At 51.3% G+C, this 57,671-nt stretch carries 44 protein-coding genes and 3 pseudogenes (2 of these 47 running past the window's edge); 12 read left to right on the forward strand and 35 right to left on the reverse strand.

Annotation, left to right across the window (positions count from 1 at the left end; genetic code table 11):
* The 3 genes from fhuB to ACE41H_RS13500 form a co-directional block, all read right to left on the reverse strand.
* Positions 1–2,022, reverse strand: partial view of a Fe(3+)-hydroxamate ABC transporter permease FhuB gene (gene fhuB, locus ACE41H_RS13490; protein WP_375355790.1) — the 5' portion only. The gene continues 33 nt to the left of window position 1, outside the view; the window shows 2,022 of its 2,055 coding nt (coding positions 1–2,022); the start codon lies at positions 2,020–2,022; the stop codon falls past the left edge of the window.
* A gap of 32 nt (positions 2,023–2,054) precedes the next feature.
* Positions 2,055–3,065 carry an ABC transporter substrate-binding protein gene (locus ACE41H_RS13495; RefSeq protein ID WP_375355791.1) on the reverse strand — a complete coding sequence of 337 codons (1,011 nt, stop codon included), beginning with the start codon at positions 3,063–3,065 and terminating at the stop codon, positions 2,055–2,057.
* Positions 3,066–3,268: 203 nt separating this feature from the next.
* On the reverse strand, positions 3,269–6,415 hold the full coding sequence (locus tag ACE41H_RS13500) for a beta-galactosidase (RefSeq protein ID WP_375355792.1): 3,147 nt from the start codon (positions 6,413–6,415) through the stop codon (positions 3,269–3,271).
* Between the two features lie 172 nt (positions 6,416–6,587).
* Here ACE41H_RS13500 and ACE41H_RS13505 point away from each other — a divergent pair, with 172 nt between their 5' ends.
* Positions 6,588–8,945 (forward strand): helix-turn-helix domain-containing protein, encoded by a 2,358-nt coding sequence (locus tag ACE41H_RS13505; protein WP_375355793.1) that lies wholly within the window; start codon positions 6,588–6,590, stop codon positions 8,943–8,945.
* A gap of 746 nt (positions 8,946–9,691) precedes the next feature.
* Here the strand turns inward: ACE41H_RS13505 and ACE41H_RS13510 are convergent.
* The 3 genes from ACE41H_RS13510 to ACE41H_RS13520 form a co-directional block, all read right to left on the reverse strand.
* Entirely contained in the window at positions 9,692–11,290 is a 1,599-nt protein-coding gene (locus ACE41H_RS13510; RefSeq protein ID WP_375355794.1) for a type 2 periplasmic-binding domain-containing protein, read from the reverse strand.
* Between the two features lie 394 nt (positions 11,291–11,684).
* The gene (locus tag ACE41H_RS13515) at positions 11,685–12,596 is read right to left on the reverse strand and encodes a carbohydrate ABC transporter permease (RefSeq protein ID WP_375355795.1); all 912 of its coding nucleotides are present in this window, start codon (positions 12,594–12,596) and stop codon (positions 11,685–11,687) included.
* A gap of 12 nt (positions 12,597–12,608) precedes the next feature.
* A complete protein-coding gene (locus ACE41H_RS13520) occupies positions 12,609–13,592 on the reverse strand; it encodes an ABC transporter permease (protein WP_375355796.1) in 984 nt (327 codons plus the stop codon).
* A 369-nt stretch (positions 13,593–13,961) separates the two neighbouring features.
* On the opposite strand from ACE41H_RS13520, the gene ACE41H_RS13525 reads away from it, so the two are divergent.
* Both ACE41H_RS13525 and ACE41H_RS13530 read left to right on the forward strand, forming a co-directional pair.
* The gene (locus ACE41H_RS13525; protein ID WP_375355797.1) at positions 13,962–17,159 is read left to right on the forward strand and encodes an alpha-mannosidase; all 3,198 of its coding nucleotides are present in this window, start codon (positions 13,962–13,964) and stop codon (positions 17,157–17,159) included.
* Between the two features lie 22 nt (positions 17,160–17,181).
* Positions 17,182–18,462, forward strand: a complete 1,281-nt coding sequence (locus ACE41H_RS13530; protein ID WP_375355798.1) for a glycoside hydrolase family 125 protein — start codon at positions 17,182–17,184, stop codon at positions 18,460–18,462.
* 49 nt (positions 18,463–18,511) lie between these two features.
* On the opposite strand, the gene ACE41H_RS13535 is transcribed toward ACE41H_RS13530, so the two are convergent.
* A complete protein-coding gene (locus ACE41H_RS13535; RefSeq protein ID WP_375355799.1) occupies positions 18,512–19,420 on the reverse strand; it encodes a helix-turn-helix domain-containing protein in 909 nt (302 codons plus the stop codon).
* 120 nt (positions 19,421–19,540) lie between these two features.
* Between ACE41H_RS13535 and ACE41H_RS13540 the strand changes: the two genes are divergently transcribed.
* From ACE41H_RS13540 to ACE41H_RS13555, 4 genes are all read left to right on the forward strand, one after another.
* Positions 19,541–20,599: a Gfo/Idh/MocA family protein gene (locus ACE41H_RS13540; RefSeq protein ID WP_375355800.1), complete on the forward strand. Its 1,059-nt coding sequence runs from the start codon at positions 19,541–19,543 to the stop codon at positions 20,597–20,599.
* Positions 20,596–21,453 carry a sugar phosphate isomerase/epimerase family protein gene (locus ACE41H_RS13545; protein ID WP_375355801.1) on the forward strand — a complete coding sequence of 286 codons (858 nt, stop codon included), beginning with the start codon at positions 20,596–20,598 and terminating at the stop codon, positions 21,451–21,453. Before ACE41H_RS13540 ends, ACE41H_RS13545 begins: the two co-directional genes overlap by 4 nt.
* 239 nt (positions 21,454–21,692) lie before the next feature.
* Complete coding sequence (locus ACE41H_RS13550; RefSeq protein WP_375355802.1) at positions 21,693–22,373, forward strand: hypothetical protein; 681 nt, start codon at positions 21,693–21,695, stop codon at positions 22,371–22,373.
* A gap of 56 nt (positions 22,374–22,429) precedes the next feature.
* Positions 22,430–22,792: a toxin-antitoxin system TumE family protein gene (locus tag ACE41H_RS13555; protein WP_375355803.1), complete on the forward strand. Its 363-nt coding sequence runs from the start codon at positions 22,430–22,432 to the stop codon at positions 22,790–22,792.
* Positions 22,793–22,861: 69 nt separating this feature from the next.
* On the opposite strand, the gene ACE41H_RS13560 is transcribed toward ACE41H_RS13555, so the two are convergent.
* The 13 genes from ACE41H_RS13560 to ACE41H_RS13620 all read right to left on the reverse strand — a co-directional run bounded on the left by ACE41H_RS13560 (position 22,862) and on the right by ACE41H_RS13620 (position 36,419).
* Positions 22,862–23,737, reverse strand: a complete 876-nt coding sequence (locus tag ACE41H_RS13560; RefSeq protein ID WP_375355804.1) for a sugar phosphate isomerase/epimerase family protein — start codon at positions 23,735–23,737, stop codon at positions 22,862–22,864.
* A 305-nt stretch (positions 23,738–24,042) separates the two neighbouring features.
* A complete protein-coding gene (locus tag ACE41H_RS13565) occupies positions 24,043–25,503 on the reverse strand; it encodes a glycoside hydrolase family 1 protein (protein ID WP_375355805.1) in 1,461 nt (486 codons plus the stop codon).
* Positions 25,504–25,529: 26 nt separating this feature from the next.
* Positions 25,530–27,395, reverse strand: coding sequence for a beta-glucoside-specific PTS transporter subunit IIABC (locus tag ACE41H_RS13570; protein ID WP_375355806.1), 1,866 nt, complete (start codon positions 27,393–27,395; stop codon positions 25,530–25,532).
* 232 nt (positions 27,396–27,627) lie between these two features.
* Positions 27,628–28,470, reverse strand: a complete 843-nt coding sequence (licT, locus tag ACE41H_RS13575; protein ID WP_375355807.1) for a BglG family transcription antiterminator LicT — start codon at positions 28,468–28,470, stop codon at positions 27,628–27,630.
* Positions 28,471–28,701: 231 nt separating this feature from the next.
* A complete protein-coding gene (locus ACE41H_RS13580) occupies positions 28,702–30,102 on the reverse strand; it encodes a carboxypeptidase-like regulatory domain-containing protein (protein WP_375355808.1) in 1,401 nt (466 codons plus the stop codon).
* Between the two features lie 189 nt (positions 30,103–30,291).
* Positions 30,292–31,359, reverse strand: a complete 1,068-nt coding sequence (locus ACE41H_RS13585) for an ABC transporter ATP-binding protein (protein ID WP_375355861.1) — start codon at positions 31,357–31,359, stop codon at positions 30,292–30,294.
* 184 nt (positions 31,360–31,543) lie between these two features.
* On the reverse strand, positions 31,544–32,200 hold the full coding sequence (locus tag ACE41H_RS13590) for a DUF4310 family protein (protein WP_375355809.1): 657 nt from the start codon (positions 32,198–32,200) through the stop codon (positions 31,544–31,546).
* 2 nt (positions 32,201–32,202) lie between these two features.
* A complete protein-coding gene (locus tag ACE41H_RS13595) occupies positions 32,203–32,988 on the reverse strand; it encodes a DUF4311 domain-containing protein (RefSeq protein WP_375355810.1) in 786 nt (261 codons plus the stop codon).
* 26 nt (positions 32,989–33,014) lie between these two features.
* Positions 33,015–33,353, reverse strand: coding sequence for a DUF4312 family protein (locus ACE41H_RS13600; RefSeq protein WP_375355811.1), 339 nt, complete (start codon positions 33,351–33,353; stop codon positions 33,015–33,017).
* 3 nt (positions 33,354–33,356) lie between these two features.
* Positions 33,357–33,722 carry an SFCGS family glycine-rich protein gene (locus ACE41H_RS13605; RefSeq protein WP_375355812.1) on the reverse strand — a complete coding sequence of 122 codons (366 nt, stop codon included), beginning with the start codon at positions 33,720–33,722 and terminating at the stop codon, positions 33,357–33,359.
* On the reverse strand, positions 33,715–34,098 hold the full coding sequence (locus ACE41H_RS13610) for a hypothetical protein (RefSeq protein WP_375355813.1): 384 nt from the start codon (positions 34,096–34,098) through the stop codon (positions 33,715–33,717). Before ACE41H_RS13610 ends, ACE41H_RS13605 begins: the two co-directional genes overlap by 8 nt.
* Positions 34,099–34,163: 65 nt before the next feature.
* Entirely contained in the window at positions 34,164–36,095 is a 1,932-nt protein-coding gene (locus ACE41H_RS13615; protein WP_375355814.1) for a BglG family transcription antiterminator, read from the reverse strand.
* Positions 36,096–36,161: 66 nt separating this feature from the next.
* Positions 36,162–36,419, reverse strand: coding sequence for an HPr family phosphocarrier protein (locus ACE41H_RS13620; protein ID WP_375355815.1), 258 nt, complete (start codon positions 36,417–36,419; stop codon positions 36,162–36,164).
* Between the two features lie 370 nt (positions 36,420–36,789).
* Here ACE41H_RS13620 and ACE41H_RS13625 point away from each other — a divergent pair, with 370 nt between their 5' ends.
* Positions 36,790–37,233 (forward strand): Hsp20/alpha crystallin family protein, encoded by a 444-nt coding sequence (locus tag ACE41H_RS13625; RefSeq protein WP_375355816.1) that lies wholly within the window; start codon positions 36,790–36,792, stop codon positions 37,231–37,233.
* Between the two features lie 181 nt (positions 37,234–37,414).
* Positions 37,415–38,602, forward strand: coding sequence for an enoyl-ACP reductase FabV (gene fabV, locus ACE41H_RS13630; protein WP_375355817.1), 1,188 nt, complete (start codon positions 37,415–37,417; stop codon positions 38,600–38,602).
* Positions 38,603–38,960: 358 nt separating this feature from the next.
* On the opposite strand, the gene ACE41H_RS13635 is transcribed toward fabV, so the two are convergent.
* From ACE41H_RS13635 to ACE41H_RS13645, 3 genes are all read right to left on the reverse strand, one after another.
* Positions 38,961–39,236, reverse strand: a complete 276-nt coding sequence (locus ACE41H_RS13635) for a hypothetical protein (RefSeq protein ID WP_375355818.1) — start codon at positions 39,234–39,236, stop codon at positions 38,961–38,963.
* A 280-nt stretch (positions 39,237–39,516) separates the two neighbouring features.
* Entirely contained in the window at positions 39,517–39,666 is a 150-nt protein-coding gene (locus ACE41H_RS13640) for a hypothetical protein (protein ID WP_375355819.1), read from the reverse strand.
* Complete coding sequence (locus tag ACE41H_RS13645; protein WP_375355820.1) at positions 39,663–39,833, reverse strand: hypothetical protein; 171 nt, start codon at positions 39,831–39,833, stop codon at positions 39,663–39,665. Before ACE41H_RS13645 ends, ACE41H_RS13640 begins: the two co-directional genes overlap by 4 nt.
* Before the next feature lie 71 nt (positions 39,834–39,904).
* On the opposite strand from ACE41H_RS13645, the gene ACE41H_RS13650 reads away from it, so the two are divergent.
* Together ACE41H_RS13650 and mgrA are read left to right on the forward strand one after the other, a co-directional pair.
* A complete protein-coding gene (locus ACE41H_RS13650) occupies positions 39,905–40,747 on the forward strand; it encodes an AraC family transcriptional regulator (RefSeq protein WP_375355821.1) in 843 nt (280 codons plus the stop codon).
* Positions 40,748–40,831: 84 nt separating this feature from the next.
* On the forward strand, positions 40,832–41,821 hold the full coding sequence (gene mgrA, locus ACE41H_RS13655; RefSeq protein WP_375355822.1) for an L-glyceraldehyde 3-phosphate reductase: 990 nt from the start codon (positions 40,832–40,834) through the stop codon (positions 41,819–41,821).
* Here the strand turns inward: mgrA and ACE41H_RS13660 are convergent.
* The 5 genes and pseudogenes from ACE41H_RS13660 to ACE41H_RS13680 all read right to left on the reverse strand — a co-directional run.
* Positions 41,811–42,155, reverse strand: a pseudogene (locus ACE41H_RS13660) (NAD(P)-dependent oxidoreductase); the annotation flags it as partial. The gene mgrA and the pseudogene ACE41H_RS13660 overlap by 11 nt on opposite strands.
* 1 nt (position 42,156) lies before the next feature.
* Positions 42,157–42,690 (reverse strand): annotated as a pseudogene (locus tag ACE41H_RS13665) (ABC transporter permease family protein); the annotation flags it as partial.
* Positions 42,662–43,084 carry an alpha-amylase family protein gene (locus ACE41H_RS13670; protein WP_375355823.1) on the reverse strand — a complete coding sequence of 141 codons (423 nt, stop codon included), beginning with the start codon at positions 43,082–43,084 and terminating at the stop codon, positions 42,662–42,664. The gene ACE41H_RS13670 and the pseudogene ACE41H_RS13665, both read right to left, overlap by 29 nt.
* 639 nt (positions 43,085–43,723) lie before the next feature.
* On the reverse strand, positions 43,724–49,237 hold the full coding sequence (locus ACE41H_RS13675; RefSeq protein WP_375355824.1) for a S8 family serine peptidase: 5,514 nt from the start codon (positions 49,235–49,237) through the stop codon (positions 43,724–43,726).
* A 588-nt stretch (positions 49,238–49,825) separates the two neighbouring features.
* Positions 49,826–51,061: pseudogene (locus ACE41H_RS13680) on the reverse strand (SulP family inorganic anion transporter); the annotation flags it as partial.
* A 382-nt stretch (positions 51,062–51,443) separates the two neighbouring features.
* Between ACE41H_RS13680 and lpdD the strand changes: the two are divergent.
* A complete protein-coding gene (gene lpdD, locus ACE41H_RS13685) occupies positions 51,444–51,788 on the forward strand; it encodes a prenylated flavin chaperone LpdD (protein ID WP_375355825.1) in 345 nt (114 codons plus the stop codon).
* A gap of 240 nt (positions 51,789–52,028) precedes the next feature.
* On the opposite strand, the gene ACE41H_RS13690 is transcribed toward lpdD, so the two are convergent.
* From ACE41H_RS13690 to deoR, 7 genes are all read right to left on the reverse strand, one after another.
* Complete coding sequence (locus ACE41H_RS13690; RefSeq protein ID WP_375355826.1) at positions 52,029–52,775, reverse strand: amino acid ABC transporter ATP-binding protein; 747 nt, start codon at positions 52,773–52,775, stop codon at positions 52,029–52,031.
* A 13-nt stretch (positions 52,776–52,788) separates the two neighbouring features.
* Positions 52,789–53,457, reverse strand: coding sequence for an amino acid ABC transporter permease (locus ACE41H_RS13695; RefSeq protein ID WP_375355827.1), 669 nt, complete (start codon positions 53,455–53,457; stop codon positions 52,789–52,791).
* A 65-nt stretch (positions 53,458–53,522) separates the two neighbouring features.
* Positions 53,523–54,371, reverse strand: a complete 849-nt coding sequence (locus tag ACE41H_RS13700; RefSeq protein ID WP_375355828.1) for an amino acid ABC transporter substrate-binding protein — start codon at positions 54,369–54,371, stop codon at positions 53,523–53,525.
* Positions 54,372–54,565: 194 nt separating this feature from the next.
* Entirely contained in the window at positions 54,566–55,867 is a 1,302-nt protein-coding gene (locus ACE41H_RS13705; RefSeq protein ID WP_375355862.1) for a pyrimidine-nucleoside phosphorylase, read from the reverse strand.
* 69 nt (positions 55,868–55,936) lie between these two features.
* Positions 55,937–56,647, reverse strand: coding sequence for a purine-nucleoside phosphorylase (gene deoD / locus ACE41H_RS13710; RefSeq protein WP_375355829.1), 711 nt, complete (start codon positions 56,645–56,647; stop codon positions 55,937–55,939).
* Positions 56,648–56,767: 120 nt separating this feature from the next.
* On the reverse strand, positions 56,768–57,433 hold the full coding sequence (gene deoC / locus ACE41H_RS13715; protein WP_375355830.1) for a deoxyribose-phosphate aldolase: 666 nt from the start codon (positions 57,431–57,433) through the stop codon (positions 56,768–56,770).
* A 130-nt stretch (positions 57,434–57,563) separates the two neighbouring features.
* On the reverse strand, positions 57,564–57,671 hold the end of the coding sequence (deoR, locus tag ACE41H_RS13720; RefSeq protein WP_375355864.1) for a DNA-binding transcriptional repressor DeoR. Its footprint extends 828 nt past the window's final position; only the last 108 of its 936 coding nucleotides appear in the window; the start codon falls outside the window, past its right edge — the gene reads right to left on this strand; the stop codon is at positions 57,564–57,566.

A 57,671-nucleotide genomic window follows, 5' to 3' on the forward strand; every position in this document is an offset into this window, starting at 1 on the left:
CATCAGGAAGAGCAGGTAAGGAGCCCCGAGCAGTGCCGTTACGATGCCAGCCGGCAGCTCCTTGGGCATAATGACGATTCTGCCGAGCCAATCTGCAGCCGCCAGCAGCACACCGCCGATGAGAGCAGACAGCACCATGTTTTGCCGGTGATTTGCGCCAGTCAGCAGGCGTGCCGCATGGGGGGCTAGCAGGCCGATAAAACCGACCGAACCTACGTTGGCTGCTGCGATGGAAGCCAGCAGCACAGCAATTACGCCGGTGTACAGCCGGGTATTGCGGACATGCAGGCCGACTCCGGCCGCGCTTTCGTCGCCAAATGCCAGCAGATCGACTCTGCGGCCAAGCCACCAGGCCAAGGGCAGCAGCAGAATCAGGGCTGGCGTAATCTGCAGCACCTCCGCCCAGCCGCGGCCATAGGTGCTGCCGGCCATCCAGGCCAGGGCAGGGGCAACGGCCAGCTTGGCGTGGATGATCATAAGATTGATCAGTGCCGAACCTGCGGCGGCAACGGCAATGCCAACCAGTGTCAAAACGGTCGGGTTTAGCCCTCTTTTCCAAGAGGCGCTGTAGACCAGCACTGCAGCAGCAATCCCCCCGATGACGGCTCCAGCCGGCACCCAGCTAACAGGCAGCTGCGGCAGCAGGATCATCAGGAAGAGGGCTCCCGCCCCCGCACCGCTCGTAACGCCTACAATATGCGGATCACCTAGCGGGTTGCGGACAGCATTCTGCAGCAGACTGCCGCTCACGGCCAGCGCGATCCCCGACAGCCCTGCTGTAAGCAGACGAGGCAGGCGGAATTGCAGCAGAATCTGCCGGTACATGTCCTCTCCTCCGCCGGATAATACCGCTATGACCTCCGTAAACGGAATCGAAAGCGTGCCGCTCATCAGACTGAGCGTCCACACGACAAGCAGCAAGATACCAAAAAAGGCAACCCACAGGCGGTAGGAGCCAAACCTGAGCCTGCCACCTGCCGCCATTGACGTGGCCGGGGTTCCTTCGACCTTGCGGGAGACACGCATGGCAAGCCAGATCAGCCAAGGCCCGCCGATCATGGCGGTAATCGCGCCAGCCGGCAGCTCGCCATACGAATTGACGAACATGCGGGCAATCGTATCGGCCCCGGTCAGAAGGGCAGCCCCCCATACCGCCGCAAGGGGCACAAGCCCTGCATGTTTGGTAATGCCTGTCAAGCGGACCAGATGAGGTGCCACTAGGCCAATAAAACCAATGGGACCTACGACACTGACAGTGACACAGGCCAACAGCACGGCGGCCCCCATAGCCAGGGATCTTGCCAGCCCTACACGCTGACCCAGCGAACGGGCAGTCTCCTCCGAGAGCAGCAGCATATCAAGCTGACGAGCAAAAAACATAGCGACAACCAGTCCGGCAGCAATCCACGGCCAGGCGAAAACGACTCCATCCCAGTCGTTCTGAATCAGCGAGCCCGAGCCCCATAGAAATATGCCCTGGGTCGTTTGTTCATTTAGCAGCACCAGCGCGCTTGTGATCGAGGACAGGACAAGCGTCACGATCATGCCCGACAAGGCGATGCGCAGCGGAGTGCCCTTGGAGCCGCCTGCCAGCGCATGCACGGCAAGTGCGGCAACCGTGCCGCCGATCACAGCGAAGAGAAGGGAATAATGCCCCTGCATGACCGGCCAGAAAAGCATTCCTGATACAACCGCTAGATAAGCACCGGCATTAACACCAAGGGTTGACTCCGAAGCCAGCGGATTGCGGGTGACCGTCTGCATCAGCACACCGGCTGCCGCCAGCGCAGCCCCGGACAGCAATCCCATAACCGTGCGCGGCAGGCGCACACTGCGAATGAGCTGATGGTCAGGCAGATCCTGCGGAGCCGTAATGGCCTGGATGACAGTGGCCAATGAAATGTCCGCCAATCCTTGAGTAAGGCTGATAAACGAAATGACAAGCAACGACGCAAGGCCTGCCAGCAGCATCCCGAGTGTGCGCATGCCCACCCCGGTGCGTGCAGCCTGTTCCTGCTGCAATGGGGCAAGATTTCTGTTGAAGATGCCCATGGTTACTGTGTCAGCAGGTCGGCAGCTCTCTCAGCCAGAACCTTAGCCGATAGCGGGCCTCCATAAGGCCAGGTATCACCGCCCAGGGCATACACACGGTTTTCTTTTACAAAATGAAGCCCCTTCCAGACCGGATTGTCCTTCAACTGGTTCTCAATGACATTGTCGTCATCTTGAATGATATGAATAAAATTGGCATCCTGCAGCGCAGGCAGCGCTTCAACATCTGTGGTCGTAAACCCGTAAAGCTCGAACTGTTTCGATTTGTACGCATTCTTGAGACCGATATGCTCCAACGTCTTAACTGCCAGGGAATTATCTGTGGATATACGGAATGTGACGGCATTCTGGTTCGTAAAGGCCATGGCGAGAACAAACGGCTTCTGATCGGCTCCTGCTTCCGTGATCCGCTTTTTGGCCGTTTCATACGCTTGGTTCAGATCATCCAGTACAGCCTGTGCCTCCGTATTTTTGTCCAGCACATCGGCAATGGTCAGGAACGTCGTTTCCATATCTTCATACTGGTCCCCCTGTCCTTCTTCCGGATAAGGATTGAACAGCAATGTAGGCGCAACTGCTTTTAAAGCATCATAGTTCGCCTCATGCAACGATTTCAGGCCCAGGATTAAATCCGGCTTCAGGGAAGCGATTAATTCCATATTAGGAGCACCGCGGTCGCCGAGATCCGTAACATCCCCGCTTATTTCCACTGGAGCGTTCACCCATTTCTTCATGCCTTCGATATCGGTAATGCCCACCGGCTGCATGCCAAGCGCCAATACATCCTCCGCAGCTGTCCAATCCAGCACAACCACACGTTGAGGAACGCCTGTCACCGAAACTTCGCCCATAGCGTCCTTGAAGGTTCTTGTTTCCTCAGCCTGAGGAGCACCGTTCGACGCCCCCGCAGTGCTGCCTCCTCCTTCGGTAGCTGTGTTCTGAGCTCCGCAAGCGGTTAGAAAAACAGCGAACAAAAGAACGATCAAAAAAGCAGACGATTTTACAATACGCAATGAAATTTCCCCCTTAAAATGTATGTAATGAAAACAAGATTACAATCAAATGATAAAGATTATCATTATCACATATCCGTTTTATGATAATCGTACTTATTAAGGTTTGTCAATTTATTTTGCTGTGTTACAGGGAGTTATTTTTCAAAACAAAAAAAGGCTTCCGCCGACCGTTAAGCCAGCAGAAGCCCTATCATATGCACTTAAGATTTTGCATGCAGACTGGTTTTGATGGCAGCATTTCGGTACACACCCAGCAGCGAGCCCGTCAGGTCAGCGGCAAACAGCACCGCACGCTCGGCCTCCAGATTCATGCTGTACAGCACTCCGCTTTCTTCATCCTTCACCTCGATCTCGCAATCCTCGCCGGTCTCGGAAATGAATATATACAGGCTGCCCTCACGAAAGCGCAATCTTGTGCCATATATACCAGGATGGTCTCCACCCTGCACCCATGTCAGCGCGGACTGGGCTGCCTCCGCCTCCTGTAAAGCCGTCTCATAGAGCGACTTCAGCACATCCGTCCGCTCATTCAGCTCCAGCGGCAGTGGGCACCATAGGATTTTGCCTTTGCCATGGATGAAGGTCTGCACCTCACAGCTTCTTCGCCGCCCATCATCCAGTGCGGGTACCTCTTTATTAAGCTCGCCTATTTTCTTGCCGCCGAAGGAAGCGATATAACGGCGGCCATTGATAAACACGGTCTCTTCCCTTGTCACATTGGCCAGCTTCTGCGGTCCGGCGATGAATTCCGCTCTTGTTGTAGGCTTCCAGTATTCGTCCAACCCAAGCGGACCGGTGAACAGCAATGTGCCTCCTTCCTGCCCGATATGCGTCAATAATGTATGGAAAGCCGCGTCACTGAAGTTATGGGCACTTGGCACAATAATGAGCTGCGGACGCTCTGTTACGAGCGAGTCCAGATGATATTCACTTAATGCCCGTATAGGCTGTCTCAGCTCGTAGCCCATTACCCGCGTGAGCCGGGCTGTCGCCTCACAGGCAAAACGGCGGCTGGAGAAATCATTGGAATACGGGAACACAACGGCAACATCCTCCAGCTCCCGTTCCTCGAACAGACCAGCAATGCTCTGCATAAAAGCGCCAAAGTCATAAGATACGTCCGCTTCCGGTTTCTGCGTGCCGTCCGCCCGTACCGCTCCGATGTTCGATTCACACACATTATCCATATAATAGTTCGTGTTCCACAGCCAATGAATGGCCCCCGCCCCTCCCGAAGCGAAAGCATAGGCATATTTGCGTTCCAGCATATTGCGCAGCTCTTCTTCCATGCGCTTGGCCCGGTTATCCGGCTGCTCTACATACATAATGCCGGTTTCCTGCACCAGCAGAGGTTTGTCCGGATTTTTACCGAAAATGCCGTCCCACAGCAGGCTGTCATTCAGCCACCAGGTATGTACGTTCGTATAATCCACACTTTCTGCATAAAACAGCGGGGACGGCCGCGGCCCTCTGCCTAACGCTTCGTCCTGGCCGACCGTAACGAGGTGGCGGGGCTGAATCGAGCGAATAGTGGAGCGCAGTTCTTCCGCCCAGCGGTTGTGCATGTCCATGCCAAACAAAGTATAGTCGAGCCAGCGTGTGTTCTTTTTCAGCTTTTTAACATCCTCAATGTCGAAGGCAATATCCGTCTGCTCCGGCAAAGTGACGGCAGCAAAGTCAGGCAGCTCGGTGGCCGTCATATTCCAGCGGTCCTGCAGCGCTTCAATCGATCCATGCCTTTGCTGCAGCCACTTGATATATTCGGCCTTCTCGAAAGGATCTCCGAGTGTGCGCGGCCCCGTAAAAATGCGCATTGGATCGAACAGGGACGGCTCATTGATCAGGTCCCACTGGACATTGGCTGTATCCTTATGTCTGGAGACAACGGAGGCGATAAACCTTTTCTGGGCCTGCACGCTTCGCGGATCAAGATACGGATTCAGCCCTTCCCATGCCGCCGGGGCAAAAGCGAAGAACGTAAACGTAACCTCCAGCTTATGTTTCGCCGCAGTCAGGATAAATGCGTCAATTGCACGCAAAATTTCCTCCGAAGCGTGGCCGTCCTCGAACATTAGATGCCGCCAGGCGCTCCACAGACCTGTACGAATCCAGTTGATTCCCGCCTCCTTCATCGTCTGCATATCCCGGTCCCACAGCGCGGCATTCGGCAGATGCACGAATTTTCGGCCGACGTCCGAGGTCATATATGTCATACCCACCACAGGGAACGGCTTGCCGTCCTTTCTGAAATAATCGCGGTCTGTGGTCAAAAATTCTCCTTGCTCAGGCAGCTCCTTGTCATATCCCCAATAACCCTGGCGGAGGATACGACGCTCGCCAGTTTCGGAAACCGCCGAGCAGATGATATGATACAATCCGGGCGTCACATCCACGGGGATGTTGAAGGTCTTATACTGAATTTCCTCCGTTGCGTGTATTCCCAGGTTTTTATGCCATAAAGGGCTGGTTTCGCCCTGCCTGGTTACGGAAATCTCCATGCTCCATTGGATGCTGTCGGATTTGCTCAATCCAGACACTGACGCCGGGACAATTTTTTGAATTTGCAGCGTTAAATGGGCCCACTCTCCCTCGTAATATACCGCATAGCTTGGTTTCAGCCAGATTTCGGTCACGCCTGCAGAGCAATAAGCAGTCCATTCTTTCAACGCTTCCAGTCCCTCTTCTGTCCAGAAGCCCGCTTGCAGCTGCTGATTCACAAACAGCCAGCGACCCCCGGCGAAACGTCCGCGCACATATTCCAGCAGCACGACAGGCGCAGAGACCTCTCTGTCCTCCTCCGAAACCCCACTCAGCAATGGCGAGATGCAGGCATTCATCGGCCCCGAGGAGCCTGTTGCCTGCTGCAGCTGATCTCTTTCGTGTGTCACATGCAGAATCAGACCGAACGTCGGTTCGACCGAAAACAGATGCTCTCTGCTCTCCAAAAGGGGAAGGTCCGGATTGTGACGGAGGAAAGCAGCACGACTTCCATCCACGACAAGCGCTTCATGAATCCCCAGCTCCTGATGGTAGGCCGTCTGCTCGCCTTTGCTGCTCCAGGCTCCTTCCTCCAGGGAAACGGGCTGCTTGAACGGGGCGCCGCCCATATGAATCAATCCGCCGCCTTTCAGCAGAAAGGACAGGATTTCCGGCCATGCCTGCTTCGGAAAGTAAGCTCCGTGCAGATGAATGAGACAGTCTGCCAAACCGCTTTGCAGCGCGGTGGACAGACCCTCCGCATCAACCACGGTATAAGTTCTCCGTAGTTGCTCCAACTGCTCCCCTTCCGGTCTGGACCCTTCATAAGGAAAGGATGGATCATAAAAGACAATCGTATTTTCGGTCATGTTCACATCTCCCAGGTAATATCGTTTTTTAATCAATTTCGCAAATTCTAATGATTTCCTTCCCCATCAGCAAATTTTATAGCATAATGAGTTAAACCAATATAAAACGCTTTCAATCCTTACATCTGATGTAATTGCACAAAATATAAAGATTGGGGGGGCAGGGATCATCATGAACAGAATTCCCAAGCTGCCGAAGTTCACTACAGGCAGAATGAACTGGAATGATTTCAAATCAAAGCTGCTGCTAAGGTATACCTTGTCTTATATCCTTATTTTTCTGATCCCGCTCACCGGTGTGACAGTGCTCGCCTATAACAGTGCCATTGCCAGCCTGCGTTCGGAAATCGAGCAGTCCAACGTCAATCAGTTGAATCAGGTACGCATGACCATCGACAGCCGTATGGCGGAGCTGCAGGATATAGCAGGACGCATCACCTATGACGAGCATCTGACCCATTACATGGCACGCCATCCTTATTACAGCCGTGAGGCTATCAACGCGCTGGCCAATTACAAAGCGAACAGTCAAATCCTTGACGATCTGTTCCTTTACTTTCGCGGCGACCCTGTGATTTATTCCTCTACCGGTCATGCGAATCTTGAGGTTGTGTTTAATCAGAAGTACAAGTTCAGCAAATGGAGCCCGGAAGAGCTGCGCCGTGACCTGAACGAAGTGACACATCCGCTGATGCGCCCTGCCGAAGCGGTCAGTGTCAATTCCCGGCAGGAATCAGTCCTCTCGCTCATGATCCCGATCAAACCAAATGATCCTTATCCTTATGCAACGGTCATATACCTGATGGAGGAATCCAAGCTTACGGGTGTAATGGATTCTATTTTGAATAATTATTCCGGAAACAGCTACATTTTCGATGATAAAGGACAGATTCTGACATCCAACAGCCACGGGGCAGCCATTCCCGCAGACGAACTGAAAAAGCTTATCGCTCTGGGACCCGGCATTCACAGCCAGACCCTGAATGATGAGCAGCAGTCCGTTGTGGCCGTACAATCCGAGGAGAATGGCTGGACCTATATGACCACCATGCCGAGCAGCCAATTTTTCAGCAGGATCGTTCATGTGCAAACCCTGATTCTGATCGTATTCGCCGCCGTTGCGCTGACCGGAGTCACCGCCGCCATTTTGCTTGCCAGACGGCAGTATCACCCGATTCACGACCTGCTCGAATTCGCCAGGGTGAAAACGGGCGCCAAATCTCCGGACACGTTTAAATCCGGCGGGGAATGGGAGTGGATACGCCAGACCATTCATGACTTCAGCGTGCGTATTGATATTCAGGAGCCTTATGTGCGCAATCATTTCCTGCTGACACTGCTCAAGCACGGAAATCCCGACGATGAAGGAATGGATAGCATTATCCGCTCCATGGGCCTGCAGTCCCCGCAGATGAGGAGCAGCTATTTTGTCATGCTGCTGACCTGGGATGAATTCCCGGCAGCCTCCAAATCGGACCTGGACCGCAGAATGATTTACAAGATGTTCAGCGACCTGGAGCTCCCGGAATTGAAAGCTCATGTGTATGGCATTGAATTTTCACCCTCAGATCCCTTTGCGCTGATCGTCAGCATCGCGGAAGATGAAGATGCCGCACTGCATGAAAGAATCCAGAATACCGTCGATACGGTACGGGCAAGGGTGGTTGAATCCTTCTTCCTCCACCCGTCCATCGGGGTGGGAACACCTTACGGTTCTCTTGGTGAAATCAACCAGTCGTTTATTGAGGCGGCCACCGCCCTGGAATTCCGCATGCTTGGGGGCCAGGGCAGCATTACCTTTTTTGAAAATCTGACCAGTTCGTCGACCGAAGCGTTCTGGATTTCCAAAAAGTCGCTGCTCAAGCTGGAACAAAGCCTTAAGCAGGGCAATGAATCCGTCGCCGTGCAGATGATCGATTCCATCATCGCGGACATCCGTAATCAGCCGGTATCGGCGGCGCTGCTGCGGTGCATCTGCTTTGACCTGCTGAACTCTCTGCTCAAAATAGCTTCCGAGTCCGGCATGACCGGTGTCATCCGCGACATCCCCAGGTTCACCTCCTTCGAAACGCTCGAGGAATTGGAAAACACCCTGGAAATGCTGGCCATGCAAATTTGCGCCCAGGTCGAACGCAAAGCGGAGCAGCAACAGAACTCGCTGGTGGACGATATTGTCAGTTATGTCGACCGACAGTTCGCCGATTACACCCTGAGTCTGGAGCAGCTGGCGTTAAAGTTTTCAATATCCACTTCCTATTTAAGCCGCTGTTTCAAGGAAAAGACGGGTTCCACCTTTTCACAGTACATTTGGCACCTGCGCATGAATGAAGTGATCCGGCTGCTGCTCACCACCGATGACCCTTTAAAGGACATTATCGAGCAGGTCGGCTATCTGGACACCCCGAATTTCATCCGCAAGTTCAAAAAAGAAACCGGCTGCACGCCGGGACAATACCGGAAGCTGTACGCAGACACGTATCTGCACACAGATCACACCATCTCAGGCTCGGCCCACTCAGGGACAAAATAAAAAATCGATGACATGGGGTGCTCCAAAAGGTCCATTGACCTGGGGGACTCCTTTCGTGTGTTATGAGACGCTCCGTGCTTAACCCTACTTCAAAATGATAAGAAAGAAATCGCCAATCTCCACGATTTCCAATTTGCCTAAAAAATAAGGGAAGGGAGAAGATCCCTGTTCTTCCCCCCTATCTTCTTCATGCCTGCGCGTACCATGTATGGGATTCGGACAGAAAGCTCTTATTGCTCAAAAATCCAGCTTATTGACACTAGCGTTGCGACAAATCTGACAAAGATACTTTTTTAACCACAGAACTATTCTAACGGTTTCCACAGCCGCTATTGGTTCCAAGAACGTTGATTTTAAATTATTACGGTTGCCATGGCGCTTATTTCACTTAACCCGGATCTTTTCGCCTAGATTAAGGAAAATAACGGCGTTCACAACTGTTAGAATTTAGAACAGGCCTTTTTTCGTAAAATACCAGCTGTTACAACCGTTAAATTTCCGGTGGGAGCAATATCAGCGCGAAAGCCTGAGCTTTTGCGGAAAAGGACGGTACAATATAACTCAAGAGTGAATGTATGATTCACATGAGCCAAAGCGATGGAGAAAGAGCGAGTATCGGTGAAAATCGGCCACCATACTCGCCCCTTTAAATTCAAAATAGTTCGTAATTCGGTGCAACTTATCGGCATTTGAAAGCTGCATATGGAGCAGCCCATTTATGTGACAGCTCTATATGAAGGGCTATATCAGCTGGATTTCCAGCGGTCATAGGCTGTTTGATAGATCTCTGCCATACGGCCTCCGCCCATTTTGTTAATGGTCTCCACGTACTTATCCCAGTTCGCAAGCGGCTCCTGGCCTGTCACAAACCGTGCCTCCATTTGCTCCACGTAGGTGTTCAGGTCGGATTGCAGAGTTGCAACCTCCGCCTGCTCTTCCTCGGTCAGAAACAATACTGGGAATGGAATTCTTGCTCCCCGGTCTAGCAGCTTCTCCTGTGATTGCTGGGCCACCCATTTGTCAAAATCGGTAGTAAGCCCTTTGTTGATATCATCCGTCATCATAGCCGGTGTCGGTATGCCGTAATTCGGCGTAATGGTGGCGCGGTAGTCTTCACGCTCCATACCGTTCGGGACGGGCAGCCATTCCTTCACGCGCGCTTCCTTGTCCTTATACTTCCAGAGCAGGCCTTCCGGGCCTTTATCGAAGAAAACGGCTCCTTCGTAGGAATAAATGTAGTCTACCCACCGCATGGACGCTTCCGGCGCAGGATTTGTGCTGGTAATCGCAAAGGCGCCACCCGTGACTCCCTTGTTGCGGGCAATCGCCGGGGCATCAACCATATCGCTTTTCACCGGACTGAACATCGGATCATCTGTACTCGGCTCACCGCCCATTACAAAGTAGGCATGCCAGTCCGTAAACAGGCCCAACTGCCCGTTCTTGCCCTTGGCTTTTTTCTGCTCATCCGTTTGCGAGAAGGTATCATGGTCCAGCAGATCCTCATTCCAAAGCCGATTCAGGTAAGTCAGATATTCCTTGTACCCTTCTTCAGCCGGTGTGTAATGCACCTTGTCCTGGTCATCCACATAAATTTTCTCTTCATAAATACCGAAGGCCCCCAGGAGCCATGTGCGGATATCTTTCAGCTTTACGGAGGTAAGCGGGATTTCATCCTGCTGTCCGTTGCCGTTCGGGTCTTCTTCTTTGACGCGTTTCAGATATTCATGCAACTCCTCCGTCGTTTCGGGAAGCTTGGTCACTCCCAATGCCTTTAAATAATCACCGTTATACCACATAGGATTCTTGTACCAGGGCTGGTTGAACTCAATGCGCGGCAGGGAATAAATATGCCCGTCCGGCGCCGTAATCGATTTGCGGATTTCCGGATTCTCATCGAGAATTTTTTTGAAATTTGGCGCATACTCATCGATCAGATTTTCGAGCGGGATCAGGATACCCTGACTGCCGTAAGTCAGTTCTTCGGCGGGTGTCAAGCCTGCTGCGTAGAACATGTCCGGATACTCCCCGCTGGCGAAGACCAGGTTTTTCTTGGTCTCGAAGCTTTCCTTCGGGGCATTCATGAATTCAAGATGGATTCCGCTAAGCTTCTCCATTTCCTGAATGACCGGCATATCCGCCCAGTTTTGAATGCCAACATCCGGTCCCATCATCGTTAGCGTCAACGGTTCGCTTACAATGGGAAAACCTTCTTTGTTGACGATGTCTGCCTTAGCGGACGGCCCTTCCGCCGTCCCTTGATCTGATGACCCGCAGCCCGCCAGCAGCGATACACTAAGGCCCGCCGCCAGCAGCAGGCTGAGGCTTTTTCTGAAAGTAATCATATTTTCATCCCTTTCCCGGTGTTTTCCTGGCGTTGAAACTTGGATTCCCCCTGGAATCTGTGCCGACTTCGGAGCGATACCCTGAGTGTTTTTCCCGCTAAAAGCGAATTTCAGCAAAGTGAAGTGTTCGCCATTTCCCGAGAGGCGCAAGCATTCGAGGGAGCATTACCCTCCCCCTTGAGAGAACGAAATAACCGCTTCGAAGAAAATGCCTAAGGAGTGTTTCGCCCACGTACAGAGGGAGCAGAATTCCACTGGAGAAGCGAAGCGTTCGCCTTTGTCCCCGGATTTTTACCACTAAAAAATAATTCAATAAAATCCGGGGACAACAGCGATCGGAAGTGGAATCTGCTCCCGGCGTATCTGTAGCTTACACCGAGGTTATTTCGTTATCTCATCCCTTCACGGAACCAATCATCACCCCCTGTACGAAATAACGCTGCAGGAATGGGTAGATTACGATGACAGGCAGCGTGGACACGATGATGGCGGCATATTTTACAAGGGAAGCCATATCCGCCTTGTTATTCATCGCAATCGCCATGTCCCCGCTGATGGCGACACCTGTCGTCTCTGCCGTCATTTCCTGCAGGACGAGAATCTGGCGCAAAATGAGCTGCAGCGGATATTTGCTTTCATCCGTCAAATAAATAAGTGCCGAGAAATAGCTGTTCCAGTGGCTGACTCCGTAAAACAGGGCCATTACGGCGATAATGGGACCGGAAAGCGGCAGAATGATGCGCACGAACAACCCGAAATTGGTGCAGCCGTCCATCTGTGCGGCTTCCTGCAGCTCATGGGGAATCGTTGATTGGAAAAAGGTTCTGGCAACGATGATATTCCAGACAGAGGCGGCCACCGGCAGGATCAGCGCACCCATACTGTTCATGAGGCCGAGGCTTTTGACCAGCAGGTAGGCCGGCACTATGCCGCCGCTGAAGAACATTGTCACGAGCATCATGCCCATAAAAAAATTACGGCCGACAAGATCCTTTCGGCTCAGGGCATACGCGGCCGGGAGCGTTACTGCCAGATTCAGCAGTGTGCCCAGCACCGTATACAGGATCGTATTGGCATAGCCGTTCCATATTTTCGCGTTTTCAAAAACCCGTGTGTACCCGTCCAAATTCCATCCCTTGGGAAACAGCCACATTTCCCCCGAATTGACGTATCGCGGTTCGCTGACAGAGGCGCTCAGGATATAGATCACTGGATACAGCACTATGATCATGGCAATAGACAAGTAGATATAGTTCAAAATGATAAATAACCGGTCGGAACGCGTCTCTTTAACGGATGTAATCATCAGCTGTCCCCCTTACCATAAGCTGTTCTCGCTCGTGCGGCGTGCGATGTGGTTGACGGTAATCAGCAGCAAGGCATTTACAACGGAATTGAACAATCCGACAGCCGTAGAGAAGCTGTACTGAGCATCCACCAGGCCCGAGCGATATACGAAGGTGGAAATCACGTCAGAGGAGCTCATATTGAGCGGATTTTGCAGCAGCAGAATTTTTTCAAAACCGACACCCAGGATATTGCCCATATTGAGAATCAGCAAAATGGTGATCGTCGGCAAAATGGTTGGAATATTGATGTGCAGCATGCGCTTGAAGCGACTCGCTCCATCCACGATGGCGGCCTCATGCAGCTGTGGGTCAACGCTGGACAGCGCTGCCAAATAGATAATCGTCCCCCAGCCTGCGCTCTGCCAGACACCGGAAAGCACATACACGGTCTTGAACCAGGCGGGATCTGTCAGGAGATCAGGCGCATTGAAGCCCAGAAATTCCACGATCCGCACAATCATGCCAGTGGACGGGGATAAAAAGGTAATAATCATGCCAGCCATTACGACGACGGAAATAAAGTGTGGGGCATAGGTAATCGTCTGTACCGACCGCTTGAAGAAGCCGTTCCGGATTTCATTGAATGCCAGCGCCAGGATGATCGGAAGCGGGAAGCCCACCGCCAGCTCGTAAAGGCTGAGGCTGAAGGTGTTCCACAGCAGGTCCCAAAAATAATAGGAATTAAAAAAGCGTTCAAAGTGATCAAAGCCTACCCACGGACTGCCGGTGATGCCCTTCGTGGGAATAAAATTTTTGAAGGCGATCTGGACACCATACATCGGGATGTAGTGAAAAATGAAAAAATACAGCACGGCCGGTGTGATAAACAGATACAATTCCCAATTTTTCAGAATCCGGCTCCAAAGGGGCCTGCCCGTCTCTCTGGAGGAAAGAACGGTTCCTTGCCCTGCTGCCGACTCCAATGAGAGAGCTCCTTCCTCTTTTCTCTTCATAGCATCATCCCCTCTTTTCAATGTTCAGACTGTAGTTCTAAAGTTCGCAGCCTTCGGCGCAAATCCGGGCTCCGTCAAGACTTACTATAGAAATTGTAGGCCGCAAATTTTATAAGGTAAATATGTAGAATCTGCACAAAACGGCAGAATAGCTGCCACCCCTTATCCAATAAGGTTTTACAAAACAAAGCAATACTTTTTTGAAAGCGTTTATACATGTTTGCTATATGTGAATTTTGTTATCTCAATATCAATTCACATCTGACACATTGCATAATCCATCAGGTTGTGTGATTCTTTCTAACGAGTTCAGATGCAAGCCATTTCAAAAAAAGCTCGGGTACCAAGCCGTAAGGAGGCATATGAAACATGTTTCTGACTGAGAAAAAATTATTCGCACGCCTGCGAGAACTGGATGAATATCGTTACCGTGACCGGATTCCGTTCAAGGAGCTGCGGGCAATCGAAGATGAAGGCTCCAGGGTCAATCCCGACCTGCCGGAGGTTGGCGAAGAGTGGGGGCATATCCGTCACGGGGACACCTGGACCGGCCGCGACCGTTATTTGTGGGTCTCCATGGATGCGGAATTCCCTGCGGAATGGGCAGGAAAACGAGTGCTCGGACGCTTCGATTTCGGCACGACCGGCGGGGGCACCAATTCAGGGTTCGAGTCGCTGCTGTATCTGGACGGTCAGCCTTATCAGGGCGTCGATTCCAATCATAAGGAAGTGTTTTTTACTGAAGAAGACGTGGCAGGCAGCAGAAAACGGCTGTTGTTCCGGCTGTGGTCAGGCCTGGAAGGCGGCGGTAGGCCCAGAGAGCAGAAGCATGAAGTTAAGCTGGCGGAGATTTGCTGGCTGGATGAAGCGGCCGACGATCTGTATTACACCGGTCTGACGGTATATCAGACCATCCAGGTGCTGGACGAGCAGGATGCCGAACGGGCGCTGCTGCAGAAGACGATGGATCAGGCCTTCCGTCTGATCGACTGGAGCGAGCCGGGCTCGTCCGCTTTTTATGAAAGCGTAGCTGTGGCCCGCACTTACCTGTCCGACCGAATCGATGAAATGGACAAAAACACGCTCGTCACCATAACCTGTGTCGGCCATACCCATATTGACGTAGCCTGGCTATGGCGGCTGAAGCATACGCGCGAGAAAAGCGCGCGCTCCTTCTCCACGGTCATGCGCCTGATGGAGCTGTTCCCGGAATATATTTTTCTGCAAACCCAGCCGCAGCTTTATGAATACATCAAACAGGACTTCCCTGGCATCTATGAGCAGATTCAAAAACGGATCAAGGAAGGACGCTGGGAAGCCGGCGGCGGCATGTGGCTGGAAGCGGACTGCAATCTGACGTCAGGCGAATCGCTCACCCGCCAGCTGCTGGTGGGCACCAGATTTTTCAAGGAAGAATTCGGAGCGGATTGCGAATATCTGTGGCTGCCCGACGTGTTCGGGTACAGCTGGTCACTGCCGCAAATTTTGCGCAAATCCGGAATCCATACATTTATGACCACCAAAATCAGCTGGAACCAGTACAACCGCATGCCGCATGACACGTTCAAGTGGCGCGGGATTGACGGCTCGGAGGTGCTGACCCATTTTATCACCACGATTGAGCCGTGGTCGGTGGCCTCCTCCACGTTCTATACGTATAACGGGCATGTAGAGCCAAAGACGGTCAAAGGAAGCTGGGGAGCGTATCGGGACAAGGAGCTGAATCAGGAGCTGCTGTTGTCGTACGGTTACGGGGACGGCGGAGGCGGCGTCAATCGCGAGATGCTGGAAATGCGGCGCAGGATCGACCGGCTGCCGGGACTGCCCAAGGTGAAGACCGGCAGAGCGGACGAGTATTTCCGGCGGCTGCAGGAGAACGTGGAAAATACCGAGAGTTATGTGCACACCTGGGACGGGGAGCTGTACCTAGAGTACCACCGCGGCACGTATACGAGCCAAGCCTACAACAAGCGCATGAACCGCAAGCTGGAGCTGCTGTACCGGGAGGCAGAATGGCTGAACGCCTGGCAGAGCGTGCTGGGCGATAATTGGTCGCTCTATGAGGGGAAAAGACTGACAGACGGCTGGAAGATCATTTTGCGCAACCAGTTCCACGATATTATCCCCGGCTCCTCCATCCGGGAAGTATATGAGGACAGCACGCTGGAATACGCCGAAGCAGAAGAGATCGGCCGCTCGGTCCGGGCACAAGCGGAGCAAAGCATCGCTTCTGCTGTGGAATCAGGCGCTACTGGGCGGGAGTCAGACCCGGCGGGGGTCAGGTCCTTCGTGATCTGGAACTCCTCTCCATGGCAGCGCACAGATCTGATCGATGTTCCCCTTCCGGACAGCGGCGGTTCGGGAGTATGGCGCACTGTGGACGGCCGGCCGCTGAACGCACATTGGAATAACGGTGTCTGGACGATTCAGGTGGATGACCTGCCTCCACTCGGTTATGCAACAATTGTGCTTGATACGACAGCCGGGAAGGAAGTTCTGACTGCAGCAGGTACGGAGACGCCATTCCAGTTCCGGGAAAACGGACTGTCGACCCCGTTTTACGAGCTGGAATGGAACGTACAAGGTCAGCTTACCCGCCTGTACGACAAGGAGCAGCAAAGAGAGGTGCTGGCGCCGGGCAGGCGCGGCAACGTACTGCAGCTGTTTGAGGATAAACCGCTCAATTTTGATGCATGGGATATCGATATTTTTTATCAGGAAAAGATGCGGGAAATCACGGAGTTGAACCGCATGGAAGTGGTGGAGAACGGCGCGCTGCGGGCGGCCATTCGCTTCGAATGGAAGTACGGCGGCTCGGTCATCACGCAGGATATGATCCTGCATGCCAATGACCGGCGCATCGATTTTGCCACAGAGGCGGATTGGCATGAACGGCATCAGTTGCTGAAGGTGGCCTTCCCTGTGCATATCCGCTCGACCGAGGCGACCTATGATATCCAGTACGGCAACGTCAAACGGCCGACCCACTGGAACACGAGCTGGGACAGCGCGCGTTTCGAGTCCGTCGGCCATCAATGGGCGGATTTGTCCGACCGCGGCTACGGTGTCAGCCTGATGAACGATTGCAAGTACGGCTATGACATCAAGGACAATGTGCTGCGCCTGTCCTTGATCAAATGTGCTACCTCGCCGGATATCGAAGCCGATCAGGGACATCACCGCTTCACTTATTCCTTGCTTCCGCACAGGGGTGACTGGCTGCAGGGCAATACCGTGCAAAGCGCCTGGGCCTTGAACGCTCCGCTGCGCTTCAGCGAGGGAGCCGCCCAGGCTTCGTCACTGTCGATGTTCCGCCTTTCCACAGATACCGCTATGATTGCAGCAGTGAAGAAGGCTGAAGACAGCGACAAAGTAATTTTGCGGATTCATGACTATTCCGGCAGCCGGCAGCCCTTGACCATCACAAGTGACCTGCAGATCATGGGCTGGAGAGAATGCAATCTGATGGAAGTGTCCGATGAAGCCATGCGGCTGGAGAGCGAGCTTCAATGTGTGCTGGAGCCCTATGAGATCAAGACGTTCGAGATAGATATACGTACCCCATAACTTTTTCAGGAGGCATCATCAAATGAAATTGCCCGCATCTATCGTTCAGGTACTCAAGGATGCGGAGCAGCGGCTGGCCCACCGGCCCAAGCTGCTCCGCCTGTTCACCAACTGCTTTCCCAATACACTGCAGACCACGACCAAGCTGCTGGACGACGGCACCACCTTCGTATTTACCGGCGACATTCCCGCCATGTGGCTGCGCGATTCCGTGGAGCAGGTGCGGCATTATATTCCGTTCGCCAAGGGCGACCCTGAACTCCAGCGTATTTTGGAGGGATTAATCCGCCGTCAGATGTTTTACATTAACATCGACCCGTATACGAACGCCTTCAATGAAGAGGCAAACGGCAGGCACTATAACGACGGGGACCAATCCGGGATGACACCCTGGATGTGGGAACGCAAATATGAGCTGGACTCGCTCTGCTTTCCCGTTCAGCTTGCTCATATGTATTGGAAGGCGACGGACAGAACGGACATTTTTGATTCTGCCTGTTATCAGGCCCTCACTTCAATCGTCGATGTGATGATCACCGAACAGCGGCATATGGAAAAATCGCCGTACCGGTTCATGCGTCCAGGCTTCAAGGAGACCGAGACGCTGCAGAACGACGGCCTTGGCATGCCTGTCAATTACACGGGGATGACCTGGTCCGGCTTCCGTCCGAGCGACGATGCCTGCCTGTTCGGCTATAACATCCCATCCAACATGTTTGCTGTCGTCGTTCTTGGACATATCCGCGAAATTGCGGAAACGGTATTCAAAGACAGCGGGCTGGCGGTCAAAGCCGACAAGCTGCGCGGGGAAATTGATTTTGGCATCCGTACCTACGGCACCGTGGACCACCCGCGCTACGGAACCATCTATGCCTATGAAACGGACGGCTACGGCAATTATTGCCTGATGGACGACGCCGGCACCCCGGGGCTGCTCTCCATCCCCTATTTCGGCTATGCCGGGACCGATGATCCGATCTACCGCAACACCCGCCGCTTTGCACTGAGCAAGGACAATCCTTTTTACTTTGAAGGAAAATACGCCAAGGGCATTGGCAGTCCCCATACCCCTGGCGGTTATGTATGGCATATGGCGCTATCCATGCAGGCATTGACGGCTGACAACGAGCAGGAGGTCCGGGAACTGATTGAAATGCTGGTGAACACGGACGCGGATACCGGCTTCATGCACGAAGGCTTTCATCCGGACGATCCTGCCGACTTTTCGCGCGAATGGTTCGCTTGGTCCAACAGCCTGTTCGCGATGCTGATTTATCAGGCCACGGGGAAAGGCTGGGTATAGCTCGGGATAATTCAGGATAACTCCAGATAATCCGGGATAGTCCCGGCTTTCAGGCCATCCGGTGTTCTTCCTCCGCGCTGCAGACTGCAGAGGATGCGGCTCTCAGCTCGGAGGGGGATACCGTTTTGTATTTTTTGAAGGTACGGCTGAAATAAGAAATGTCGTTATAGCCGGTTGCCCAGCCGATTTCGGAGATCGTCATATCGGTATGGAGCAGCAAATATTCGGATTTATTGATACGCAACTGGTTAATGTACTCGGGCACTGTACGTCCGGTCAGCTCGCTGAACAGCCTGCTGAAATGAAAACGGCTGAGGCCAGCCATACGAGCCAGTTCATGCACTGACAGCTCCTGCCCGAGATGCTCTCCGATATATTCAAAAATGGGCGTAAAGCGCTCCAGATTTTTTCTCCTGCTCATTTCAAGTGGCTGTGGCGGCGCTTCGGTCACATAATTGCGGAACAAAATGGTGAGCAGCCGGTACATGGAGGATTTGATCGACAGCTCATAGCCGGGCTCTTTGGATTTGAACTCTTCAACGATGGAATCCATACAGACATGCAGACTTTCAACATTGCGGATATGATGCTGAAACAGCACCCGATTCTGCAGAATCGGCACGATAAATTTCGTTTCAATCGCGTCCGGCGACGGGCTTTGCAGTAAAGAGATATCCATAATCAAGCAATAATAGCGCAGCTGCTCGGACCTGCAAATTCCGTGGTGCAGATCATTGCTGTTCAGCACGATCAAGTCGCCGCCGCTCACCTCGTAAGGGGTGGAGTTGCATTCGATCACCGCTTCACCAGACACGAAATAGAGCAGCTCCATATGCTCATGCCAGTGATGGGGAAACAATGTGCTGCCCTCCCCGCCCGCCTTGCAGGTATGAAGCTTGATGGGGAAATAGCGGTCCGGCATATCCATCGGCTCGCGCAAATCGGCAGGTCTTTTCATGTACATTCCTCCTCTGTGACCGCACATTATTGCAAACAAACAGCAAGGTGCTGCATGGATTTAAGCTTCACTGCATCCTTACAATAGATTATAGACCTATTATGAAAGGAGCAACAAGGCATGAAAACCGTCAATATCGGCGTCATCGGCCTCGGCAGCATTTCCGAATACCATCTCAAGCCGTACAGCAACAATCCGCAGGCGAAAATCTACGCGGTCTGCGATCTGAATGAGGAACGGGCCAAAACAGCCGCTGCCGCCTTCGGCGCTGAAAAAGTATATACCGATTACCACGAGCTGCTTGCAGATGAGCAAATTGATGGCGTAAGCATTTGTACGTGGAATAATACACATGCGGAAATCAGCATTGCCGCGCTGAACGCGGGCAAACATGTGCTCGTGGAGAAGCCGCTCTGCCGTACGACCGAAGAGGCCGTCAAAATCCAGGAAGCCGTCGAAGCCTCTGGCAAGCTTCTCCAGGTCGGCTTTGTGCGCCGCTACGATCCTAACGTGCAAATGCTGCGCACTTTCGCGGATGCAGGTGAATTCGGCGAAATTTATTATGCCAAGGCTTCCACCATCCGCCGTCTCGGCAACCCGGGAGGCTGGTTCAGCGATATCGAGCGTTCCGGCGGCGGGCCGCTGATCGACATCGGTGTGCATGTCATCGATCTGTGCTGGTACATGATGGGCCGTCCGAAGGTCAAATCCGTTTCGGGCAACACATACCGCAAGCTCGGCAACCGCGCCCATATCCAGAACCTGTCCCGGTATCAGGCAGCCGATTATGATGCGAACAAAAATGATGTGGAGGATCTGGCAAACGCCCTCATCCGCTTCGAGAACGGGGCCTCGCTCATGATTGAGGTCAGCTTCACCCTTCATGCCAGCAAAAATGAAAGCATTGTCAAGCTGTACGGAGACAAGGGCGGCTTCGAAATCGATCCTGAAGTCATGATGACAACGGAGAAGAACAACACCATCCTTAATGTTCACCCGCAGACCGACAGCTCCGGTTTCCAGTTTGAAAAAGCGTTCCAGAACGAAATCGACCATTTCGTCGATTGTATATTGACTGGCAATCAGCCGATTAGCCCTGTGGAGGATGGCCTTGAAATTATGAAAATCCTGAATGCCGTATATGAATCCGCCGCCCAAGGAAAGGAAATTCACCTATGAAGCTTGGACTGAGCACCTACAGCCTGTACGGCGCATTGAAGAGCGGAGAAATGACCGTTGCGGACGTCATTGATTACACAGCCGACATCGGCGGGTCCCACGTGGAAATCGTGCCCCTCGGATATAACTTGACCGAAGATCCCGGACTCATTGATGTTATTGTAGAAAAAGCCAAGGCCAGAGGACTGGATATCTCCAATTATGCCATCGGAGCCAACTTTCTTACAGAAGACGATGCCCTTTACGAGGCTGAAATCGAGCGGGTCAAAAAGGAAGTGGACCTCGCTGCACGCCTTGGCGTCAAGCTGATGCGGCATGATGTGGCGTCCTCGCCCGACGTCTCCATCGGCCATTTCAACGCACAATTGGAGCGGCTGGCCGAAGCCTGCCGCCAGATCGCCCGTTATGCTGCACAATTCGGCATTACGACCAGCGTCGAGAACCACGGCTACTTTATTCAGAACAGTGACCGTGTTCAAACTCTGGTGAAAACCGTAAATGAACCCAACTACAAAACGACGCTCGACATCGGCAATTTTATGTGCGCGGACGAAGACCCGGTTGCAGCGGTCAAAAACAACCTGCCATATGCGTCTATTGTGCATATCAAAGACTTCTATTTGCGCCCTTCTTACCGCAATCCCGGCGAAGGCTGGTTCCGCACGACCAGCGGCAACTACCTGCGTGGCGCCATCGCCGGCCATGGTGACATCGACCTGCACGAAGTGCTGCGTGCCATCAAACAGTCCGGTTATGATGGATATTTCTCCCTGGAATTCGAGGGCATGGAAGACTGCCGCACAGGTGCGAAAATCGGCTTCGACAACGTGCGTCGTATCTGGGATGGGCTGTAAATTCGGAAAGCACGGTTGATTGTGAGGAATAATCGGAAGAAGCCTGGTTGGCCTGGTTGATAGTGCGGTAAATAAATATGTTTTGATCAGCCTTGGTCCTTTGGACTGAGGCTTTTTTATTCTACCCAGCCCTAAATCATGAATAGAATTGATCGCTTTAGATTAGAATGAAATTGGCAGTTTATTTGTAGTTTCATTGCAGTTTACTTTCAGTTCGTGTAGAATAGGAGGATAAAGAGGTGAACAAAGTGCCTATAACAGAACAAGATAAACTAAACTTTAATTCGGTCATTGAGAACACTTTACAGAAACCGGAACAAGCCGAAGCTATGGCGAAAATACTTTATAACTTAGCACTCAGATTAAACGCCGTGCCTCAAAACTTTATGTCTGAATTCACAAGGTTAATTGAAGGAGGTTTGGTAGAGGAAAGCAAAACCATACTCCCTAAAGCCTTAAACGAGATCAGTACCACTGTGTTATCTCTGGCAGAAGAAGATCTCTCCAGATCCTACACGACCGGACAATTATCCAAAATATTCGGTGTCAGCATTTCAACGATCAATAACTGGATTGATGCCAATCGTTTTGTTGGTTTCAGCCGGGCAGCAAAAAACAAACAAGCAAGAATTAGTGAAAGCACGATTTGGGTATCACCTACGGGGGAAAAAATCCCTGTAAGTGAAGTAGCTAAGCTCTATCAAACGAATCAACAAAAAATGCAGCTTCAGCAAGAACCTACTAAATATGAACGTGTCCGTTACCTGGTCGAAATGATCAAATTTTATGAAGAGCGGTACAAAGGTACTTTTGAAGAAGTAATTAAAGAGAAAGGAGACCCGTCGATGACAGAAGACTTTCAGTGGTCCAGAGAAGGAAAAGAGTGGCGAGCTTTTCTTCAAGAAATTGAATCTGATTGATCGGTAACCCGCCATCAAACTTAGAATTATTGAAAAGGAGATTCGGGGATGCCATCTTGTATATCCGTGAAACTGACAGCACCGGCAAACCAAGCTCAGCATTCGCCCAAAGAGCTACCCTCGTTTTCGTTGATAATTCAAAGCTTTACATAACAGAACATCTGAAAAGCGGACTTATTACTCATTATTACTACGACTGGATTCATGGTAATGGCAATCAGGTTTTAGCAAAGTTTCATTGCGAACCTCATGATGACCCTGATTATCAAACAGATACTGAGCCCTATCACATTCATCCACCTGATCACTCAAAATTAACGAATCAGATACGGTTTGCAAACTATTCGTTTAGGGATCTGTCATCCATTGTTGAAGGCATCTATTTGCTTCATCTGCTGCCGAATAAGCTTAAGGTATAATTTTCCTTATCTAAAAGAGGTCTGTAGAGGCTTAGAAAGCTCTATAGACCTCTTTTTTACGTATTGCTATTAACGGTGGCGGTAGCTCTGGATAAACTTCACAGCTGCTCGGATATCGTTTTCCGGACGCTCGCCAACCTCTCTTTCCACCGTCAAATAACCGGCATAGCCGATATCCTGCAGGGCAGTGAAATAAGCCTCGAAATCAACGTTGCCTTCGCCGAGCGGCACCTCACGGAAACCCGCCCCGCCTTCCGCCATGACTGCAATCTGCTCGTGGTCCAAAACCCCATACACGTCACGGGGATCAACCTCACGCAGACGGACACCGTCCTTAACGTGGGTATGTACAATGTAATCGCGCAGCGTATACACGCCCTGTACAGGATCATCGCCGGTGACCATCACCATATTCGCCGGGTCAAAATTGACCGCTACCCCTTTGGAGTCCAGCGAATCCAGGAACTTCTTCAGCCGCTCCGCAGGCTCAGGGCCAGTTTCGATGGCAAAATATCCACCGCGTGAGGAAGCATAGGCCGCCAGCTCATTACAGGCCTGCTGCATGATGGCATATTCGGGATCATCGCTGCTTTCCGGAATAATTCCGATATGTGTCGTCACGATATTGGTGCCCAGATCAAAAGCAAGCTCAAGCACCTGCTTCGATTTTTCGATTTTCCAGCCGTTCTCCTCCGGATTTTTGAAGCCATGACCGCCGTAATCCGCACATAAAGCCGACACCTCCAGACCCAGCCCGGATATATAATTCCGCAGTTCCGTTCTGTCCTCTACCGTCAAGTTGTCCGGCTCCATTTCACCCGCAATCGCCCATATCTGAACTCCGTCAGCCCCGATTTCCTTCGCTTTCTTCAGGCCCTCCCTCGGGCCAAGTCCAAAGCTGTCTGAAATAACCCCGATTTTATTCGTGAACCCCACGCCCATCATCCCTTCTTTCCACTTCTATATAATTTGTTTCTGTGGCGGCAATCTCCTTCTGTGCCTTCAAGCACGAAGCCGCATAGGACATAAACCGGCCAAAGTCATGGGAAACATCGGCTTCCAGTTTCAAACATTATAATGTTGTTGCGTTTTATTTTATAATCATCACTGGGATTCCGCAATATGTAAAAAGAGTTGGAGAAAAATGACCATTATTTGCTTATGAACAATCCGGTCAAAAAAAAGACTGCCTCACTTATTACATGAAAGGCAGTCCTGTTCTTGGCGTGACTTGCACACCTCATATTCTGTTAAAGCTCTTCGCCATTGGCAGCAATGACATTTTTATACCAGAAAAACGAATCCTTGCGTGAGCGTTCCAAGGTTCCATTGCCTTCGTCATCCTGATCGACATAGATAAAGCCGTAACGCTTGGACATTTCGGAGGTCGACATGCTGATCAGGTCAATAGGCCCCCAGCTAGTGTAACCGATCAGGTCTACACCGTCGGCGATAGCTTCCTTCATTTGGGCGATATGCTGGCGCAGGTAGTCAATCCGGTAAGTGTCATGAATAGAACCGTCATCCTCTACTTTATCATAGGCCCCCAGACCGTTTTCCACAATGAACAACGGCTTCTTGTAGCGGTCATACATTGTATTCAGCGTAATTCGCAGCCCGGTCGGATCAATCTGCCAGCCCCAATCGGAGGCCTTTAAATAAGGATTCTTTACACCGCCGAACAAATTGCCTTCCGCTCTGTCGCCCCCCGGTTCTGCGGAGATCGTCAACGTCATATAATAGCTGAACGAAATATAATCCACCGTATACTTTTTCAAAATCTCGTCATCGCCGGCTTCTTTTTGAATTACGATATTATTCTCCTCGAAATAGCGGTTCATATAAGTGGGATATTCCCCGCGTGCATGAACGTCCGTGAAGAACAGGTTTCTCTGATTCTCCTGCTGGTTCTTCAGCACATCCTCCGGGTTGCAGGTATGGGCGTAACTTTCCATGCGGGCAAGCATGCAGCCAATCTTTGCATCTGGAATAATCTCATGGCATAATTTTGTCGCAAGCGAGCTTGCCACAAATTGATGATGAAGCGCCTGATAAATTGTCTGCAGTTTGTTATCCACACGGTCAATGACAACACCTCCGCCGGTAAAAGGGCTGATGGTCATCATATTGATCTCGTTGAAGGTCAGCCAATATTTCACCTTATCCTTATAGCGTCTGAACACCGTCTCCGCGTACTTGGTGAAGCAGCCGATCACTTCCCGGCTCGCCCAGCCGTTATATTTCATCGTCAAGCCGAGCGGCGTCTCATAGTGCGCCAAAGTAACGAGAGGCTCAATGCCGTATTTATGCAGCTCATCAAAGACGTTATCGTAAAATTGCAGCCCTGCCTCATTTGGCTCTGCATCGTCACCGTTCGGGAAAATACGTGCCCAGTTGATCGACAACCGGAATACCTTGAAGCCCATCTCGGCAAAAAGAGCAATATCTTCCTTATAGTGGTGATAAAAATCAATGCCGTAACGCTTTGGAAAACGGGCATCCTGAAGCTCTCCAGACAAAATTTTCTCAATCTGTTCAGAGGTAATTTCAATGGCGTGGCCGCCTGTACGCTTTTCCTTCGGCACATAGACCACCATATCGGCGCTGGACAAGCCCTTGCCGTCTTCATTATAAGCGCCTTCCAACTGATTTGCCGCCGTAGCGCCTCCCCATAAAAAACCTTCCGGAAATCCCTTTTTTACAGTACTCATTTTAAAAAAGCTCCTTTCTTATTCACCTAAACTACGGTTGTCATCAAATAATCCTGATTTTGGACTTCCTGCTCGTCGGTTTTCAGGATGTCCAGATAGCTGGTTGAATTGGTAACAATGACAGGTGTGGACACAAGATAACCCGCCGCCCGAATCTGCTCGACATCAAATTTCAGCAGCAGCTGTCCCTTTTCCACCTTGTCTCCCTCCTGCACTTGCTTTTCGAAAAATTTCCCTTTCAGACGCACGGTATTAACTCCAATATGGATCAGAAGCTCAGCCCCTCCATCGGATGTAATGCCGATCGCATGCCCTGTCGGGAAAACCGTCGTTACGATACCGCTCACCGGCGCGGTCAGTCGGCCGCCGGTTGGCTCAATGACGATACCTTGTCCCATCGCACCTGACGCGAAGGCCTCATCCTCAAGCGTATGAAGCGGTTTTACCATACCAGTCAGAGGGCTTACTATGACTTCTTTTACAAAGGCTGTGGTGTCGGTCTGCTTGTCGTCCGTCACCGCTTCAACATTGGGTTCGGCTTCCCGGACTTCCGGCTGCTTAAATCCCAATACATACACTAATACTGCTGCGAGTATAAAAGCAACAGCAAGGCCAATTACGACGTACGTGAATCCTGGTCCAAAATAACTCGGAACAGCCAGCAAGCCGGGAAGGGCGAAGGAAATGCTGCGTGCTCCCCCCACCCCGATGATAGCAGCGCCAATCGCGCCGGAGATACAAGCGTAAATGAATGGCTTTTTCAGCTTCAGGGTTACACCGTAAATCGTCGGCTCTGTTACGCCAAATACGGCGGCCAGCGTGGAAGAACCGGCCAATGCCTTCAACTTTTGATCCTTTGCCTTGAGAAATACACCAAACGTTGCTCCCGCCTGGGACAAAACTGCTGCCGCAAGCATAGGAATCATCGTGTCGTAACCGATTGTAGTCAGGTTGCTAAGCATAACAGGGACAAAGCCCCAATGGACACCGAAAATAACAAACACCTGCCAGAATCCCCCGGCGATAAGCCCTGCTGCAAGAGGGCTCAAATTATAAATCCAGGTATACCCTGCAGCAAGGGCGTTACTGACGGAGTTGCCCACAGGTCCAAAGATCAGAAAAGTCAGAGGAACCACAATCAATAATGCCAGCATCGGCACCACAATGTTCCGGACAGATTCATGAATAACCTTGCGGAAATAGTTTTCCACATAGGATTGAACCCATACCGCGAGAATAATCGGGATGACGCTTGAGCTATAGGTTACAAAAATAATCGAAATCCCCAAAAATGCCAGGCTTTGCGGTTCATTCATGGCTGCAACCACACTCGGGTATACAAGCGCTCCCGCCACCGCAACGGAAACAAACTGATTCGTTTTAAACCTCTTGGCCGATGTTATGGCCAGAAAAACCGGCAGGAAATAAAACACGCTGTCAGAAGCCGCATTCAGGATTAGATAGGTGCCGCTCGCGCCGTTAATCCAGCCCAACTGCGAAAATAAAGCCAGCAGTCCCTTCAAAACCCCCGCGCCAGCCATAGCTCCCAGCAGCGGTGAAAATATACTGGAGATCAGATCGACAGCCGATCCGAGCAAGCCTGATTTCTCGGATGCTTCATTGCTGCTGCTTTTTTCGGCATCCTGCAGGCTTGTTTCCTTCATCATTTGCTCATACACCTGGGCAACATTGTTGCCAATCACGACCTGGAACTGACCACCGCTCTCCACAACGGTTATGACCCCCGGAGTGTTTTCAAGCGCTTTTTTGTCCGCTTTGCTCCGCTCCTTGAGCTTAAACCGAAGTCTGGTCGCACAGTGAAAAACGGAATTAACATTGGATTCTCCGCCCACAAGCCTGATAATTTCCTGGGACAAGCTTTGCTTGCTCATATTTCACCAATCCTTTTTTGAAAATTGAGCTTCAGATTTTTTATTTGCGAAAGACCTGATGTGGCGCCGCTCAACAGGTTCATATTATTCCCGCAAATAAGAAAAACCTGAACTCGTGGTAATATAGACGCATGATTCGGCACCGCGCGACTATATTACCATCAGCTCAGGTTTTGCCTGCATGACCAGTAACACCCTGTTAACAGATGGTTTATCGATATGCTGTTTAGGATTAATCCTGATTTCTTTCCGTAATCCGGTGTATATGAATGGTCAAATATACATACTCATCTTTACTCAAGGACTGTTGATGGGTCTTCTCCAGATAATCATTGATTTTGACCACACACCCAAAAGCGGCTACATACGATTTTCTCACCTGGTTATACAGAAAATCGTCCCCGCCGTTGTGTACCTCATTCCGCAGCACTCTCATCGCGAAATACTGCAGATGGGTCAAAAATCTGGAGTAGATCAGCGCCGATTCATCCAGAACAATCCCGAAATGGTAGGTGACGATGTTTAAAATGTTCTGCACCATTTCCGTCATGGCCATCGTCTGCTTCATTTCATTACCGTCAATGCGTGCATTGACGAGATGAAGAGCGATAAATCCGGCCTCATCTTCCCCGAGCTTTACGCCGGTTTTGTCCTCAATCATTTGAATCGCATCCTGGCCGACCATAAATTCTTTTTTGTAAAATCGTTTAATTTCAAACAGCATTGCATTCTTTAATGCCAGGCCTTTCTTGTGGCGCTCCAGCGCAAAATGGATATGATCCGTCAAGGTCAAATAAATATTCTCGCTCAGATCGGTTCCCAGAATATAATGGGCATGCTCCACAATATCATTGGACAGCTCCAGTTGTTCTGCCGGAATTTCGCTGAGCAAATCAGTCAGCTTCGCGGTCAGCAGACTCTGGCTCATCGTGAATACCTTATCAATTTTCCCGGGATCAACGGTGTCACCAATCGATTTATTAAAGGAAATCCCCCGGCCCATGACGATAACCTCTTTGCCTTTATCATTTTTGGTCAGAAGCACATTATTGTTCAGTATTTTCTCGATTATCATCTGCCATCACCCTTAAATACGAATGTGAACAAAAAAAGCCCGAGCTTATTAAAACATCATGAGCCTCATGACGTTAAAATAAATTCAGGCATTGCCCGCTTCACCGGTCACAATCCTTTAGATTAAGATTATTGTAACATTAAAATAAAGCGATTACAATCTATTTTTTAAAAGATGAAAAAGAGGCCGTTCCTTGGTGTGGAACAGCCTCTGCTCACTTCTGCTTATGGCTCAAGCTCTGATCTGATAGGCAAAATGATACAATGAATTGATATTCGCGGTGACCTGCTTGTCCCCGCTAAAGAAGACGATTGGGATAATATCAAAATAGTGAATGCTTAACCCGTTATTATAGTAAGAATAATTGCCCGCCGCCGGAGTCAGGTTGTTTAGCGAAACCGAGAAATAACCCAGACTATCCGTTGTAGTACTGGCCTGGAAAATTTGCTGGTTAATCGTCACTCTCAAGGCAGCCGTCACAGGCGCATTGGCAACCGGATTGCCTGATGCATCAAAAGCCCGGCCGGAGATCGTAATATTGTTTTTGATCCGCCATTTGTCTCCGTATCCGTAGTCAATAAATCCCTGCACTCCGCCGTCTGTCGTGATATTGTTGATGCTGACACGGGCCACATCGGCTGCCTGATAACTTACGGATAAAGTATAAGGCGTCGTCAGATCAAAGGAGGATGGAGCCCAGACACGAATGTAATAGTCTCCTGCCGGAAGCTGAACTTGCCCTTGGGTATTTTGATCAAGGTATCCGAGACTGCCAAGGTTGCCGTCATAGAGGTCCAGCCGGTACACACCGTAGGCTGAAGTATTGTTCAGAAGCAAACGGACAGGCGCACTTCTGGGCAGACTAATCTTGGTCCAATCTTCATCGAGAAAGTTATCTATATTCTGGCGGCTGCTGAATGTTGTTGAGCCTTGATTTTTCGCAAACCAGGGATTGTCGTCAGGCTCATTGGCATCATAGGTGTCAGACACTCCAAGATAAAGCGTGAAGGGGTTAACGGTGTCTGATCCGACATAGGATTGAACAAGTACAAAATAGTACCCTGGACCGGCCACGTGGCTTAACTGCTCGTATTGCCCGCTTCCTCTTTGCGAATAGGAGACCCGGTTAAGTGTGCCCGTAGCTTCGTCAAGCTTGTACAGGGACAGGTCATAGTCAACAGCCGCTCCCGGATTCATCAAAGCGGTAAGCTTCAACGGAGAATCAACATAAGTCAGGAACCACCTGCTCTCGCCTTCGGTCGTAATATAACCGGATGTCTGCGTTCCCGGCCCAATGTAAACTGCCCCGTCTGGTGAGGTATTGTCATAGGTGGCGGCTGTTACCGAATTGTTATATGTCGCGTTTATTGTTGATAACATTCTGTTATAAGAACTGTGAAGAACTACTTTTTCTTCCATTTCAGATGTAGACTTGCTGTTCTGTTTGCTTGCTGACGCTTCCGGAATTGTTGATGTATGTATGCCGCCAAGATCTGTATCCGCAAGCTCCTTCAGTTTGATGCCATCAGCAGTTCCATCATCCGAGGAAAAGGCTGCATGCAGCGGTAAAGCCCACGTCAAACCTGCCAAGAAAAACAAGGTACCCAATAACACGATAATTCTCCGGACCATTCTACCATCTCCCTTTTTTAGTTCTACAAGACTAATATAATCCTCCTTTCACACCTTGTCAATAACTGTAATTCAATGAATAGTTTACTTTTTAGATTCTTTTTTTCCTTGTGTTACAGTACAAAAAAGTGCCGAACCTTCAATCAGGTTCGGCACTTTGAATACATGGTATTTAGCTGTTGTTCCGGACTAGGCCTCGTAGCTGTCCACCATAACCGGCTGCTCATACGCATTCTCCAGCCTGCGTAGTTTGCTCTTCACCACTTCAGGTGGCTCAACAGCGGGTGACATTGGATGCAGCAGCCATGATTTTACATAATGTGTATCAGACACCTTGAAAATTGGCGGCTCCTTCTCAAAATCGATGTTCATCGCATAACTGCTGCGCAGCGCAAAAGCATCTCCCTTAGGCGGATGAAGCAGGTCAGGAGGCGTACCCGGAATCGCAGTCAGCTTCTGGCCTTTGCTCTCCAGATGCGGCATGGAAGCCAGCAATCCCCACGTATAAGGATGCTTCGGATCATAGAAGATTTCGTCCACCGTGCCAGTCTCGACGATCTGGCCTGCGTACATAACAGCTACCCGATCCGCCATCTTGGCGACTACGCCAAGGTCATGGGTAATGAAAATGATAGCCGTCCCGATCTTCTTCTGAATCTCCTTCATCAGCTCCAGAATTTGCGCCTGAATCGTTACGTCAAGTGCGGTTGTCGGCTCATCGGCGATCAGCAGCTTCGGATCTGCCGCAAGCGCCATGGCGATAACAACCCGCTGTCTCATCCCGCCGCTGAATTCATGCGGGTATTGGTTAAAGCGCTGCTCCGGATGCGGAATTCCGACCAGCTTGAGCAGCTCAATTCCCCGCTCGTAAGCGGCTTCTTTGGACATTTTCTTATGCTTGAATAAAACTTCCGTAATCTGTTTGCCGACCTTGATCGTCGGGTTCAGGGAAGTCATCGGATCCTGAAAAATCATTCCGATTTCGTTGCCCCGTATGCTTCGCATTTCCTCTTCGGTCTTGCTGATAATTTCCTTGCCGTCAAACAGAATCTGACCGCGCTTGTACACAGCCGGCGGCGAAGGGATCAGCTTCATGATGGCCTGTGAGGTCACGCTCTTGCCTGAGCCGGATTCGCCGACAATCGCCAACGTTTCCCCTTTATTGACATGAAAGCTTACACCGCGGATAGCTTGCAGCTCTCCGCCACGCACTTTAAATGAAATTGCCAGATCTTTAACTTCCAGAAGCTTGGACATTATATCACTCACATTCATTTATTCTGAATAATTATTTATCAAATAATTTTACCACACTTGTCCGTACAGTCAAGATAACACGGCTCGTAAGATACGTGAACCAAATATTGATATACTTATGAGAGCAAAAAAAGGGGCCCAGCCGTTTGAAATGCGGGTGGGCCTCTTTTTTAAAAAGTAATGCTTACTTGGGGATTTCGATCGGGAAGAACGCGCCCATGACCATCGCACCGATAATCGCCCCGCCGGCAATCGGCTTTTTGAACGCATAGAACACGGCTCCCCCGATGGTAGCTCCGATTCCGACCGGAATGGATGCCATTGCCGCTGAGATAATGATCAACGGTCCGAGATAACGTCCAGCCGCATTACCCGCGCCCATCATAATGTCCGCGCCGAAGGTAGAGTTGGAAGCATTAATGGTAAATTTGCGGATCATGATGATAATGAATCCGACCAAAAAGCCGAGAACCGCCCCTGTCAGCAGCGCCAGCGGGAAGGAGGTCAGCGGCGCGGTCATGCCGGCGCCCAGCATCAGCGCAGGCACACCGATGCCGAGACCCGTCTGCAGCGCGCCCCCGATATCGAGAATGCCAACAAGCGGACCTTCCAGAATACGGGCGAACAGAAAGCTCGCTCCGAAGGCAGCAGCAGCGCCATAGCTTCCACCTTTGATCCCCGCTTCCAGCATGGCTACAATCGCGATATCGTTAAAAGCCCCTACATGATAAACATAATACAAGTGCGTTCCGGCGAAAATGCCCGAGGCCAGCAGTGCGACAAACAGCGTAAACGCCCATTCCGAATACCAGAATCCGGTTTGCAGTTTTGTATTTTCCATCATTAACCCACCTCAGATCCAAAGAGTGCGTGCAGATCAATAAGCCACTGCGGAACAGTCATATGCATGCTCTCGATCAGCTTCGCGTCAAAGCCGCGGAAGAAGCCGCTGAACAGGAAGAGCAGGACAACCGCCACAACGAGTGTTTTGGTAATGCGGTTCCAGCCGCTGTCATCAACGCCTTTGCCGATCAGGATACCAAGCACGATGCCCGGCACGGCATTGCCCATCACAAGATGTGACAAGCCACCGAGTATGGTCGCCCATACCCCCGTACGCTTGCCCGCATCCATTGCCGCCGTCCAGAAGACAATCGGCATAATCGGGTTGATCAGCCAGTTCGCCGCCGGTACCAGCACCTGGGTAGCGACAGCCTGCAGCGAAGCCGGAATGGCGGCTGCCGTGGAGTTCAGCACCGTGACGACAACCGCGCCGACCATAGCGCCGGTCCATGCCATTTTGCGCGGATCATGCAGCGTTTCTTCCACGTTTTTATTTTTGAACAGCAGGGTTGCCGCCGCCCAGTTCGGTATAATGCGGTGATCCACATCCTGGGTCAGACCGCCGGCACCTACGACGGACGCCCAGGCATTAAACAGGAAGCCGAGACCAAACGAGAAGTGAGCCACCGGGTCCCCCTGACAGGCATTCAATTCACCGAAGGTGCGAAAAGCCCCCATCCCCTGCACTTTCGGAGCGTGGAACATCCTGGCGGCGCCCGCCCCCACGCCAAAACCTACAAACAGGCCGATCACAATCGATTTTAAAATGATTTCCAACGTCTCCATAGCTTCCCCCTTAATTCAGCACACACCTATCGCATGCGCATGACATGCTGGATTGCCGTCTGTTTTTCTTCTTGGACCTTGTATTCGATTTTGGACAGATCCATATACCTGAGCATAACTGTAATGTTGGCCTTGATTTCATAGCGGGTCCGCGTGCGGGGAAACAGAATTCCCAGAAACTTCTCGGTATGTACCGTCTTGACGGCGGACAGCACCTCCATATTTCGCGGTTCAATCTGCAGCATCATGTCCGCATCATTTGTGGTAACCTGCTTTTTCATTTCATTTAAAATGTGCTGAAAAGCGGCCCGTTCACTCTCTCCGCTGCCTGTGAGCGTTAACGTTACTTCTTTTTCCAGGTACATGGCTTACCTCCCGTTGGTCTGAATATAAGCTTCCGTAAGTCTGCGCCCCAGTTCTTCAATGTCCATAAAACCGAAGCCGATCACCTTCTTTCCGGTACGGATCGCCGTTACTCCCGCATCCACAGAACGGAGACCAAACTCCATCGGGTACTTATATTTGGTGTTGGCTGTCACCGCCCCCGCACCACCGCTGCCACAGAAGGAAATGCCGAAATCGGCCTGCTCTTCATGCATGACATCACCCAGCTTCATGTCGGCACCAATGCCGGGGATTACGATAGCGATTCCCCCAGCCGCCTCCACTCCTTTGGCTACGTTTTGCCCTTTGCCGAGACGGTCACCAATCACTACTTTCACTTTTTCACTCATATTTATTTCCTCCCATATTGGCCTTTACGGCCTCAAAATGAACTGCCAGGTAAAAAATTTCCGCAGTATCCGGCTCCTGCAACTCCGCTCCGGGGACCAGCTTCAGCAGTTTGCGGCTTAAATGCTCGTACTGCGGGCTGATTTCCGTCAGCATTTCGTCCGGAATTTCCGGCAGGCGTTCTCCCTGGTCAAGCCGCTTCAAATAGGCAAGCAGGTGGATGCCAATCACGACAGCCTTGTCGTGGACGATATCAAGTCCCGCCTCGGGAGCGCATTCCTGAAGCCGGCACAGCCAATCTTCCAATTTGCTTTGCGCTCCCTGATCTACAGTCGTTTTCTCTGTTATGTCCCTCAGGACGCTGCTGGTTATAAACATGTTAGACCTCTCCGATTTTTTTAGATTGAAGAAAATATAAGTTTTCAGCGGAGCTGAAGCTTTCTTTAATCGTAAGAAAAACTTCCGCTAAATGTGGACTCCGGCGGCTGCTCCAAATATTTGAGGATCGCCAGCAGCTCCGCCTCCGAAACCTTCAGCCCTCTCTGCTCAAGAATCCTGAGCAGTCGTTCCCGGTCTGTCTGGGGTGGTGTTGCCGCAAGAATGACGCTCTGATCCTCATATTGGGTGTGCAGGGCAATTCGCTGCATCATGAAGATCAAATGCATCTTCAGCCCTTCCAGCCGGTCGGGTGTCAGGTGGCCTCCCAGCTCATCGGCAATTTGCCGGCCCAGCTCAAAACCTCTGAACACCAATTCCTGAAACCAGGACTGCAGCGCTTCCGGGTCTTCTATTTCCCCTGTGGAAGGGGGCGGCGGGTTGACGGAAGTTGGCAGCGTATCGGCCTTGGCAGGAGCGATGGAGGCGACCTTCTCCTGAATCGCCGCAAAATCCCGCTTCCCGGGGATGGGGCTGACGACAACGGACGATACCGGAACTTCAACGGGGAACACGCTGACCACCAGGTCATATTCCCCTTCCCGTAACGTTTTGTTCAATTCCATGACTGAACAGCTTCCATCGATCCTGAGATTCGGGATTTGCTTCTCGATCACGGCCTTCAGCAGCCGGCTCGTTCCCTTGCCCGTACCGCACACAACCAGTCCGCGAATGCTGCGCTGCTCATTCAACCGCTCATAGGCGAGCTGGAAATAAACAACGATATAGCCGATATCCGAATCTGTCAGATAAATACGGTAAGGACCATACACCTCAATGCTCGCGCTCTTAACAGCCTCGAACATACCACGATAGGCGCTGATAATATCCTGAAGCATGGGATTCGGCTCCACGATACCGTAGCTGTATTGGGTCAGCTTGCGTGAGGTATGGTCCAGCAGATGGCTGAACAGGTCCGGGTCCCTGGCCAAAGCCGGATCCATGCTACGGCTGACTGCTTCAATTAATCGTCTGGTAATGACCAGCGCATCCGGAAGCAGCAGCTCCCGCCCTGCCCTTGAATCCTCGGTTACCGGGATTCTGCTGACCGCTTGCAGACAGATGAACCAGATATCCTGATCGGTAATTTCTTTGCCCGATTTGTGAAAAAATCCGGACAACACCTGCTTGAAGATGCCGAATACCTCCGCTTCATTCCCTGGCGTCCTGTTATCCTCCCGGAAAGCTTCGCCAACGCCGCCGGAAGATATGACGATACACAGTCTAATGAATATCCCGATGACAGCCTGGTCGGATAGAAGCACTCCTATGCTGTGTTCCGTCTCCTCCGCCAAATCCCCAACCGCCGCAAACACAGCATTAAGGTCGCCTGCCGGCTGCAAAAACTGCTCCAGAATCGGGGTGAAATGAATGCGCGGCTTCTGCCTGGACGCTGCACCCTGCACAATTTGCAGCATATCGCTGCCATCGAGCAGATGGTAAACGAGCTGCTCCAGCATCAGTCTTTTTTGTGCGCCTGAACCGATAATTTTTACGCCTTTGCGCGATCTTTCAAGCTGAAGATGCCATTCCTGCAGCAGCAGCTCCGCTTGAGCCACATCGGATAAAGCCGTGTTGCGGGTGATGCCCAAATGGGAAGCGATCCGTCCGATCGTAGTCTCTTCATCCCGCAGCAGCAGCTCCATGGTCACATATTGAATTCTCTCCTGCTGACTCAATACGGTGTGATCTTTATCCGCATCCATTTTGCGCAGCAGATGGTCCCGTTCCTCTTCCGGGCATTCAATCCAGATGCCTGTGCTGGGCTTTGACTTGATTTCGACTCCTTCACCGGCGAGCCACATTCGTATGCTTTCGATGTCATATTTGATCGTACGCTCACTGACTCCGAATTCACTGGCACAATCCTTAATCCGCACCGGATTCGGCGTATACAGTATTTTTTTCAGCAGCGCACGGGTCCGGGTCACCATGGTCATATCCCATCACCCCCTGTTGTATCCGATAGTCTGTACAGACGATGGCCTGTACAGACCGCTTTTTTCCTACTCAAGGTCTGATTGGAGCAAAACCCCGAGTTCCTTCAGCGCTTCCTCCTCCTGGTCTCCCGCCGTAATCAGCAGGATCTGGTCTCCATATTTCATTTCGAGAGAAAGTACACCGATAATGCTCTTCGCATTCACTTCCCTGGACCCCTTGACGATCTTCACATCGCAAGGATACTGCAGCGCTTTTTTGGTAACCGCCCCGGCCGGTCTTGAGTGAATGCCGAGCGGATTTTGAATGGTCAGTTCTTTTTGCATGATATGATCTCCTTGAATTTTGTAAATGGCAGTCCTCGCTTATTATGATAAATGTCACATTTAATGACATAATCAAAAAAATGTAAGCGATTCATTTTGGTCTACCCATTTTGAAAGCAATTTCATTTTAGAAATGAGTTAATTAAATTAACATCACATTAACGGTTTTAGCCCAATTTGAATAGATCAAATTTCTTTCACCGGCAATGGTGCAGTTTATTTTACACACCGTTAATGGAAGCAAATTATAACGGACTCTTTTCAGGAAAAACGGCGATATTTACATAATTACAGCTTTTGCTGCACAAACTGTTGAAGCATAGAATAAAAGCGTAAGGAAAACAATCCTAACACAGGAGGACTGAGACGTATGTTTGATCTGGTTCCGTTCCGCAAACGCAGTGAAGAACTGCTCGATCAGATGACGAAGTCGCTCAACGATGCGATGGACGACAGCGTGTTCTCTTCGTTTAATGGTGCTACCCAGCCATTCCGGATCGATATAAGAGAAATGGATGATAAGTACGTTGTCGAGGCTGAGCTTCCGGGTGTCACCAGAGAGAACATCGATATTGATGTTGACCAGAACTATCTGACCATCCGTGCCAGACGCAATGAACTGCAGGAGCAAAAAGACGAAAGCCACCGCATCATCCGCAGAGAACGCCGGACAGGTGAATTCGTTCGCCGCTTTTACGTGGAAAACATCGTTGATGATGCCATTAAGGCCACACTGCAGGACGGCATCCTCAAGCTGGAGGTCCCCAAACGAGAACCCACCACGGCGCAGCGCAAACGTATTGATATAGAATAACTTGACTACAAGGCGCTTGGCCCACTCTGTTGGGCCGGGCGTTTTTTTTGTGTTAAAGCACCGCCAGGATTCCATATAAGCGAAACGGTTTCCGTTTGGTTAAAAAATAGGTAAAATAGGAAGGTGCATATATGTTTTTACAAGCAAAATGAGCAGAGATTAAGAAAGGAAATCCATCGACATGATTATTAAGCCAAGAACACGCGGTTTTATTTGTACAACGGCACATCCGACAGGCTGTGCGCAGCAGGTGCAAAACCAGATTAATTATGTAAAAAATCAGCCGGCCGTCAAAGGGCCGCGCAACGTGCTTGTGATCGGAGCATCCACGGGTTATGGCCTCTCTTCACGCATCGTAGCCGCCTTTGGCGCAGGCGCTAACACAATTGGGGTGTACCGTAACGGCGAATCCGTCAAAGGACGCACCGCATCGGCGGGCTGGTACAATTCTGCAGCCTTTGAAAAAGCCGCCCAGGAAGCAGGACTGCAGTCCATCAGTGTAACGGGCGACGCATTCTCAGAGGAAACGAAGCAGAAAACGATTGATACAATCCGGGCCGAGCTGGGACAGGTTGATCTGGTGATCTACAGCGTCGCTTCCGCCCGCCGCACCGATCCGCAGACCGGGGAAACGAAAAACTCCGTTCTGAAGCCAATTGGAAAGCCGTACTCCAACAAAACGGTGAATTTCCATAACGGCGAAGTCAGCGAGGTAACCATCGAACCGGCCACCGAAGAGGAAATAGCCCACACGGTCGCCGTCATGGGTGGAGAAGACTGGCAAATGTGGATTGATCGTCTGCGGGAAGCAGGTGTGCTTGCTCCGAATGCCACCACCGTCGCCTATTCGTACATAGGCTCGGATATTACGCAGGCCATTTACCGTGAAGGCTCGATCGGACGGGCCAAGGATCATCTGGAGGCAACCGCACGGGAGTTGAATGAGCAGCTTGCGGCAGGCGGCGGACGGGCCTATGTTACGGTCAGCAAAGCGCTGGTTACCCAATCCAGCTCCGCGATTCCGGTCGTGCCCCTTTATGTATCCGCCTTGTACAAGGTTATGAAAGAGAAAGGGCTGCACGAAGGCACGATTGAGCAGATGTACCGCCTGTTCGATCTCCTCTATAACCAAAGTGAGACCCCTGTCGACGCTGAAGGACGCATTCGCATTGATGACTGGGAGCTGCGCGCGGACGTGCAGGAAGAGGTTGCAAAGCTGTGGTCTGAAGTAACGACAGAAAATATTTACGAGCTGACCGATCTGGAGGGCTACCGCCGCGAATTTTTCCAGCTGTTCGGCTTTGAGACTGAAGGTGTGGATTACGAAGCGGATGTGGAGCCGGAGGTAGAGGTTCCGGGAGTAAGATAAGCTTCAAGTGGGTTGTAGGGGGGTGCTCTGAGGCGCTCTGAGAACGAAGCATTCCTCCAATCGCTCTTGTCCCCGAATTTCCTGATTATTATTTATCGGTAGAAATTCGGGGACAAATGCGACCGCTCCGCTTTATCCGGAATTGCTTCGTCCTCTTCGCTGACTGCGTGCGTGAGCCTACTGAAAAGCACTTGAAGCAACGGCCACTCCAAGGGAGCCTCCTACACTTCCGGGGTGAGGAAAGTAGTAGAGAACAGGGTCAGTTTTCCCCTGTTCTCGATTTTTTTGTGCAGCAAAAAGTAAAGGCGACCGGGAGCATCCTCCTGACCGCCTTTTTGCACTAATAAAACTATTGTGATTATTTTGTAATACTATCAAAATAGTTTATCTCAATTTGAAAATACTCATACTTCATTTCATCTTCTTGATTTTCCTTGGACAATTCCTTGAACCATGTTTCATCTTTCATCTCATCTGTGAAGATACCTGATCTCCATAATGACAAGCCCAATTGAGGGAAATAATATATATACCCATCTTCCCGGTCGGTTCTATCATAAGGGAAATCTTTATCTATAGAGTCGACTAGTTCAATAGCTTTTGTTTTAAATACATTGAAACCCGGTATAGACAATTGAATTCATCGTCAGCATGAGAAGCAACTTCAATGAAATTAATTTTATACTCGACTTTAAAAATATAATAGAAATATTCAGAATCATGTTGTTTGTTATATTGAACTGTATATTCTTGTATCTCTTCCTCATATTCCTTCGGGCTCATGCCCAACTTAATGTTTCCAATTCCAATATTGGGTTCAATAATTAAGTTATCCATAAAAAGTACCCCTTAAAGTAGTTCAAATCGTTTAAATTCCGAAGTATTTTTCTGTTAGGAGGATTAATGTAACCAAATCATTTTAACGGAACCTGCTCGGACAAGCGTTGGAATGTCTGCAGATGCGGCTTCATTTGCGGAAGAATGCTTTGCAGATAGATGAGAGCGGCTTCGTTTTTCTTCTGGGCGGCTGCGCTGTCCTCCGGAATGATCGAGTACTTTTTCAACACTTTGCCCCTTGCTCATACAGGTTTACACATTTTCCGCTGCCCGAGCGCTGGCCCGCCACCCAATTACCCGAGTAAGACTTGTCATTCGACCATTTCATGGTTCCTTTCCCATGCGGCTTGCCATCCTTGACTTCCCCGTAATACACGGCATTCCCAGCTCCCATGAAAAATAAGCCTTTTGAACGAATGGAGAGCAGGAATGTTATAATGTCCTTTAATACCAGACGATGAAAGCGTGATCTATTTGCGAGTTGACTATTATAACAGTGCCCGGCCTCTGCATGAACCGGACAACCTGCACCTGATTTTCTGGGGCAAGGAGACCTGCGAGCCCAAACATTCCTTCGGCCCCGGCATGCGCGAATTTTATAAAATTCACTTTGTACATTCCGGACAAGGCATTGTACGGACAGGAGGCAGGACGTTTGAGGTTTACCCGGGCCAGGGATTTTTATCCTACCCGGATACGATGATCTACTATCAGGCTGACGCCGGGAATCCATGGACCTATTCCTGGATTGCGTTCCAGGGCAAGCAGGCGGAGGAAATTCTGTCGAGAACCGCACTCAGCAAGGAACAGCCTGTTTTTCCGATGGATGTCATGCTGATGCCCAAGCTGTATGATGCGCTCGTTCAGTTGCAGCAGCAGTCTCCTTCCGGGGATTTGCGCATCCAGATGGCTTTGCTGGATTTTTTGTCCACCTTGATTGAGATCTTCCCGTCATCCCCGGCTGAACGGGTGCAGCGGCGAACGCAGACGGAGTATATTCAGCGCAGCCTGGAATTTCTCCATGCCCACTACAATGAACAGATTTCGATAGAACAGCTTGCCTCCATGCTGGGACTGGACCGGAAATATGTGTCTGCCCTTTTTAAAAAGGAGCTCGGCCTGCCTCCCCGTCAGTATCTGCTTCAATACCGGATGAATCGTGCATGCGAAATGCTTAGAGAAGGGCGCTACACCGTCGGTGAAGTAGCCCATTCGGTCGGGTATCAGGACATCCCGTTGTTCTCCAAAATGTTCAAAAAAACGATGGGCATATCACCCAAGAGCTATCAAAAGAATATGACAAAATGACAACTTTATCAGCCATGCCGACATGGGAGCGCAGCGCGTAGTAGACTATAATAACCTTATCTTTCATAGGGAGGAACGTTTACGATGATATATTCCGCACTTGCTTCCAGATATGACACCATGAAATATAACCGCTGCGGACGCAGCGGTTTGAAGCTGCCTGCCATTTCGCTTGGGCTCTGGCATAATTTCGGCGGCATCGACAATTACGAGAACGGCCGCAGGATGGTAAGAAGGGCCTTCGATCTGGGCATTACCCACTTTGATCTTGCCAATAACTACGGCCCTCCTCCGGGCTCGGCGGAAGAAAGCTTCGGCCGGATTCTGCAGAGCGATTTCAGCCCTTACCGGGATGAAATGATCATTTCCACCAAAGCTGGATACCATATGTGGGCAGGACCTTATGGCGATTGGGGCTCGAAGAAATACCTCGTCTCCAGTCTGGATCAAAGCCTGAAACGGATGGGGCTGGAATATGTCGATGTTTTCTACCATCACCGTCCGGACCCTAACACGCCGCTGGAAGAAACGATGGCTGCTCTGGATCTCATTGTTCGCCAAGGCAAAGCGTTATACGTGGGCATTTCCAATTACAAACCGAAGGAAACGAAAGAGGCTGCGGCCATTCTCCGCCAATTGGGAACTCCCTGCCTGATCCATCAGCCCAATTACTCCATGATGTCACGCTGGATTGAGGACGGGCTGCAGGATGTGCTGGAGGAAGAGGGAATAGGCTCTATCGTCTTCTCTCCCCTTGAAAAAGGCCTGCTGACTGACCGTTATCTGAACGGGATCACACCGGATTCCCGCGCAGCCGGACCGAGTGTCTTCCTGCGAGAGGAGGATATCAGCGAAGAGCGCATTGCCAAGATCCGCAAGCTGAATGATCTTGCTGCCGCAAGGGGGCAGAAGCTGTCGCAAATGGCTCTTGCCTGGGTGCTGCGCGGGGGCAGAGTCACCTCCGCCCTGATCGGCGCCAGCAAGGTTTCGCAGATCGAGGATGCTGTCGGCGCACTGAACCATCTTGAATTTACGGAGCAGGAATTAAGAAGCATTGATGAGATCATTCTTTGATGTAGTAGTTGTACAATACCTGTGTTCCTTTATCTTCATACCCGAGAGCGGATAACCGTTCATAAATGGAATGCGCCAGGGCAAGTCCCGGCATGTCCAGCTTCATTTCTTTGGCTGACTCCAGGGCGATGCCCATATCCTTGATAAAATGCTTCACAAAAAAGCCTGGTTCAAAATCCCCGGCGATCATGCGCGGACCGAGATTGCTGAGCGACCAGCTGCCCGCGGCTCCGGTCCCGATGCTCTTAAGCACGGCGGCCGGATCGAGCCCGGAGGTTTGTGCATAAGCCAGAGCCTCGCATACCCCCAGCATATTGGAGGCAATAGCGATCTTATATGTGCCAAATTTGCCGGCAGCGTCCTGCTCCGTCCACTGCGGCTTCATAACGCTGCGGGTCCACCCCGGCCATGGCCGCCAGAAAAATGATGGTGCCCCAGCCCGCCTCCTTCCACATCACCTGTGCTGTCAGCAGACCCCAAAAGTAATTGGGATCGGATAAAAACGAGATGGTTTCGCCGCCGTTGGCGGCAATAAGCTTATTCACAATGCCCACGTCCGTGGAGAGCAGAAAAAACGTCATGCTCGCCACTACAACCCAGGAAAGGAAGTGGGGCAAATAAACGATGGACTGGTAGAACCGCTTGAACGATTCATGCCGGATTTCGTTCAGCATCAGCGCAAGCAAAATCGGCAGCGGAAATTGAAAGACAAGCGCAATGATATTTATAGCCAGCGTATTACGCAGCATGATATAAAAGCTCGAACTGGCGAAAAGATCGGCAAAATGCTTGACTCCCACCCATTTACTTCCCATAAATCCAAGAAACGGGTTGTAGTCTTTAAACGCCAACAGCAGCCCCCACATTGGAGCAATTATCCCCGTTCAGGCAGGTATGGACGATGCCGAAATAATTGACCTCGCGCCCTTCCCGGTCCCGGTAAAACCATTCCGGATGCACCGCAAAGAGCGATTCATACGCCTTGCTGAAATCAAATCTGGCGATCACCCGTATGTTACGGGCGTGGGCCTGGGCGATGACCTCTCCCAGCAAATCCTTTTTCAAATAAGGTGTTACAACCTGGTGCTCCAGGCCGGATGGGTAAAAAGCGAAAATCCCTCCCGCATTGATCATCAATGTGTTTGCGCGGAATTGCTGCAGTTCTTCCATTAAAAGCCCGACATCCAGATCCGCGTCCGTTTCGCGGAGATTGTTCTGGATCAGGCGCAGCTTGTTCGCTGTCCACCAGTTCATGCGTTTCATCCTCCCTCTGGCTGCGATACCATCACTCTATACCTGCTGTTTCAGGCAGAACAGAGACATTTTTTGCTTCAGACCTGCAGGCAAAAATTGTCCGTTTTGTAGATTGCGAAGAACAGCGGATTCCTTATGCTGCAGTAGTAGAGCCACTGCTTTCCTGCTCAAGGGCAACAAGCTTTTTGGACAAAAAATGTCCGAAGTAACCCACAGAACCGTTGATTCGGCGCTCTCCTTTTTCTTGATCTGAGGCGCTCCAAGAACGAACCATTCCTCCAATCGCAGTTGTCCCCCAATTTCTAATTATGATTAAGCGGATGAAATTCGGAGACAAAGGCGAACGCTACCGCTTTTCCGGAATTGCTTCGTCCCTTCCACTGCTGCGTGCATCCCCATCCCATGCGGCTTCTCTTCCCTTCACTAGCGTTGCATTAACTCTTGCATAAGAAAAACGTCTATCGACGACATTCACAGAAGACAGTCCGCGGAAACTCTCAGAATAGATCGAAACAGGCACACATTGAAGCCCCCCTCCGAACACCAAAAAAGGCCATAGAGAAGGAAAAAGAGCGAGTACTGATGGAACAGGCCACCTTTACTCGCTCTTTTCTCTACCACTTTCCTTATTACTCTAAATTCGTCCGATTATTGAATCGTGATCTGCTGAACCGTTGAGCTGGTCGCGCCCTGATCATCCGTCACGGTCAACTCGACCTGAAATGTTCCTCTACGGTCGAATTTATGCTTGGCTGTTACACCGGACGCCGTATCACCATCTCCAAAATTCCAGCGGTAGCGAACGATCTTCCCGTCCTCATCATAAGATGCGCTCGCGTCGAACTGGACTCTCTCCTTCCTTGCGGCTGAGGCCGGCAGGACAAAGGAAGCAACCGGCTTCTTATTCACGGACGGCTCTCCAGGCTCTCCAGGCTCCTGGGGCTCTTCCGGTTCTTCTTCCCCGGCTCCCACCACGTACAGCTTGCCCGGTGTCTCAATTTCCGTCTCGTTGCCAGCGCGGTCCCGGATGGTGATGACAATCACTCCGCCATCCAGCACCAGGGAAGAGGGCGTCGTATAAGAGCCTTCATAATGTCCGGCTGAAGTTTCGGTCAGCGGGGTTCCGGGCCGGTCTGTCGAGCTGACCGAGAGCGGCAGCTCAATACGGAAGGATGCGTCCAATCCCGGTTCGCTGTCGAAGGAAACCTCAACCGTTTCTCCAGAAGTGAGACGAACATCCTCTGCCGGTGACAAATTCCCGATCTCCGGCAGCGAGCGATTCACCACGATGGTTCGCGTAACGGTGGTTGTATTGCCGGCCAAGTCGGCTGCCTCTACGGTCAGCGGATTCTCACCGCTATCCAGGAGAATGCGGCGGCTGAAGCTGCCATCGCTGTCAACGACCACCTCTATCCCGTTCACCACAACCGTCCCCGGATGCTCGTCAAGTACAGTGCCCGTTACCGTAAAATCCCCGGCATTGGTTTGTTCCCCATCTTCAGGCGAGATAATGGCGACGACAGGAGCCTCCTGATCCAATGTAATGACTACCGGCTCCGAACGATCCGTCGTACCGCCGCCATAGACGGATGCCTGAACGGTCAGCGCATTCGCGCCGGGATGCAGCTCCACAGGCAAGCTGAATTGCTTGTTCTCCACAATGGCGGTTCCTGCCGGCTCATCGTCATTAAACAGCCGGATCTCCACGCCATCTGCCGGAGAAGTTCCGGTTACCGTCAGTTGCGCTTCATTGGTATACGTATCGGTAACCGGAGTGGAGATCACCGGAACCGGAACTGAATTTTTGATAATAGCCCTGATCATATAGTTGCCATCGTCCTCTGGGGCCGGAGACCAGGAGCCGCTGACACGGTACCAGCTGCGCAGGGCATTGGGACCGTTCTCGTCTGTCGCAAGTCCCGGTGCCGACAAACCTGCAAGGGTCTGAATGTATACAATGTAGAAGTCGCCTTCCACGATAACCGGATCAGGGATATCCACCGTTGTCCACTCTCCATTGCGAAGCGCCGTGCCATCATATGGTCCAGCAAGCAGGCGTCCCGGACTTCCTTCCTCACCAGAAGCGTCATACACCGCATACTTGAATGCTGTCCCTCCCGGTACAGGCCATGACGAATCCCAGAAACGGAAGGATGCTCCTGTAACCTGTACGGTATCCGTCTCAGGCGTCATCCGGACCGCCCAGGCGTTATTCGCCGCATTAAATGAGTGGGCGTTCTCTGGTGTTCCGTCATCATAGGCAATTTCACCCGGATAGCCAATGAACGGTTTCAGCGCTGCCGATGCATCTACTGTTTCACCGCCTGGCACATCAATCGTAAACGAGGTACTGAAATAGTCATGCGCACTGATCGCCAGCGTATAGCTTCCTTCCAGCACACCCAGGGCAAATGATCCGTCTGCCCCCGTGCGCGCCGGTGCCACATTGGCGTCCTCAAGCACGGTTACCGTTGCTCCGGCAATCGGTTCGCCGGTGACTTCATTCGTAAGCACGCCGCGGATAAAGCCTTCCGGAATTTCTTCAAGGCTGAAATTCACTCGTGTCGGAGCCTCATTCGAGATCGTCACCTGTTTCGTCTGCGGATAGTATCCGTACGCCTCCGCCTTCAGCGTATAATCGCCGGAAGCGTGAAGCATGCTGTACCGCCCTGTGGCCGAATCGGTCTTCACGGAGCGCTGCGTCTCAAGTACGGTAACGGTTGCGCTGGCCGGCAGGCTTTGCAGGCTGATGCCTCCAGCCTCTTCCGCCGGTGCTTTGGGCTGGGACTGTTTGAAATCCGTGCTGCTAGTAACCGATATTTTGAAGAGTGGGGTCATATCAGCCGCTTTTTCCTTATCGGATGGACGATCAAAGGTAACACTTTCCGTATCTTCAATGCCCGCCAGAGCACCAACCACCCGGAAATCGTCAATATACCAGCCAGCCCTTACAACAGAGTTGTCAGTCTCAACGTGGAAACGGAACTTTACTTCGCTCCCCCTGTATTCGTCCAGATTGTAATACACCGGACTCCACTGTTTGCCTCTGTTACTGTCCGAGAACTGTCCCAGAACAGCCCAGGATTGTCCGTCATCATTTGAAATTTCAACATATCCGTGGTCATAACCGGTCTCCAGTTCAAACCAGTGGTTAAAGAACACTACTGCGTTATCAATATCGGTCAGATCAACGGTCGGCGAATACAGTGAGGAATCGGCGCTATTTTCATAATTGCTGTCCAGATCGGTCCCCCACACATTCGGCTCCGATACTGCGCTTGCGGGACCAAACTCCGGTATGCCTCGTTCCCATTCGTCCATGCTGCCTGAGTGTGTCCAGCCGTTATCCGATGGCCCGTCGAAGGATTCACTGTACAATGTAGGAGGAACCTGAACGGACACTTCCGCCTCATTGGACAGGTCACTCAAATTGCCGCTATAATCCTCGGCGGCAACAGCATAATAGTACGTTGCTGCTCCGACGGATAACGCATCGGTAAATGTCAATCCGGAAGTAATGCCGATCTGTTCATAATCGTTATTATCATAGGTGGAGCGCAGCACGCTGTACTGCTTCACATCCTCATCCGCCGGAGCTGTCCAGTTAAGCTTCACATTGCCTATAGGATCAGCCTCTGCCGTTAGCCCTTCCGGCGAAGACGGTGGCGTATCATCCAGCAGCTGCACGGAGAAGTCGTCAAGATACCAGCCAGCCCGCTGGACAGATGTATCGCTGGTCAGGTTGAACATAACATAAACATGCTGACCCGCATAAGACTGCAGATCTACATATTGTGTAACCCACCCGCCGCTGCTGCCGGTAAAGGACATTACAGGCTCGAATGCATAATCGCTGTCATCGGATGCAATGTATAGCGTGACCTCGTCCGTATTTTGCTCAAGATCATACCATTGCTTGAAGCTCAGGAGTGCGCCTTCAGAGCTTTCAGTGAGGTCTATCGGAGGGGCCGCCAGATAGGCGTTCGCATTGGCCTTGTAAGTCCCGTCGAGATTTGTTGCAAACACCTTATCACCCGAATAAGCGGATTCGGGGCCGCTAACCGGCTCGCCCCACGCCCATGTGCTGTTTTGTCCGCCGCTGTTAAAGCCCTGAACATCCGCCTCAAAATTCTGAACATACCCGGGCACAACACCCGAAGACACGGGCACTTGATACACAGGAGACGCAAAACCATTATTGCCGTAATCATTAACCCGGATATAATAATCCACACCTGCAGTCTCAACAAGAAACTGGGGAATGGTGCCCATGTATGTACCGTCTTTGCTGTCGCCCGCTGCCCGCTCCATAGGCACATATACGTAATGCTCCGTCCCGCTGGTTTTCGCGTAAAGCTCAACCGCAGTAACCCCGACATTATCCGTCACCTGAGCGGTAACGGATATATCGACTCCTTTAAAGGCTGCAGCCACAGGTGTATGCTGCAGCACAGGCTCCTCCAGATCGTCACCGCCTGTAATCACTCTGCCGGACACCGATCCCAGCTCATCCGCTACCGAACTGACCGCATTCAGCGCGTTTATAATACCATACCCGTATCCGTTGTTAGGAGCATCCTGGAATTGGCTATCCGTGCGCGGAACCGCAGTATCCATGATGATTTCTTCAAGATCATCCACGGTCAGTGAATGATTCGCCTGCAGCAGGAGTGCGGCCAGAGCGGTCGTATGCGGTCCCGCCATGGATGTTCCGCTATTCAGCGCGTATCCGCCGCCAGGCACGGAAGAGCGGATATTGACACCGGGTGCGGATACCTCCGGTTTGATTTCACCGTATGGAGACGGACCCTGCAGTGAAAAGTCTGCCAAATCTTCATTGATATCCGTCGCTCCTGTAGCGAACGATTCAGGGTAGTTAGCCGGATTCGCTACAGAGCCGGGCCCTCCTTCAATCCCTCTGCTTGGGTCCGTGTTGCCTGCCGAAAATTCGGGAAATATTTGCGCATCCCGCCATGCCTGCACAATCGGCCGGAACCATTCGTCTATCCCGGGCCCGCCGCCCCATGAGTTGTTGATGACATCAGGGGCCATCTCTGGATGCAGATTGCCTTCGGAATCAACAGGGGCAAGCAGCCATTGCCCGCCCTCCAGAATGATGGCATCGCTGGAAGACGGATTGAATATCCGTACGGCAATCCACTTGGCTCCAGGCGCAACCCCGATATGATTCTGCCCGTTTTCCTCGGCCCCGACCATGCTGCCCATCGTATGCGTCCCATGGCCGTTCGTATCTGCCGGCAGATCAGCACCGCTATGAGGATCGAACCAGTTGAGCTCAGCATCTGCAATATTGCCTGCAGCATCATATCCGCGCCACTTGCTGCTCAGTGCCGGGTGGGAGAGCTCTACCCCGGTATCCATATTGGCTACCACGATCCCCGTGCCATCAATGCCTTTTTCCCATACCTCGGGGGCATTGATTTGAGCAATATTCCATTCGACTGTCTCGGGATCAACCTCGGTGGTCTTAAGCCCAGCCGAATCAACTGCTGAAATACGGTCCTCATCCAGTACAGCCGGTACCCCTTCTGCGGAACCAGCTGCTCCCTTGGTATCAGCCTCAACCGCAGATTCGTCCTTGACTTCAACTGCGCCGGGAGCCGGGGCATGCAAATACCGGGTTTCGTTCGGCAAAATTTTCTCTACTTCCGGCTGCAGGGCGATTTGCTCCATCACTTCCTTGGTGCTCGTAACCGCCATGGAATTCACGATAAAGAAGCTTTTATATTCCTGAACGCTTCCCTTGGCCTGCTCCTTCTGCAAAAATTCCTCCAATCCGTACTGCGTGCGGGAAGCCGTCTCTCGGAGAGAACTGACTACAGAGCTTCTTACGGAAAGCTTCGCCGCAGACGGGGTTTCACGCGTCAGCGTCGATCTCTGCAAGGCCTTCTCGGACACGGCCGCGGTATCGGTTTGTTCCTTCATTTTGACCAGATAGGTCACGAACTTGTCCTCTTCAAACTGCTGTGTCAGCTTGGAAGCAACCTTGGGTTCTGCCACAGCAGCCGAGGAATCGGATTTCATGCTCAGATAAGGTCTGTCGGACGTCGTCTCGGCATAAGCCGGCTGTATCAGCGAAAATGTCATGAGGATGGCCACTCCAACGGTAAAGGGCTTGTTTCTTTTACGGAATTTAAACAAACTTCTCCACTCCTTTTACTTGGATTATGACAAATGACATGTTCCGGCGTGCAGGTCATTCTTTGCCTGAATCACCTCCTTCAAGAGTCTATGAATTTGTCAAATAGAGTTGAAGCATTGAGAGCCGATCATGGAGGGAAATACTGAGAGAAGAAAAAGAAGAGTTGAAAAGGTGAAAGTTTGGAAATGAAAAGATGAAATTGGAAAATTCAGTTACCACTAAAGTCAGTATAGTTATCATGTTGACACCAGGCAAGCTCTATTTTGGAAATTTATATGATTTTGATACTTTTTTCTCATTTTATAATGATCATAAAGACCTATAAAAGGGGTGTTTTTCTACACTTCACTCTCATTTTTCGTAGGAATTATGACGAAAGAAGGCTCCCTTCACGCAAATTCTCAGTGCGCTATGGAAGCCGAATAGAAATTTTCTATCTTCATTCGTTATTTTCTATAACATCATCATTCCATCGAAAACAACCGTCAAACAAACTCGAATTTTAGTTAGCGTATCCGGTGTGTGCGGGGTTTCTCCACTTGCACGGCCGTCTGTGACGAGCTTTGTTGACGAAAAGCCTGCAGTGCAGACGCAAGGCTTCCCTGTCCGCGGATATACAATATTCCCGCCAGAAGGATGCCCGTTCCCACAGCCATGATCAATGTGGTGAAAACCGTCAGCAGAAAGGTCAGGCAGAGCACTACAGAATCCCCATTCCGCAGGCGCAAAATTTGCATGAAATGTTGCCGTTCACTCATATTCCATGCCACCACCATCAAAATCGGGGCCATGCCCGCCAGCGGGATAAAAGACGCATAGCGCGCAAAGAGCATAACAATAAGCAGCACCACTACTCCGTGAATGATGCCTGAAAAAGGAGAAACAGCACCGTTTTTAATATTTGTGGCTGTACGTGCGATGGCCCCTGTGGCCGGAATTCCCCCAAACAGCGGGGTTACGATATTGGCAATCCCTTGACCGATCAGCTCCCGGTTGCTGTTATGGCGTGAACCGGTCATATTGTCTGCCACAACGGCGGACAGTAAAGATTCTACGCCCCCTAAGAGCGCGATTACCAGCGCGGAGGGCAGCATCATCAGCATCGTCTCCCATGTCAGTGCGGGAAAATACAGTCCTGGCAGCGCTGAACTGATAGCTCCATAGGCGGAACCGATAGTTTCCACCTTCCCCGGAAACAGCCAGACCGCAGCAGCGGTCGATAAAGCCAGACCAGCCAGGGAGGCCGGGATTTTCGACGCATATTTCGCCACAAGCAGCATGGCCGTCAGGCTGAGGCTGGCCGTCAAGATACTGTATAGGTTAAACGAAGGCAAGTGCAGCGCGATTTCCTTCATGCTCAAAATAAAGCTCTCATGCCGCTCGACGCCCTTCAGCCCGAGAAAGCTGGCGATCTGGCCGCTGAATATGATCACCGCAATTCCACTCGTAAAACCTACCGTGACCGGCAGGGGAATAAAGCGGATCAAGCTTCCGAGCTTGAATACTCCCATCAAAACAAGCAGTACGCCAGCCATAAGGCCCGCGATTAACAGATATTCATATCCATACTGCATCACGATCGCCAGCAATACGGGGATAAACGCTCCCGTAGGGCCACCGATCTGAAACTTTGAACCTCCCAGCAGCGAAATCAGAATGCCTGCAATAATCGTGGTGTACAGCCCGTATTCGGGCTTCACGCCCGAAGCGATGGCAAAGGCCATTCCCAGCGGCACCGCCACGACCGCTACGATCAAGCCTGAAGCCAAGTCTTTGCGCAAACCAGTTGCGCTGAAGCTCTCGTATCTTCCCGTCCACTTCATTCCGGATAACCTTCTTTGTCTCTTTTTTTCGCAGGAAAACGAAGGACCGGCCTCCGGCTCCCACAAGACCTAACTTTGAAAATAGCACTTACCTCCGCATGTCACTGTGATTTATATCACACCAAAAAAATGAATAACCAGGGCTGACATCTTCTACACATTGTCATTAAGAGGCGAATACGCAATGACCTGCAGCCGCGGACGATGAGTCTGCGGTTTTTTTATTTTTACACAATATGAAAAGAAAGGGAATTTCGTTTCATGAATGCAAGCCGCTGGCTGCCGTGAAAGAAGCAAGGTAATATATGATTTATAAGCAGATACAAAACTAATGCGGTTGGGTGGATGGGCCTGAGTGCTGTAGTGAAGGGGAGCAGCTTTTATGATTCATTTGGAGAGAACGGCAGGCCGGATCAGGCTTGTACTGGATGCTTATTTTATGGGCGAGGACGTGGTCGTGCTGCTGTCCGGGGGCGACCGTCCCCATTTGGGGACCATCACCGCAGGTGCCCGGCTGGAGCCGCTGCAAACGGTGCAGCTGCAAAACCACAAGGAGTTCTACATTACCGAGGAAATCGCCGTCCGCCTGCGCAAGCAGTTCCGCGGGAATTTCGCCATCTGCTGCGGCGCGCATTTGGACGACATTACTGCCGAGGAGATCAAACAGCTTACAGAAATGGGCGTCAGCCTCGGGGATGAATTGATCAATCTTCTGAACGGGAAATAAGCCTGACTGAGTAAGCCTGGGACTTCATAGCCATCGAGGCTGTCCGAGGAACCTTGCGAGTTGACGAAAGGCAACTGCGATTGGCGGAATGGTTCGTTCTCGGAGCGTTCAACCGCTATCGCACTTGTCCCCGCTCAACCGATTTCGGTTTTGAACTTATTTTTAATGAACACTTTTATGAACAAAAAAGCTGCCTCCAAGCTAATAATGCTTGATAGACAGCCTTTTACCATATTCAATTTACTCCTCCTGCCCGCTGATGCGTCGCAGGAACTGCACTGCCCGCGAACTGGTCGGATTGCCGAGCACTTGCTGTGGCGGCCCTTGTTCAACGATGTGACCTTCGTCCATAAAAATGACTTTATCCGCCACATCGGCGGCAAACTTCATTTCATGGGTCACGACCACCATCGTCCGCCCTTCGGACGCCAGTTGCTTCATGACTTTCAGCACTTCGCCGACAAGCTCAGGATCAAGCGCTGAAGTCGGCTCATCGAACAAAAGCACTTCAGGCTCCATTGCCATTGCCCGGGCAATACCGACTCGCTGCTGCTGCCCTCCGGACAGCTGATGCGGGTAGGCATCGGCCTTTTCAGCCAACCCAACCTTGCCCAACAGCTCCAGAGCACGTGTCCGGGCTTCCGTTCTATCCTTCTTCTGCACGGTCACAGGCCCTTCCATCACATTCTGTACAACAGTCATGTGTGGAAACAGGTTATACGATTGGAACACCATGCCTGTTTTCTGGCGCAAAGCCAGCACATCTTCTTTCTTCAGCTTCGCTCCAAAGCTCAGCGACAGCCCTCCCAGTCCAAGTGTCCCCTGATCAGGAACCTCCAGCAGATTAAGACAGCGCAGCAGCGTTGTTTTGCCCGACCCCGAGGGACCGATAATAACAAGCACCTTGCCCTTCTCCAGCGTCAGATCTACTCCCTTCAGCACCTGCAGCGGGCCGAACGATTTATGCAAATTGCGGATCTCGATCATCGGCACCCTCTCCTTATTTGACAGCATGACGGCTTGTCCGTTTTTCGAGATAATTCTGCAGCGCAGACAGCACCGAGCTGAATGCCAGATAAATCACACCGGCTTCAGTGTATACAAGCAGCGGTTCATACGTAGTCGCCGAAATCTGCTGTGACGCGCGAAACATCTCTATATAGGTAATAGTGGCTGCAAGTGATGTATCCTTCACCAGACTGATAAATGAGTTTCCGAGTGGTGGCACCGATACACGCGCAGCCTGAGGCAAAATGACACGGCGCAACGCCTGCGCCCTCGTCATGCCCAATGAGGAGGCCGCCTCCCATTGCCCTGTCGGAATGGACTGGATCGCAGCCCGGAAAATCTCCGAATTATAAGCCCCCACGCTCAGCGTAAAACCGATGATGGCGGCAAGAAACGGATTCAGCACAACTCCGATGGAAGGAAGACCGTAGAAAATAATGTACAACTGTACCAACAGCGGCGTGCCGCGGATGACCCATACGTAGAAGCGGGCGATCAGATTGGGGATCTTCCAATTGGAGAGCCGTACCAGTGCGGTAGCCAAAGCTAAGATCAAGCCGAGCGCAAAGGAAATAAGCGCCAACGGAATCGTAAAAGCAACCCCTGCTTTAAGCAGGGGCCAAAAGGAATCGATTAATATCTGTATTTTGCGATCGTCCATCAGCCAGACATCCTTTTACAGTCAATTCGCAGTCCCTTGAGGATCATCCAGGGATGACCCGGACCTTATTTGGAAACATCCTCACTGAAATATTTCTTGGAAATGGTCAGATAGGTTCCGTCAGCCTTCATATCGGCCAATGCCTTGTTCACGGCCTGCACCAGATCATCACTGCCTTTGTTGAACAATGCTGCGCTCTCTGCAGCATTGTCGGCTTCCGCAACCGATTTGAGCGGTACATCCGGACGCTGTGTCTTCAAATCCAGGAAAGACAACCCGTCATTGACGGTTGCATCAACACGCTTGGAGAGCAGCAGATCAATCGCCTGGTTGAAGCCTTCTGTACCTACGATTTCAGCGCCGTTACTCTTTGCAATTTCTGTCAGGTTGCTCGTCAGCGACTGTGCGGACTTTTTACCCTTCAGATCAGCAAAACCTTTGATATCATTGTTGTCCTGATGTACGATCAGCACGGCTTTGGATACGATGTATGGATCGGAGAAATCGTATTTCGCCTTACGTTCATCGTTGATAGATACTTCATTGAACACAACGTCAAAACGTTTGGCATCCAGTCCGGCGAACATGCCGTCCCATTGTGTCTCGATAAACTCCGGCTCCACCCCGATCCGTTTGCTCACTTCCCGGGCAATATCCACGTCAAAGCCAGTCAAGTTGCCGGATTCATCATGAAACGTAAAGGGGGCGTATGTACCTTCGGTACCGATCCGCAGCTTGCCGCTGGCTTTAACAGCTTCAAGCCCGCTTTGCGCTTCATTATTGGCCGCTTCCTCGCTGCCTGCAGCTGTGTTAGCTGTGTTATTGGAAGCAGCATTATTGGCATTGCCGCCGCAAGCTGCCAGCAAAACCATCGTAAATGCCAGCATCAAGGTCAACAAACTGAATTTCTTCATATCCTTCACTTCTCTCTTAATTTTATATTTTAAATGCGGGACAATCCCGGCAAAATGAATAGTACACTATTGAATTATCCGAGTCAATCTATTTATTATAATTCCAATGAATTTAGTAAGAATTACATAAATCCATACATACTACGAAAAAGACAGGCCCCTGGAATTTAGTCCCTAAAGGCCTGTCTTTTGCATTACTCCGTTACGACACCATGCAGCAGTACGGGAGCTTCCGCATGCTCCGCAATGCGCACATTCGCATAAATTTTTTCCAACACCTCATCCACATTCTCCCGGTTGGCATGAATGGTCATCAGCGATTCTCCCACTTGCACGCTGTCGCCGATTTTCTTGTTCAGCATAATACCGACCGCCAAATCAATTTCGGATTCCTTCGTGGCGCGACCTGCGCCGAGCAGCATCGCTGCCGTGCCAATTTCGTCGGCCACCATCTCGGCTACCACTCCGCCCTGCCGTGCCGGAACCTCAATCCGGTAGGCCGCCTGCGGCAGCCGCTCGGGATGATCCACCACGGACGGATCTCCGCCCTGATTGGCGATGAACTCCTTGAATTTCTCCAGCGCGCGTCCGCTGCGGATCGCTTCCTTCAGCTTCTCTTCCGCTTCTTCCAGCGAATCGGCCTTCTGCGCCAGATAGACCATCTGTCTGCCAAGCGCCAGACACAGCTCCTCCAAATCCTGTGGCCCCTGTCCCTTCAGCGTATCAATCGCTTCCTGGACCTCAAGCGAATTTCCGATTGCGAAGCCGAGCGGCTGGCTCATATCCGAAATGACGGCCATCGTCTTGCGGCCGACGTTGTTGCCGATGCTGACCATCGCTTTGGCGAGCTCCACGGCCTCTTCGGCTGTCTTCATAAAGGCGCCTGCGCCTGTTTTTACATCCAGCACAATGGCGTCTGCGCCGGCAGCGATTTTCTTGCTCATGATTGAGCTGGCAATCAGGGGAATGGAATTAACGGTTGCCGTTACGTCGCGCAGCGCGTACAGCTTCTTGTCAGCCGGCGTCAGGTTGCCACTCTGGCCAATGACCGCAATTTTATGCTCATTCACCAGCTTGACGAATTCGTCCTTGGTGATTTCCACATGGAAGCCTGCGATCGATTCCAGTTTGTCGATCGTGCCGCCAGTATGTCCCAGCCCGCGCCCCGACATTTTGGCCACCGGGATGTCCAGCGCCGCTACTAGCGGAGCCAGCACCAGCGTTGTCGTATCACCTACACCTCCGGTGGAATGCTTATCCACCTTAATGCCTTCAATCGCGGACAGGTCGATTGTTTCGCCGGACTCTACCATGGCCATCGTCAGATCCGCCCGTTCACGGGCCGTCATGTCCCTGAAGAAAATCGCCATGGCCAATGCGCTTACCTGATAATCAGGAATCTGGCCGTTTGTATAACCATCGATGACAAAACGGATTTCCTCGGTGGCAAGCTCCTTCCCGTCCCGCTTCTTTTCAATGATGTCTACCATTCTCATCATGAATTCTCCTCACTATGCACAATACTTTGCACCAAAAAATGGACAGATCAATCCGTATGCTTTGCGCTATTCCAACGTAATCGCAGTTTCCAGCGCAACTTCCATCATATCGTTAAATGTAGTCTGCCGTTCTGCGGCAGTCGTCTCTTCTCCTGTCAGCAGATGATCACTTACCGTGAGAATCGTCAGTGCATTCACCCCATGCTTGGCAGCCAGCGTATACAAGGCGGTCGTTTCCATTTCTACGCCCAGTACACCATGAGCCATCAGCTTCTCCACGACGGATTTATCGTCACGATAGAACATATCGGAGCTGAAAATGTTGCCGACATGCATGTTCAAGCCTTTAGCCGTCCCACGCTCATACGCTTCCTTCAGCAGATGGAAGCTAGCGATTGGCGAGAAGTCGTAGCCGCCGAATACGTGCCGGTTCATGCTGGAATCCGTACAGGATGCCTGCGCCAAAATCACGTCACGCACACGCACATGCTGCTGCATGCCACCACACGTACCAACACGGATCAGGTTGCGCACACCGTATTCGGTGATTAACTCATTCGCATAAATGCTGATAGACGGAATGCCCATCCCCGAGCCCTGCACAGAAATCCGCTTGCCACGGTAAGTTCCCGTGAATCCAAGCATACCGCGCACCTCGTTGTAGCAACTCACGTTCTCCAGATAAGTTTCAGCTATGTACTTGGCACGCAGCGGGTCGCCGGGCAGCAGAATCGTTTCCGCCACGTCCCCCTTTTGAGCTCCAATATGCACACTCATTTGCAGTTCCTCCTTCAAGGGATTGTAATAAAGCAAAGGATAAGTCTACTTGCTACAAATTCTTTGGATACCATCCGCACCAGTCCGAATAGAGTCCCGTTTCCTATTATTCGTCCCTTATTAATAGGAAGCGGTGGATTGTCCGCCTTCCATAATTTTCACACCCGAGCTGGCTCCGATACGTGTCGCACCCGCTGCGATCATACGCTCCATGTCTTCCCGGCTGCGCACTCCTCCAGACGCCTTGACCCCTAACTTGTCACCAACCGTTTTACGCATCAGCGCCACATCTTCAGGAGTAGCCCCGCCTGTAGAGAAACCGGTCGAAGTCTTGACGAAATCTGCACCAGCTTTAACAGACAACTCGCAGGCACGCACCTTCTCCTCATCCGTCAACAGACATGTTTCAATGATGACCTTCACGAGCGCTTTACCTGCCGCAGCTTCCACAACCGCCCGGATATCCCGTTCAACCAACTCGTCATTGCCGTCCTTTAATGCGCCGATGTTAATGACCATATCCACTTCGGTCGCACCTTTGGCAATCGCGTCACTTGCTTCAAAAGCTTTAACTTCTGGCGTGGAAGCGCCCAGCGGAAAACCGATTACGGTGCACACCTCCACTTCCGTGCCCTTCAGCAGCTCAGCCGCAAGAGCAACCCTTGCCGGATTGACACACACAGACGCAAATTTATATTTTTTCGCTTCCTCGGCCAATGTGCGGATTTCCGCTTCTCTTGCGTCCGCCCGCAACAGTGTGTGGTCGATCATTCCTGCCAAATTCATTTAAACCGCTCCTTTATACAATTCTTTGCAAATCATTTCCTGATCAGCTCAAGCCTATACTAACACGCGTTTGAACGTAAGTAAATTCAGTCATGAAATTTTGTTCAGCATTGCTGCGGCTCTTTGCCGATCAGGATAACAACGCTTGAGCGGTAAACTGATCTGTCACCAAAATATTGGCGTATCTGCCGACAAGCGCTGCCCGGATCGCGTCAATTTTACGCTGTCCGCCTGCCAC

It is taken from the genome of Paenibacillus enshidis (assembly GCF_042136365.1).
Taxonomy (GTDB): domain Bacteria; phylum Bacillota; class Bacilli; order Paenibacillales; family Paenibacillaceae; genus Paenibacillus; species Paenibacillus enshidis.

Excerpts from the sequence above, each read along its gene's own strand:
- ACE41H_RS13500 (WP_375355792.1), bottom strand. The coding sequence starts at position 6,415 with ATGACCGAAAATACGATTGTCTTTTATGATCCATCCTTTCCTTATGAA.
- ACE41H_RS13505 (WP_375355793.1), top strand. The coding sequence starts at position 6,588 with ATGAACAGAATTCCCAAGCTGCCGAAGTTCACTACAGGCAGAATGAAC.
- ACE41H_RS13510 (WP_375355794.1), bottom strand. The coding sequence starts at position 11,290 with ATGATTACTTTCAGAAAAAGCCTCAGCCTGCTGCTGGCGGCGGGCCTT.
- ACE41H_RS13515 (WP_375355795.1), bottom strand. The coding sequence starts at position 12,596 with ATGATTACATCCGTTAAAGAGACGCGTTCCGACCGGTTATTTATCATT.
- ACE41H_RS13520 (WP_375355796.1), bottom strand. The coding sequence starts at position 13,592 with ATGAAGAGAAAAGAGGAAGGAGCTCTCTCATTGGAGTCGGCAGCAGGG.
- ACE41H_RS13525 (WP_375355797.1), top strand. The coding sequence starts at position 13,962 with ATGTTTCTGACTGAGAAAAAATTATTCGCACGCCTGCGAGAACTGGAT.
- ACE41H_RS13530 (WP_375355798.1), top strand. The coding sequence starts at position 17,182 with ATGAAATTGCCCGCATCTATCGTTCAGGTACTCAAGGATGCGGAGCAG.
- ACE41H_RS13535 (WP_375355799.1), bottom strand. The coding sequence starts at position 19,420 with ATGAAAAGACCTGCCGATTTGCGCGAGCCGATGGATATGCCGGACCGC.
- ACE41H_RS13540 (WP_375355800.1), top strand. The coding sequence starts at position 19,541 with ATGAAAACCGTCAATATCGGCGTCATCGGCCTCGGCAGCATTTCCGAA.
- ACE41H_RS13545 (WP_375355801.1), top strand. The coding sequence starts at position 20,596 with ATGAAGCTTGGACTGAGCACCTACAGCCTGTACGGCGCATTGAAGAGC.
- ACE41H_RS13560 (WP_375355804.1), bottom strand. The coding sequence starts at position 23,737 with ATGATGGGCGTGGGGTTCACGAATAAAATCGGGGTTATTTCAGACAGC.
- ACE41H_RS13565 (WP_375355805.1), bottom strand. The coding sequence starts at position 25,503 with ATGAGTACTGTAAAAAAGGGATTTCCGGAAGGTTTTTTATGGGGAGGC.
- ACE41H_RS13570 (WP_375355806.1), bottom strand. The coding sequence starts at position 27,395 with ATGAGCAAGCAAAGCTTGTCCCAGGAAATTATCAGGCTTGTGGGCGGA.
- licT (WP_375355807.1), bottom strand. The coding sequence starts at position 28,470 with ATGATAATCGAGAAAATACTGAACAATAATGTGCTTCTGACCAAAAAT.
- ACE41H_RS13580 (WP_375355808.1), bottom strand. The coding sequence starts at position 30,102 with ATGGTCCGGAGAATTATCGTGTTATTGGGTACCTTGTTTTTCTTGGCA.
- ACE41H_RS13585 (WP_375355861.1), bottom strand. The coding sequence starts at position 31,359 with ATGTCCAAGCTTCTGGAAGTTAAAGATCTGGCAATTTCATTTAAAGTG.
- ACE41H_RS13590 (WP_375355809.1), bottom strand. The coding sequence starts at position 32,200 with ATGGAAAATACAAAACTGCAAACCGGATTCTGGTATTCGGAATGGGCG.
- ACE41H_RS13595 (WP_375355810.1), bottom strand. The coding sequence starts at position 32,988 with ATGGAGACGTTGGAAATCATTTTAAAATCGATTGTGATCGGCCTGTTT.
- ACE41H_RS13600 (WP_375355811.1), bottom strand. The coding sequence starts at position 33,353 with ATGTACCTGGAAAAAGAAGTAACGTTAACGCTCACAGGCAGCGGAGAG.
- ACE41H_RS13605 (WP_375355812.1), bottom strand. The coding sequence starts at position 33,722 with ATGAGTGAAAAAGTGAAAGTAGTGATTGGTGACCGTCTCGGCAAAGGG.
- ACE41H_RS13610 (WP_375355813.1), bottom strand. The coding sequence starts at position 34,098 with ATGTTTATAACCAGCAGCGTCCTGAGGGACATAACAGAGAAAACGACT.
- ACE41H_RS13615 (WP_375355814.1), bottom strand. The coding sequence starts at position 36,095 with ATGACCATGGTGACCCGGACCCGTGCGCTGCTGAAAAAAATACTGTAT.
- ACE41H_RS13620 (WP_375355815.1), bottom strand. The coding sequence starts at position 36,419 with ATGCAAAAAGAACTGACCATTCAAAATCCGCTCGGCATTCACTCAAGA.
- ACE41H_RS13625 (WP_375355816.1), top strand. The coding sequence starts at position 36,790 with ATGTTTGATCTGGTTCCGTTCCGCAAACGCAGTGAAGAACTGCTCGAT.
- fabV (WP_375355817.1), top strand. The coding sequence starts at position 37,415 with ATGATTATTAAGCCAAGAACACGCGGTTTTATTTGTACAACGGCACAT.
- ACE41H_RS13645 (WP_375355820.1), bottom strand. The coding sequence starts at position 39,833 with ATGGGAGCTGGGAATGCCGTGTATTACGGGGAAGTCAAGGATGGCAAG.
- mgrA (WP_375355822.1), top strand. The coding sequence starts at position 40,832 with ATGATATATTCCGCACTTGCTTCCAGATATGACACCATGAAATATAAC.
- ACE41H_RS13670 (WP_375355823.1), bottom strand. The coding sequence starts at position 43,084 with ATGAAACGCATGAACTGGTGGACAGCGAACAAGCTGCGCCTGATCCAG.
- lpdD (WP_375355825.1), top strand. The coding sequence starts at position 51,444 with ATGATTCATTTGGAGAGAACGGCAGGCCGGATCAGGCTTGTACTGGAT.
- ACE41H_RS13690 (WP_375355826.1), bottom strand. The coding sequence starts at position 52,775 with ATGATCGAGATCCGCAATTTGCATAAATCGTTCGGCCCGCTGCAGGTG.
- ACE41H_RS13695 (WP_375355827.1), bottom strand. The coding sequence starts at position 53,457 with ATGGACGATCGCAAAATACAGATATTAATCGATTCCTTTTGGCCCCTG.
- ACE41H_RS13700 (WP_375355828.1), bottom strand. The coding sequence starts at position 54,371 with ATGAAGAAATTCAGTTTGTTGACCTTGATGCTGGCATTTACGATGGTT.
- ACE41H_RS13705 (WP_375355862.1), bottom strand. The coding sequence starts at position 55,867 with ATGAGAATGGTAGACATCATTGAAAAGAAGCGGGACGGGAAGGAGCTT.
- deoD (WP_375355829.1), bottom strand. The coding sequence starts at position 56,647 with ATGAGTGTGCATATTGGAGCTCAAAAGGGGGACGTGGCGGAAACGATT.
- deoC (WP_375355830.1), bottom strand. The coding sequence starts at position 57,433 with ATGAATTTGGCAGGAATGATCGACCACACACTGTTGCGGGCGGACGCA.